Annotated in this window: 47 protein-coding genes and 2 pseudogenes (1 of these 49 cut by a window edge); 39 read left to right on the plus strand and 10 right to left on the minus strand. The window is 57.6% G+C overall.

Features of this window, described 5'->3' with window-relative positions; translation table 11 throughout:
* Positions 1-272 precede the first annotated feature (272 nt).
* The 4 genes from amrS to U9R25_07405 all read left to right on the plus strand — a co-directional run bounded on the left by amrS (position 273) and on the right by U9R25_07405 (position 3,491).
* Positions 273-1,295: an AmmeMemoRadiSam system radical SAM enzyme gene (gene amrS / locus U9R25_07390; protein MEA3335720.1), complete on the plus strand. Its 1,023-nt coding sequence runs from the start codon at positions 273-275 to the stop codon at positions 1,293-1,295.
* Positions 1,296-1,325: 30 nt separating this feature from the next.
* Positions 1,326-2,132, plus strand: coding sequence for an AmmeMemoRadiSam system protein B (gene amrB, locus U9R25_07395; GenBank protein ID MEA3335721.1), 807 nt, complete (start codon positions 1,326-1,328; stop codon positions 2,130-2,132).
* 65 nt (positions 2,133-2,197) lie between these two features.
* Positions 2,198-2,485 carry a DUF503 domain-containing protein gene (locus U9R25_07400; GenBank protein ID MEA3335722.1) on the plus strand — a complete coding sequence of 96 codons (288 nt, stop codon included), beginning with the start codon at positions 2,198-2,200 and terminating at the stop codon, positions 2,483-2,485.
* Between the two features lie 55 nt (positions 2,486-2,540).
* Entirely contained in the window at positions 2,541-3,491 is a 951-nt protein-coding gene (locus U9R25_07405) for an aminoglycoside phosphotransferase family protein (GenBank protein ID MEA3335723.1), read from the plus strand.
* Positions 3,492-3,540: 49 nt separating this feature from the next.
* Here U9R25_07405 and U9R25_07410 read toward each other — a convergent pair whose 3' ends face one another.
* Positions 3,541-4,785, minus strand: a complete 1,245-nt coding sequence (locus U9R25_07410) for a glycoside hydrolase family 3 protein (protein ID MEA3335724.1) — start codon at positions 4,783-4,785, stop codon at positions 3,541-3,543.
* Positions 4,786-4,986: 201 nt separating this feature from the next.
* Here U9R25_07410 and U9R25_07415 point away from each other — a divergent pair, with 201 nt between their 5' ends.
* The 9 genes and pseudogenes from U9R25_07415 (at position 4,987) to U9R25_07455 (ending at position 13,554) form a co-directional block, all read left to right on the plus strand.
* Positions 4,987-5,802: a N(G),N(G)-dimethylarginine dimethylaminohydrolase gene (locus tag U9R25_07415; GenBank protein ID MEA3335725.1), complete on the plus strand. Its 816-nt coding sequence runs from the start codon at positions 4,987-4,989 to the stop codon at positions 5,800-5,802.
* 126 nt (positions 5,803-5,928) lie between these two features.
* A complete protein-coding gene (nuoB, locus tag U9R25_07420; GenBank protein ID MEA3335726.1) occupies positions 5,929-6,852 on the plus strand; it encodes an NADH-quinone oxidoreductase subunit NuoB in 924 nt (307 codons plus the stop codon).
* Positions 6,853-6,959: 107 nt separating this feature from the next.
* A pseudogene (locus tag U9R25_07425) lies at positions 6,960-7,325 on the plus strand (NADH-quinone oxidoreductase subunit C).
* A gap of 159 nt (positions 7,326-7,484) precedes the next feature.
* Positions 7,485-8,639 (plus strand): NADH-quinone oxidoreductase subunit D, encoded by a 1,155-nt coding sequence (locus U9R25_07430; GenBank protein ID MEA3335727.1) that lies wholly within the window; start codon positions 7,485-7,487, stop codon positions 8,637-8,639.
* A gap of 44 nt (positions 8,640-8,683) precedes the next feature.
* Complete coding sequence (locus U9R25_07435; protein MEA3335728.1) at positions 8,684-9,775, plus strand: 4Fe-4S binding protein; 1,092 nt, start codon at positions 8,684-8,686, stop codon at positions 9,773-9,775.
* Between the two features lie 160 nt (positions 9,776-9,935).
* Entirely contained in the window at positions 9,936-10,619 is a 684-nt protein-coding gene (locus U9R25_07440; protein MEA3335729.1) for a metal-dependent hydrolase, read from the plus strand.
* Positions 10,620-10,705: 86 nt separating this feature from the next.
* Positions 10,706-11,074: a hypothetical protein gene (locus U9R25_07445; GenBank protein ID MEA3335730.1), complete on the plus strand. Its 369-nt coding sequence runs from the start codon at positions 10,706-10,708 to the stop codon at positions 11,072-11,074.
* 78 nt (positions 11,075-11,152) lie between these two features.
* Positions 11,153-12,475: an NAD(P)/FAD-dependent oxidoreductase gene (locus U9R25_07450; GenBank protein ID MEA3335731.1), complete on the plus strand. Its 1,323-nt coding sequence runs from the start codon at positions 11,153-11,155 to the stop codon at positions 12,473-12,475.
* 8 nt (positions 12,476-12,483) lie between these two features.
* Positions 12,484-13,554 carry an Mrp/NBP35 family ATP-binding protein gene (locus U9R25_07455; GenBank protein MEA3335732.1) on the plus strand — a complete coding sequence of 357 codons (1,071 nt, stop codon included), beginning with the start codon at positions 12,484-12,486 and terminating at the stop codon, positions 13,552-13,554.
* A gap of 718 nt (positions 13,555-14,272) precedes the next feature.
* Here U9R25_07455 and U9R25_07460 read toward each other — a convergent pair.
* The gene (locus U9R25_07460; protein MEA3335733.1) at positions 14,273-16,291 is read right to left on the minus strand and encodes a (Fe-S)-binding protein; all 2,019 of its coding nucleotides are present in this window, start codon (positions 16,289-16,291) and stop codon (positions 14,273-14,275) included.
* Between the two features lie 191 nt (positions 16,292-16,482).
* Between U9R25_07460 and U9R25_07465 the strand changes: the two genes are divergently transcribed.
* The 8 genes from U9R25_07465 to U9R25_07500 all read left to right on the plus strand — a co-directional run bounded on the left by U9R25_07465 (position 16,483) and on the right by U9R25_07500 (position 26,454).
* Entirely contained in the window at positions 16,483-16,785 is a 303-nt protein-coding gene (locus tag U9R25_07465; protein ID MEA3335734.1) for a GIY-YIG nuclease family protein, read from the plus strand.
* A gap of 128 nt (positions 16,786-16,913) precedes the next feature.
* A complete protein-coding gene (locus tag U9R25_07470; GenBank protein ID MEA3335735.1) occupies positions 16,914-17,852 on the plus strand; it encodes a proline dehydrogenase family protein in 939 nt (312 codons plus the stop codon).
* Positions 17,853-18,346: 494 nt separating this feature from the next.
* Positions 18,347-19,888, plus strand: a complete 1,542-nt coding sequence (locus tag U9R25_07475; protein ID MEA3335736.1) for an extracellular solute-binding protein — start codon at positions 18,347-18,349, stop codon at positions 19,886-19,888.
* A gap of 204 nt (positions 19,889-20,092) precedes the next feature.
* Entirely contained in the window at positions 20,093-21,202 is a 1,110-nt protein-coding gene (locus U9R25_07480) for a sugar ABC transporter permease (protein ID MEA3335737.1), read from the plus strand.
* Positions 21,203-21,209: 7 nt separating this feature from the next.
* Positions 21,210-22,259: a carbohydrate ABC transporter permease gene (locus U9R25_07485; GenBank protein MEA3335738.1), complete on the plus strand. Its 1,050-nt coding sequence runs from the start codon at positions 21,210-21,212 to the stop codon at positions 22,257-22,259.
* A 233-nt stretch (positions 22,260-22,492) separates the two neighbouring features.
* A complete protein-coding gene (gene xylB, locus U9R25_07490; protein MEA3335739.1) occupies positions 22,493-24,022 on the plus strand; it encodes a xylulokinase in 1,530 nt (509 codons plus the stop codon).
* A gap of 8 nt (positions 24,023-24,030) precedes the next feature.
* On the plus strand, positions 24,031-25,122 hold the full coding sequence (locus tag U9R25_07495; GenBank protein ID MEA3335740.1) for a DUF4432 family protein: 1,092 nt from the start codon (positions 24,031-24,033) through the stop codon (positions 25,120-25,122).
* A gap of 84 nt (positions 25,123-25,206) precedes the next feature.
* On the plus strand, positions 25,207-26,454 hold the full coding sequence (locus tag U9R25_07500) for a sn-glycerol-1-phosphate dehydrogenase (protein ID MEA3335741.1): 1,248 nt from the start codon (positions 25,207-25,209) through the stop codon (positions 26,452-26,454).
* A gap of 278 nt (positions 26,455-26,732) precedes the next feature.
* On the opposite strand, the gene U9R25_07505 is transcribed toward U9R25_07500, so the two are convergent.
* The 3 genes from U9R25_07505 to U9R25_07515 all read right to left on the minus strand — a co-directional run bounded on the left by U9R25_07505 (position 26,733) and on the right by U9R25_07515 (position 29,594).
* Complete coding sequence (locus U9R25_07505) at positions 26,733-27,809, minus strand: mannose-1-phosphate guanylyltransferase (GenBank protein MEA3335742.1); 1,077 nt, start codon at positions 27,807-27,809, stop codon at positions 26,733-26,735.
* Between the two features lie 30 nt (positions 27,810-27,839).
* Positions 27,840-28,577 (minus strand): DUF1638 domain-containing protein, encoded by a 738-nt coding sequence (locus U9R25_07510; protein ID MEA3335743.1) that lies wholly within the window; start codon positions 28,575-28,577, stop codon positions 27,840-27,842.
* 186 nt (positions 28,578-28,763) lie between these two features.
* On the minus strand, positions 28,764-29,594 hold the full coding sequence (locus tag U9R25_07515) for a GNAT family N-acetyltransferase (GenBank protein MEA3335744.1): 831 nt from the start codon (positions 29,592-29,594) through the stop codon (positions 28,764-28,766).
* A 658-nt stretch (positions 29,595-30,252) separates the two neighbouring features.
* Here U9R25_07515 and U9R25_07520 point away from each other — a divergent pair.
* The 14 genes from U9R25_07520 to U9R25_07585 all read left to right on the plus strand — a co-directional run bounded on the left by U9R25_07520 (position 30,253) and on the right by U9R25_07585 (position 47,789).
* Positions 30,253-31,344, plus strand: a complete 1,092-nt coding sequence (locus tag U9R25_07520) for a uroporphyrinogen decarboxylase family protein (protein ID MEA3335745.1) — start codon at positions 30,253-30,255, stop codon at positions 31,342-31,344.
* A 183-nt stretch (positions 31,345-31,527) separates the two neighbouring features.
* Entirely contained in the window at positions 31,528-32,565 is a 1,038-nt protein-coding gene (locus tag U9R25_07525) for a LacI family DNA-binding transcriptional regulator (protein MEA3335746.1), read from the plus strand.
* A gap of 101 nt (positions 32,566-32,666) precedes the next feature.
* A complete protein-coding gene (locus tag U9R25_07530; GenBank protein MEA3335747.1) occupies positions 32,667-34,097 on the plus strand; it encodes an L-fucose/L-arabinose isomerase family protein in 1,431 nt (476 codons plus the stop codon).
* A gap of 73 nt (positions 34,098-34,170) precedes the next feature.
* Complete coding sequence (locus U9R25_07535) at positions 34,171-35,262, plus strand: M24 family metallopeptidase (GenBank protein ID MEA3335748.1); 1,092 nt, start codon at positions 34,171-34,173, stop codon at positions 35,260-35,262.
* Positions 35,263-35,467: 205 nt separating this feature from the next.
* The gene (araB, locus tag U9R25_07540; protein MEA3335749.1) at positions 35,468-37,147 is read left to right on the plus strand and encodes a ribulokinase; all 1,680 of its coding nucleotides are present in this window, start codon (positions 35,468-35,470) and stop codon (positions 37,145-37,147) included.
* A gap of 68 nt (positions 37,148-37,215) precedes the next feature.
* Positions 37,216-38,721: an FGGY-family carbohydrate kinase gene (locus tag U9R25_07545; GenBank protein MEA3335750.1), complete on the plus strand. Its 1,506-nt coding sequence runs from the start codon at positions 37,216-37,218 to the stop codon at positions 38,719-38,721.
* A gap of 166 nt (positions 38,722-38,887) precedes the next feature.
* Complete coding sequence (locus tag U9R25_07550) at positions 38,888-39,661, plus strand: fructose-bisphosphate aldolase (protein ID MEA3335751.1); 774 nt, start codon at positions 38,888-38,890, stop codon at positions 39,659-39,661.
* A 226-nt stretch (positions 39,662-39,887) separates the two neighbouring features.
* Entirely contained in the window at positions 39,888-41,522 is a 1,635-nt protein-coding gene (locus tag U9R25_07555) for an extracellular solute-binding protein (GenBank protein ID MEA3335752.1), read from the plus strand.
* A 105-nt stretch (positions 41,523-41,627) separates the two neighbouring features.
* Positions 41,628-42,575, plus strand: a complete 948-nt coding sequence (locus U9R25_07560) for a sugar ABC transporter permease (protein MEA3335753.1) — start codon at positions 41,628-41,630, stop codon at positions 42,573-42,575.
* 5 nt (positions 42,576-42,580) lie between these two features.
* The gene (locus tag U9R25_07565) at positions 42,581-43,426 is read left to right on the plus strand and encodes a carbohydrate ABC transporter permease (protein MEA3335754.1); all 846 of its coding nucleotides are present in this window, start codon (positions 42,581-42,583) and stop codon (positions 43,424-43,426) included.
* 1 nt (position 43,427) lies between these two features.
* Positions 43,428-44,951: an FGGY family carbohydrate kinase gene (locus tag U9R25_07570; protein ID MEA3335755.1), complete on the plus strand. Its 1,524-nt coding sequence runs from the start codon at positions 43,428-43,430 to the stop codon at positions 44,949-44,951.
* A 34-nt stretch (positions 44,952-44,985) separates the two neighbouring features.
* Positions 44,986-46,251, plus strand: coding sequence for a beta-ketoacyl synthase N-terminal-like domain-containing protein (locus U9R25_07575; protein MEA3335756.1), 1,266 nt, complete (start codon positions 44,986-44,988; stop codon positions 46,249-46,251).
* A 5-nt stretch (positions 46,252-46,256) separates the two neighbouring features.
* Positions 46,257-46,676, plus strand: a complete 420-nt coding sequence (locus U9R25_07580; protein MEA3335757.1) for a Zn-ribbon domain-containing OB-fold protein — start codon at positions 46,257-46,259, stop codon at positions 46,674-46,676.
* Between the two features lie 156 nt (positions 46,677-46,832).
* Positions 46,833-47,789, plus strand: coding sequence for a nitrilase family protein (locus tag U9R25_07585; protein ID MEA3335758.1), 957 nt, complete (start codon positions 46,833-46,835; stop codon positions 47,787-47,789).
* Between the two features lie 271 nt (positions 47,790-48,060).
* Here the strand turns inward: U9R25_07585 and U9R25_07590 are convergent, their stop codons facing one another.
* From U9R25_07590 to U9R25_07610, 5 genes are all read right to left on the minus strand, one after another.
* The gene (locus tag U9R25_07590; GenBank protein ID MEA3335759.1) at positions 48,061-48,648 is read right to left on the minus strand and encodes a phasin family protein; all 588 of its coding nucleotides are present in this window, start codon (positions 48,646-48,648) and stop codon (positions 48,061-48,063) included.
* Positions 48,649-49,017: 369 nt separating this feature from the next.
* Entirely contained in the window at positions 49,018-51,168 is a 2,151-nt protein-coding gene (locus tag U9R25_07595) for a glycosyltransferase family 39 protein (protein MEA3335760.1), read from the minus strand.
* A gap of 73 nt (positions 51,169-51,241) precedes the next feature.
* Positions 51,242-52,480 carry a DegT/DnrJ/EryC1/StrS family aminotransferase gene (locus U9R25_07600; protein ID MEA3335761.1) on the minus strand — a complete coding sequence of 413 codons (1,239 nt, stop codon included), beginning with the start codon at positions 52,478-52,480 and terminating at the stop codon, positions 51,242-51,244.
* A gap of 20 nt (positions 52,481-52,500) precedes the next feature.
* Positions 52,501-52,935, minus strand: coding sequence for a hypothetical protein (locus U9R25_07605; GenBank protein ID MEA3335762.1), 435 nt, complete (start codon positions 52,933-52,935; stop codon positions 52,501-52,503).
* Positions 52,936-52,963: 28 nt separating this feature from the next.
* A complete protein-coding gene (locus U9R25_07610) occupies positions 52,964-53,740 on the minus strand; it encodes a polyprenol monophosphomannose synthase (protein MEA3335763.1) in 777 nt (258 codons plus the stop codon).
* A 181-nt stretch (positions 53,741-53,921) separates the two neighbouring features.
* Between U9R25_07610 and U9R25_07615 the strand changes: the two genes are divergently transcribed.
* The 4 genes and pseudogenes from U9R25_07615 to U9R25_07630 all read left to right on the plus strand — a co-directional run.
* Positions 53,922-54,593: a LuxR C-terminal-related transcriptional regulator gene (locus U9R25_07615; GenBank protein ID MEA3335764.1), complete on the plus strand. Its 672-nt coding sequence runs from the start codon at positions 53,922-53,924 to the stop codon at positions 54,591-54,593.
* A gap of 284 nt (positions 54,594-54,877) precedes the next feature.
* A pseudogene (locus U9R25_07620) lies at positions 54,878-55,045 on the plus strand (MerR family DNA-binding transcriptional regulator).
* Positions 55,046-55,546: 501 nt separating this feature from the next.
* Positions 55,547-57,553, plus strand: coding sequence for an anaerobic carbon-monoxide dehydrogenase catalytic subunit (cooS, locus tag U9R25_07625; GenBank protein ID MEA3335765.1), 2,007 nt, complete (start codon positions 55,547-55,549; stop codon positions 57,551-57,553).
* 112 nt (positions 57,554-57,665) lie between these two features.
* On the plus strand, positions 57,666-57,671 hold the beginning of the coding sequence (locus tag U9R25_07630) for a four helix bundle protein (GenBank protein ID MEA3335766.1). The gene runs 348 nt beyond the window's last position; 6 of the gene's 354 nt are visible here — the first part of the coding sequence; the start codon lies at positions 57,666-57,668; the stop codon falls past the right edge of the window.

Raw genomic sequence — 57,671 nt, forward strand, 5'->3', positions numbered from 1 at the left:
GCGACACGGGGATGGGGCGACACGGCGATGGTTTGGAGCACGAAGGCGCGAAGGCTCACGAAGGGCGCGAAGGACACGGCGACCCTGCGACACGGCGACCTTGCGACGCTGCAACACGGCGACCTTGCGACGCTGCGACACGGCGACCTTGCGACGCTGCGACACGGCGTCCCTGCGACCTTGCGACATGGCGACGCTTGAATTCGCATCCTTTTGGCCGTATAATGGGAGTGGAAGGTGGCCGGCGAGTCATTGGCCTGTGAAACCCGATTATGCGTAAAGAAGCGACTCTTTACAAGAAACTCAAGAAGAGCTACGTGCAGTGCACAGCCTGCGAGCATTTCTGCGCGATCGAGCCCGGTGGCATGGGCAAGTGTGGAATCCGGCGGAACTACGATGGTGCCCTCTACCTTATGGTCTATGGTCAGGCCGCGGCACTGCACGTCGATCCCATCGAAAAGAAGCCGCTCTATCACTTTTTGCCCACCCGGTCGATTCTGTCCCTTGGAACGGTTGGCTGCAACTTCCAGTGCCAGTTTTGCCAAAACTGGTCGATCAGCCAGGCCGGCGACAAGGTAGAGCCCGGTTACGCTGGAGGAGAACAGGCCATGCCGGAGGACCTGGTGTCCTTCTGCCAGCGGCGCAACATTCCCATGCTGGCCTACACCTACAACGAACCTGCCGTTTTCTTCGAGTACGCCTGCGACACTGCCAGACTCGCGCATCAAAATGGCATTCGCAACGTCTTCGTGAGTAGTGGTTTCGAGTCGATGGACGCTCTGATGGAGATTGAGCCCTATCTTGACGCGATAAACATTGACCTGAAGGCTTTCAACGACCGCTTCTATCGGGAAGTCTGTGGAACCCGTCTGGCGCCGGTGAAACGAAACATCGAACACATTGTCCATCACACGGATATTTGGATCGAGATCACCACGCTCTTGATCCCGGGTCTAAACGACTCCGAGCCTGAGTTGCGAGAGATGGCCGCCTGGCTGGTATCGGTCTCGCCTGATCTGCCCTGGCACATTTCGGCCTTTCATCCTGCCTATAAGATGCTCGACCGGCCTCGAACGCCTCATGGAAGCCTGGTCCGGGCCTGGGAAATCGGCAAGGATGCCGGATTGAACTACGTTTATGTGGGCAATGTGCACGACCGGGACCGTGAAAGCACGCTCTGTCCCCAATGTGGCGAACGGCTGATCAGTCGAAGCTGGTACAGGGTGACGGCTCACTGGCGAAGGCCGGGTGAGTGCCATGGCTGTGGCGCCAGGATTCCCGGCATTTGGGTTTGACCATCGAGGCGAAGCGACGGAGGTGACGTGATGATACCTATAGCGCCCCGCGTCAGGCGTCCGGCAGTAGCAGGCAGCTTCTATCCAGGTGTTGCAGATAATCTAAGGGCCGAGGTGGAGGCCCAACTGAACGCCGCTATCGAGGCTGACTTGCCGCCGGTGCGTGCCCTGATTGTACCCCATGCCGGGTATCGTTTTTCGGGCCCTGTTGCTGCCAGTGGCTTTCGCCAGTTGACTTCCCGGGAGTCGGGAGGGTTACCCACCATCTTTCTTCTGGGGCCGGCCCATCACTATCCCGTTCGGGATGTGGCTTTGGCTCCATACGATCGATTCGACACGCCCCTGGGCTCCGTGCCGCAGAAGAAACAGGTGGTCGAGGATATGCTGCGAGATCCAAGAATGTATCAGCCGATCGCCAGCGCCCACGATCCGGAGCATTGCCTGGAAGTGGAGTTGCCCTTCCTGCAGATGGTGTTGGGCGATTTCGACCTGGTTGCTATGCTGTGTGGTCGAACAGATATCGATCGGGTCGCCTCCGATCTTGCTGTCCGTGTGGGACCCGACGACCTGGTTATTGTGAGTTCCGATCTGAGCCACTTTTATGCCTACGACCAGGCGCGCCGGCTGGATAGATTTTTTCTTGAGGCTGTGCTGGCAGGCGATTTCGAGCAAGCGGCTCAGGGCGAAGCGTGTGGTCTGCAGTCGATATTGATCCTGATGCGACTGGCGCAGATGAAGAACTGGCGGCCGACCCTGCTTGACTACCGCAATTCAGGCGACACCGGCGGGGATCGCTTTCGGGTTGTCGGCTATGCCGCGCTGGCTTACACAGACTAAGATGTCAGCATGTCGATATCCACGCCGCTTCGCTCCGGGACCTTGTGTCATCATGTCACAATACTATGATAATAGGAATCGTTACCATCGAACTCTATCTGCCTATGAATGGCAGCTTGAAGGGTAAACGCAGCGTCATCAAACCGTTGACCAATCGCTTGCGGAAAGACTTCAACGTGTCCGTCGCCGAGGTTGATGAGCAGGACAGTCTTCGCTCGGCTGTCATCGGCGTCGCGTGTGTTTCATCGGACAAAGCCTATGCCCATGGCCTGCTCATGCGGGTGGTGAGCAGCGTCGAGCGCTGGCGACTGGACGCCGAATTGGTCGACTACGAAATCGAATTGATAGCCTGAAGATTTGCAGCAACACGCCACAGGGGGACTACTCAGTCGGGCATACCCACGAAAAATGATGAGCAATTCAGGCCAGATTCAGCCGGGCGAATACTCTTTGCCGCCGGGATTTTGCCGGCGCATCGATAAAACCTTTGGCGAGGAGGGAAGAGAGTGGCTGGAAGGTCTTCCAGCCCTGCTGGATCGGTGTGCGCAGCATTGGTCACTGCAGCTGCTGGCGCCGTTTGAACCCCTTTCCTACAACTATGTAGCCCCGGCGATTCTTCTCGACGGCAGCCAGGCGGTTCTCAAGGCAGGTGTCCCGAACCCCGAGCTGTACAGCGAGATGGCGGCGCTGCAACTCTATGATGGCCGCGGCATCGTTGGGCTGCTGGCATACGATGCCGATCTGGGGGCCATGCTTTTGGAACGACTTCAACCCGGTTCGCCGCTGCGCCTGGTGCAGGATGACGAACAGGCAACGGCGATCGCAGCGCAGGTCATGCAGCGGTTGTGGCGGCCCGTGCCTGCCAATTATTCGTTCAAATCGGTTGGGGATTGGGCACAGGGGTTGGGCCGCTTGCGAGAGCAGTTCGGTGGTGGCACTGGCCCGTTACCGGAAGAGCTGGTGGTGTTGGCCGAAAATCTCTTTGAGGAACTCCTGAGATCGATGGGGAAAAGCGTGTTGCTTCACGGCGATCTTCATCATGACAACATCGTGGCGGCAGAGCGCTCACCCTGGCTGGCGCTGGACCCAAAGGGGATCGTGGGTGAAGCAGCCTATGAGACGGGGGCATTGCTGCGCAATCCACTGCCCTGGCTGCTGGAGCAACCCGATCCTCAGCGTGTTCTGGCGCGCAGGGTCGATCAGTTGGGCGAGTTGTTGGGTTTCGACCGCCAGCGCCTGGTGCGATGGGGGATCGCTCAGGCGGTGTTATCGGCAGTCTGGACCGTCGAGGATCACGGCACCGGTTGGCAGAGTCAGATCGCAATTGCCCGTCATCTGGCTGGCGTGATGGCGATCTAAAAACGCTGGGAAGGTCGCGTCCGTCGCGCAATGGTGCGTTCGATATTTCCTAGATATGTCGCTTTAGCCTGGCTATTCGCTGGAAGGAGCGATCGATGCGCTCGGGGCTGATGCGGCCCGCATCCACGGCGGCGCGCACGGCCTCGATGGCCTGCGTGGCGGCGTCAGGTTCGAACAGCGAGTTGTTAGCGATGGCGATAATATCCACCCCTGCCTCGATGCTCTGAAGTATGGCTTCTTCGAAGCCGAAATGCTTTCGGATGGCGCCCATCTGCATGTCGTCGGAAATGACCACACCGTCGTAGAAGAGACGGTCCCTGAGCAGGCCGGTGATGGTCGGTCGGGAGAGAGTGGCCGGGAATTCAGGATCGATGTGGCTGTTGAAGACATGGGCGGTCATCACCGAATCGGTCAGTCCTTCGGCAATCAGGTTGGCATAGGGGACCAACTCGTCCATGGACCAGGTGTCGGTGATGTCAACCATGCCCGCGTGGGAATCCCTGGTGGAGCTGCCGTGGCCCGGGAAATGTTTCAAGCAGCAGCGGACCCGTTGTTTGTGATGGGCCTGTACGAAGGCGCGGGCATGCCGGGTGACTGTCTCCGGGTCGGCGGAAAAACTGCGCCCGTACCTGGCGATGACCGGGTTGTCCGGATTGATGTTCAGATCGACCACCGGCGCCAGGTTGAGATTGATGCCGACCTGGGCCAGGGTTTTGGCCATCCGGGCCGCCTCCATCCAGGTCGCGTTGGAATCGTTGCTTTCTCCCAGGCTTTGGTGGGATTCTGTGGCCGGGAAGCCGTAACGGGGTTTTAACCGGGCTACCACGCCACCTTCCTGGTCCGCGGCTACCAGCAGGGGGATTTCGGCAGCCTGCTGAAGGGAGTCGACCAGCGTTTTCAGCTGTTCGGGTGACTGCACGTTGCGGCGATAGGACCGGCTGGGTCCGTCGTAATCGAAAAGTACCACACCGCCCAGATGATTCCCGCGGATATCGCCTATGATCGGGCTGGTGTCGTCGACGGTCAGTCCCTGGAAACCGAGCAACAACATCTGACCGATTTTGACCCGCAGACTGACCTCCGGGGTTGCCAGGGGCACTGTCAGCGCTTCGGCCTGATTTTTTGACAATGGGGTATTGGTCGCTTGAGTTACGGGCGCGACGGCTGTTTCAGCCGGACGAAGTGACTGGTCGATGTGGGAAAGCGTATCGACTGCGCAGCCGGCCAGCAGGGCCGCGCCCAATCCATGCGCTGCCACATACAAAAACGCCCGGCGGGATAGTTCTGGAGGCATTTCTCGGTTTGATTTCACACTGCCACAGGATAGCGCATTTTGTCACTGTTGGCAAAACCGCAAGCTCGGGACGCGCCTTCAGCATGACATAACCGAAATTTCTTGGGAGAATTGCTGCACCAACCTGGGAAGGATTGACCCCCTGTGCATCCGGTGGTATAGTAGCACACGTCGCGTGCGAAACCAATGCCAGGAAGCCAAATGCCAGCAGAGCAATCGATCGTTATGAACGGACCGACCCATGCCTTTGTTCGCCCACCGGGCGACTCCTACGAAAAGGCTCTGGGACAAGCGCCGGACGCAGAACCTATCGATATCAACCGGGCTCGTGCCCAACACAGTCTCTATCTCGATGCGCTGCGCGCCAGCGCCATTGAGGTTACGGTGCTGGCGGAGGCCGAGCAGTGGCCCGATTCCTGTTTCGTGCAGGATGTGGCGCTGCTGCTGCCGGCGTTGAGTATCTTGAGTCGACCTGCAGAACCCTCCCGCCAGGGTGAGGTCGATCTGATCCGTCCCTATCTTCCCGTGAGAAACCCGGTAGTTGAGATTTCTGCTCCCGGCACGCTTGAATGGGGCGACGTTTTGATCCTCGACCAGAACCTGGTCGTCGGCCTGTCGGCACGCACCAACCAGGCGGGCAGCGAGCAACTACGCCAATTCGTGGTGCCCCTGGGGCTGACGGTAGAAACATTGACAGTACCCGAGGGTCTGCACCTGCTCAGTGGTATCAACTCTCTCGGGCGGGCACCCGGTCAGGACGATGGTCCGTTTGTTGTGGTGGCCTGGCCTCTCTACGCCGATCTTGCGCAGATTCGGGGAGCTGATATTATCGTGACGCCGGATGATGAATCCGGGGCAGCCAACTGCCTGGCTCTGGGCGATACAGTCATCGTGCCGGCAGGCTTTCCCAGGACAGCGACAGCGATCTGGCGTCGGGGCTTTCGTGTACTGACCGTGCCGATAGGGGAGTTCGCTAAGTCGGATGGTGGAGTGACCTGCTTGAGTTTGCTGTCATAATTATCGATTCGCTCCCGTACGGGTGGTGAAAATTTGCACGGCACTCTGATGTAATGTAGAATTTAACGACCTTTTTCGGTCTCGCCTCAGTGAAAGGACGTCGCGATGGCAGATACGCCTCAGGGCATGGCTGAAGTGCCGGACGAACTCGATAAGAATATTCTGCTGACTACGGTTGATTTCGTTTACAACTTAAGCCGTAGCTATTCCCTTTGGCCTATGACCTTTGGTCTGGCCTGCTGCGCCATTGAGTTTATCGTCGCGGGCACAGCACGCTACGATATGTCTCGCTTCGGCATGGAAGTGGCTCGCCCATCACCTCGCCAGGCCGACCTGCTCATTATCTCCGGAACGGTCACCAAAAAAATGGTTGTGCCCATTGTGCGCCTCTACAACCAGATGGCTGAACCTCGCTACGTGCTCGCTATGGGCGCATGTGCCACTGGCGGCGGCCCCTTCAAGGAGGGCTACAACGTCGTGTCCGGTATCGACAAGTATTTGCCGGTCAGCGTGTATGTGCCCGGCTGTCCGCCCACGCCAGAGGCCCTCATCCACGGTTTCATCTCTCTGCATAACAGATTCAAGACAGAGTCGGTGCGCACGGTTCCCTGGTATCAAAAGGAATACACCGGTGAAACGCCGATCCCGGTTCTGGGCCCCGATATTATCAATACCCAGCCGCAGGCAGTCCGGCGTGTCCGCGATGTCAATATGAGACGGTTGATGGAAGCGCGGGCATCTGTTCAGCCGACGATTAGCGGCATCGCCGCCAGCGGAGATGGCGAACAGGTGCTGATCACTAACCAGGGCCTGGCACAAGACCTCACCGGCTGGAAGCTGGTCAGCGATCAAAAGGAACGGACATACGAGTTCCCGACGGGTTTCGTGCTGATGTCCGATTCAGAAGTCAACGTTTACAGTGGCCCGGAAGCGAAGACGATGACGCCCAACGACTTGGTGTGGACCAAAAAGAACGTCTGGACCGGCGATAGCGGCAGTGCATCGCTTCTCGACGCCGAGGGCAACACCGTATCCACCTTCAGTTTTTAAACGAGGGAACCATGACAGAAGGAACAGAAGGAACAGTGGAAGCAACTCTTCCTTACGACGACGTGGTACCCGGCGCGGTATTGGCCGAGGAAGAAGGACTGGATGGCATGTCCCTGGTCGTCGACCCCGACAAGATCATCGAACTCGTGACCCATTTGCGGGACGAGGAAGGTTATGATCTTCTCTCAAACCTGACGGGGGTCGACTATCTTGGCTACAAGGATCGCACCAGCGCCGACCGGTTCGAGGTAGTGTATCATCTCTACTCGACGAAAAAGGGTGGCGGTCCAAAGGTCCTCAAGGTCCGACTTCCGGAGGATGATCCGACGACCCACTCGCTGATCCAGGAGTACCCGGGCGCCAATCTTCAGGAGCTGGAGGCTTACGACCTCTACGGCATCAAGTTTGCCGGACACCCGAATTTGCGTCGCATATTGCTCTGGGAAGGCTTCGATGGCCACCCCATGCGCAAGGACTGGCAGGAGCCCTATTTCGAGGCGGAGACCAAACCTTTCAAGAGCCGCCATCCTGCAGGCAATCATAGCTGGGCCGAGGATCGTAACCCCTGGGGCGCCAACGTGCAATATTGGGAGGGTTTCGACCCCGAGACCTTTGAGGAGCCGGTGGCGATAATGCCATTGGAACGCCATGCTGGAAACGGTGTGTCGGGCGCTCTCAAGACCGACCGCCTGGTCGTCAACATGGGCCCGCAGCATCCCAGCACCCATGGCGTGTTTCGTATGATCGTGGAACTGGAAGGGGAAACCATTACGGCTTTGGAGCCAGAGATGGGCTACCTTCATCGCAACCACGAAAAGATCGGTGAGCGCAACACCTATTTGATGAACATGCCCTATACCGATCGGCTTGATTATATCACTTCTATGTCCAACAATCTGGCCTACGCGGTCGCTGTCGAAAAGTTGCTGGATGAGAGATTTACCCCGCCGGAACGGGCCGAGTACCTGCGGGTGATCATGGCTGAATTGACCCGCCTCGTCAATCACCTTTTTGCCATCGGTACCTTGCTCAATGACCTGGGCGCGTTCTTCACCCCTTTGCTCTACACGGTGCGAGAACGGGAACATTTGCTGGATATGTTTGAGTGGGTGTCTGGCAGCCGCATGATGTGCAATTACATGCGTTTTGGCGGCGTTGCCAGCGATGTGCCGGATGGATGGCTCGAGCAGTGCCGGGAACTCGTTACCAACCGCCTGCCGGCCAAGATCGATGAGTTCGATCGGCTGCTGACCGACAATGAGATCCTCCAGGTTCGTTGTGTCGGCACCGGCTATCTGTCACCGGAGGATGCGGTGGCACTGAGCTGCACGGGCCCCCAACTGCGTGGCTGTGGTGTACCCTACGACGTTCGAAAGGCCGAACCCTATTCTATCTACGACCGTTTCGACTTCGATGTGGTTTCCTACAGCGGTGGCGATGTCTACTCCCGCTATCTGGTGCGCCTTGGGGAGATGCGCCAGAGTCTGCGCATTCTCGAGCAGGCGCTGGATCAGATACCGGAAGGGCCAGTCTTGCCCCCCAAGGGTGGTGGATACATTATTCGTCCTCCGGCAGGCGATGTCTACGGGCGAATCGAGTCGCCCAAAGGGGAATTGGGCTTTTATCTCGTGTCCAACGGCAAGGGCAACCCGTGGCGTTATCGGGTCCGGCCGCCATCCTACATCAATTTGAATGCACTGGCACCTATGTGCATTGGTAGCAAGATTGCCGACTCGGTTATTATCCTGGGTGGCATCGACATCGTGCTGGGCGAGGTAGACCGCTAGATCATTCTGCGAGGTCAATCCGGTCGGGGATTCACGGAGGACTCATGTTTGGAACTGGATTACTGAAGGGCTTGAGCGTTACCATCAAGCGTGCGGTGGAAACATACGTCGACGACGTAAAAGCGATTCCCAGCCGCTATGCCTACGGTCGCGATATGATCAGGCAGGGTTCTGATGAAGAAGGCATTTATACGATCCAGTACCCGGAAGAGAAGCGCCAGTTGCCGGAGCGTTTTCGTTATCTTCCGATGCTCATCCATGAGACGTCCGCTGATGAGGATCGTTGCACGGCCTGTGGAATCTGCAGCAAGGTCTGTCCTCCGCAATGTATCTGGATTATCCGTAGCAGCGATGAAAAGGGCAAACCTGTGCCCAAGCCGGCTGAATTTTTTATCGATACCTCCATCTGCATGAGCTGTGGCTTTTGCGCCGAGTTTTGCCCATTCGATGCTATCAAGATGAACCATGATTACGAGTTAGCGGTCTTCGAGCGCTATCCGGATATGGTGTACAATCTTGAGGAACTGACGGTTCCCGTCGAATACTATGCAGCCATCTATCCGACGCAATATGCCGCCGAGGAAGAGCGGCGCGCCGAGGAAGAAGCCAAAAAAGCTGCCAAGGCCGCCAAGAGGAAAAAGCCTGCAGCTCCAGCTGCCAGGGCCGCGTCCGGAGCAGCAGCAGCCAGCAAGGTGGCCGCAAAACCGGCCCCACACACCTCCGGGCTCAGCCCCGAGGAATTGGAAAAGCGCCGGGAAGAGGCCAAGGCGCGGGCAGCTGCCCGCAAGGCAGCCGCAGCGGGTGAGGCGGAAGAAGCCAAGGCTGAGTCTGAACCCCTTGCTGCCCAGTCGCAGACTTCCGGGCTCAGTCCCGAGGAGCTGGAAAAGCGCCGGGAAGAAGCCAGGGCACGAGTGGCCGCCCGCAAGGCCGCTGCCGCGGGAGAAGTCCTCGATGTGGACAAAAAAGCGGTCGCGCCGGAACCGGTTACCGTTGCCGTCACCTATGGCAAGGTTCTGGGACCAAAGGCGCGGACCTCGGGCACATTGAGCTACGAAGAACTGGAAAAACGCCGGGCGGCGTCCTACGCGCGCTACAAGGCTCGAAAAGGCGACGATGCCAAGGTTTTGCCACATTGATGGCGCCTCTGCAAGAGAGATCATAAACGATTGCGCGAACCGATTTTCCAACAGATGGATGGGTGCCGAGGAGTCTGGCGTTAAGCAATAGAACCGGCTCCTCGCTGCTTTTTTGCAAGTAGTTCGGACGATCTGGACAGAGCGTTTGAGGAGGACACCGATGTCACTTATATTTACACTTCACGGCCACGCATGTTTCACCCTGGCGAACGACGGGGCCACACTGCTGGTGGACCCCTTTATCACAGACAATCCGGCGGCAATGGTAGCGTCCGAAGACCTGGCGGCAGATTTCATTTTTGTCTCCCATGGTCATTTCGATCACCTGCCAGACGCTGCTGATATCGCCAAACGAACCGGCGCTACCGTTTTCGGCACCGTTGAGGTGACCAGTTGGATCGCAGGTCACGGTGTGGAGAAGGTTCACGGCATGCAGCCTGGTGGTTCATTCCAGTTTCCCTTCGGACGCGCGAAGTTGACCATCGCCCATCATGGTTCCATCTTGCCCGATGGCAGCTATGGCGGCGTCGCGGCCGGGGTCATCATCGATATCGGTGGCAAGCGGGTTTACTATACCGGCGACACTGCCTTGAGCTACGACATGAAGCTCTACGGGGAAGAGGGAATCGATGTGCTGATCCTGCCCATTGGCGATAATTTCACCATGGGTCCTGAGGATGGCCTGCGCTGTGTCAAGTTTGTCGATCCCAAGGTGGTCATCCCGCTCCATTACGACACCTGGCCACTGATCGAGCAAAACGTGACAGCCTTTGCGGAAGCGGTGGAAGAGCAGACCGGCGCCCGTTGCATAGCGGCGGCTGTCGGGGAAGAAGTTGCCTTGTAACCGGCTTGCGACTGGCAGCCAGATGGCTGCGTTTTTTTGACGATTCCTGTGCAATGTGGCACGCGCATTATCCGACGAGGTGCCAAATGGCAAGCATGTTTCCAAAAGCTGAAATTCTTTTCCCGTTCACGTTGATTCCCGCGCTGAAAGACCTGCGAGGGCCCAAGTGGGCGGAATTGGTGGGCCAGGTCTCCAGGTTGCCGCAGACCCATCCGGACAGCCTGGCCTTCTGCCTGATGATGGTTGAACTCGATGGTTGCCTGAATTGTTATGCGGGCAGCTACAAGTTCATGCGAGGCTGCGCCGCGTGCGCTCGCCAGACTATCACACAGTTCAAGGGCAGCGATGCTGCTTTGTTGCGTCTGTTCCAGCAGGCCCAGCAGGCCGTCCAGGAATACCAGGTTTCAGGCCAGTACACCCCTTTGGATGATCGGGAGACTGAAGAGGTCGCGTAATGGTGGTCACTTCTGCGGCATCATTTCAATCGGCTGCCCTTCTGTATGGCAGGAAATTCTGGCAATCGGGCAACAGGTATGACTGAGCAAGCGCACGTCGGCATCGTAGGTGCCGGCATTGCCGGCCTTACGGCCGCATTTGACCTGTCGAAAAAAGGTTATCGGGTAACGGTTCTGGAAAGCAGCCATCGAGTTGGTGGGCTGGCAGCTGGCTTCAAGGCCTCCAATTGGGATTGGCCTCTGGAGGAGTTCTACCATCACATCTTCACCGGTGATGAAGCGATCCTCAACCTGGCCGGGGAGATCGGTAGTTCCGTCTTTTTCCGTCGTCCCGTGACGTCCATGTGGTTCGAGGGCAAGGCCTATCCTTTCGATAGCCCGATGCGCGTGTTGAGCTTTCCTCACCTGGGATTTGTGGACAAGATGCGCATGGGCCTTACGATCGCGTATCTGCGCTACCTGACCCGCGACTGGAAGCAGCTCGAAACGACGACCTCGGATCGTTGGCTGCGAAAGCAGATGGGGAATCAAGCCTACGAAACCTTGTGGCAGCCTATGTTACAGGGAAAATTTGGCGATCACTACGATGAGGTCAACCTGGCCTGGTTCTGGGCGAGAATGGTAAAACGCAGCCCCAGCCTTGGCTATTTCGAGGGAGGATTCCAGACGTTTGCCGATCGTTTGGCTGATGCCTTGCTGGATCGGGGCGGGCAGATTCGAACCGATACCAGGGTGAGTCACATTGTTCGATCCAATGGCGGTTGGCAACTGCAATCCGCTGATGGCGATGACGACTCAGAACCCTTTGACGCCGTGGTTGCGACGGTGCCCCCTTATCTGCTGGCGCGCATCGTACCCGGCCTTCCGGCGGACTACCTGGCGGGATTGCAGCAGTTGCAGTCGATGGGGGCCGTTGTCATGACAATGGCCGTGGACCGGCCAATTACCGACGGTCACTATTGGATTAACCTGCCCAAGGCTGCTGGTTTCCCCTTTCTGGCCTTCGTGGAGCACACCAATTACATCGATTCCGAGCATTATGGCGGCGACCATGTAATCTATTGCGGTGATTACCTGGATGTCGATCATGCCCATTTTTCCATGAGCGACGAGGAACTGCTGGATGCATTTTTGCCCGGAATTAAACGGCTGCGACCCGACTTTGAGCGCAGCTGGATTCGTCAATTTTGGGTACACAAGGCGGCCTACGCCCAGCCTGTGCCCCCTGTCAACTATTCCCATCAGATTCCGGACCTGAGAACGCCGCTAACCGGGCTATACTTCGCCAGCATGAGCCAGGTGTACCCCTGGGACCGGGGCACCAACTACGCGGTTGACATCGGTCACAGAGTAGCCGGACTGGTGCAGGATGATCTGCGAAATCAAAACCAAGAGAGGTAGCATATTTTATGACGACAAGTGATAGCAAAGAAAACGGACATGTAACCGAAACTGAGGTGTTGGCTGCCCTGAGCAACGTCATCGAACCTGAACTGCACAAGGATCTGGTTACCCTGAACATGATCAGGGACATTCAGATCGATGGCGGACAGGTGGCGTTTACCATCATGTTGACGACTCCCGCGTGCCCCTTGCGCGGGAAGATGGAGGAGGAAAGCATGGCGGCTGTATTGGCCATGCCAGGCGTCGAGTCGGTAAAGGTCAACTTCGATGCCAACGTGCGGCAAGACAGTCGAATTGCGGGTCAACTGCAAATACCTGTCAAAAACATCATAGCCGTTGCCAGCGGTAAGGGTGGCGTCGGAAAGAGCACCGTCGCGGTCAACCTGGCGGTTGCCCTGGCCCAACAGGGCGCCAAGGTCGGTATCCTGGATGCCGATATCACTGGCCCCAATATTCCCATGATGATGGGTCTAACCCGGGATAGTTTGCCTTCGCCTGAGGATGGCAAACTGGTTCCCCCCGTTGCCTACGGTGTTGAAGTCATCAGTATGGGTTTCCTGATTCCGCCCGGGAAGGCTGTGATCTGGCGCGGACCCATGCTGCATGGCGCCATTCGCCAGTTGTTCACCGATGTGGCTTGGGGCGAGCTCGATTATCTGATCGTCGATATGCCGCCCGGCACTGGTGATGCTACGCTCACACTGGCCCAATCGGTGCCGGTAACCGGTGGCATTATTGTATCCACGCCGCAAAATGTGGCGCTGGATGATGCGCAGAAAGGGCTTGCTGCCTTCGAGCAACTGCAGGTGCCGATACTGGGCATCATCGAAAATATGGCCGGGGAGGTGTTCGGCGAGGGTGGTGCAGAGCGGGCGGCCGAGCAATTGCATGTGCCATTCCTGGGCCGGGTCTATCTTGACCGGACCATCCGGGAAGGCAGCGATGCCGGATGGCCGATCGTGGCTGTCCATCCTGACAACGAGCAGGCCCAGGCCTTCAAAAACCTGGCGCAAGCTGTTGCTGCCCGGATTAGCGTAATGAGCTTCCAATCGGCTCCCGAGTTGAAGATAATTTAGTACCTTTTGAGTCAGATTCTTGCACACTGGGCAAGGAGATTATCCGCGAACCTAACAAGGAAGTACCGCAAACCTGAAAAGAAAAAAACATGACCGTAGCGCTGTCCTGAGTGTAGCCTAAGGGCAAACGTAGATCAATCAATAAAGAAGATCAGCGAAAACCTGCGCCGAAGGTCTGCGTAATCAGCGTTCTCCTGGCTTGTCCAGGTTAGGTTATTCCCAGCGATTCTCGATATGACGAAATTGGGCGCTGGAGTCGAGCCAGTGCGTAGCCCCCGTTTCGTCAGAGCGTCGGAGCGTCGGAATGTCAGGATGTCGCCAGGGCAGGCCATTCTGTCTGTCATTGCGACGCTACGCCAGCACGCTAGCAAGCGGTGCGTGAGCTAGCTAGGTAGGCCCGATCCCTCATCTACCTCGGCGGCGGTTGTGCGTGGGGCAAGGGCCGTGGCAATCCCAGAGTCCCTGCCCAATCCAACCTTACTTGACTGAAGAATGTTTGAGATCGCCGTCCACGAATAGGGCCACGAATACACGAACAGGGCAGATGCAGGGTCACTGCATTCGTGGATGGCCAGCTTCGGCCAGGGACGCGGAGTCGGAATGTCGGAAGGGCAGAATGTCAGAGTGTCGGAGTATCGCTGTGTCGCCGTGTCGCCCTTCTCCCCATCTCCGCGTCCCCGCGTCGCTCTATCCCCGTGTCCGACCCCGGAACTGACCACTATCCACGATCCACCAATCCCTCAGCCACCAGCTCCACCACATCCTTGACCTCGATGCCTTGATCAGCCTGTTTAGAGGCGTCGGTAAGCATGGTGAGGCAGAAGGGGCAACCGACGGCGATCGTCTTGGCGCCCGTGGCCGCGGCTTCCTCGTAACGACTTTCGTTGACTGCCTTCTGACCCGGTTCCTCTTCCTTCCACATCTGCGCACCACCCGCACCACAGCAGAAGGATTGGCGTCCCTGGCGTTTCATCTCCACCAGATCGCCGCTGACCCCCTGCAGCACCTGGCGGGGTGGGTCCAGGATATCGTTCTGCCTTCCCAGGTAGCAGGGGTCGTGGAATGTGACCGGGCCGCTGCTTGCCGGTCCAGACTGGATCTTGCCTTCGAGCATCAGATCGGCAATCAACTGGGTGCTGTGGATCACATCGTACTGACCGCCATATTGGTGGTATTCCTTGCCCAGGACATGCATGCAGTGGGGGCATGTAGTGACGATACGCGAAACATCGAACTCATCGAGGACTTCGATGTTGCTGAGTGCCAACTCCCAGAAGAGAGCTTCGTTGCCAGACCGGCGGGCCGAGTCGCCGGTGCAGTTTTCCATCTCGCCCAGCACGGCAAAATTCACCCCGGCAGCCTTCAGGATGGCAACAAACGCCCTGGCTGTCTTCTGGGCGCGCATGTCGTAGGCGGGCGCGCAACCGACCCACCATAAGATGTCGAACTCGGGATTGTCTTCCACGGTCGGAATGTCCAGATCGCTGGCCCAGGCCATCCGGTCTCCCCGGGCCAGGTTCCAGGGATTGCCAGAGCGTTCCATGCCCCGGAAGGCCTGCTGTAATTCATGGGGAAACTGGCTTTCCATGAGCACCTGGTTGCGGCGAATATGCATGATATCGAACATGGGCTCATTGCCCACGGGACAGATCTCAATGCAGGCGCCGCACGCTGTGCAGGCCCACAGCGCGGAGTCACTTATGGCGTAGGTCAGTAGCTGCTCCGAGTCGTCGCCAGCCGCCAGTTCATTGACATGAGCATTGATGTAGTAGCGTTTGTTGATCTCCAGCGCCGAGGGCGATAGCTCCTTGCCAGTCAGATAGGCGGGGCATTCATCCTGACAGCGGTTGCACATGATGCAGGCATAGGCATCCAGGATGTGGGTCGAGGGCAGCTGTTCCAGCCTGGCCGCGCCAAACTGCTCGATTTCCTCATCTTCAAAATCCATCGGTTCCAGTTCGCCCAGCGAGCTTCGTCGGGGATGAGTCAGGAAATTGAACCCCGACATGATCAGGTGGACGTGCTTGCTGCGGGGAAAGTAGGGGATGAAAGCCAGGATCAGGCCCAGAGCAATCCACCAGGAGAGGTGTTGCAGCAGCGTCAGGGTTGAGTCGTTGAATCCGGACCAGAGAGAAGATGCTGCGCTGGCAAAAGGCTGCCAGGAATCTCCCATGCCCTCCATGGCAAGGCCGAAGCTGACCCCCAGAAATCGAAAGCCCACGTGCAGGATGATGAACACCCCGACGATCAGAGAATCGCGGCGCACGGCCCCCTGCCTGACCTTCTCCATGAGCTTGACATTGTCGCGGATTTCCAAGTCTTTGCTGTGGAAGACAAACCGGCGCAACAGGAAGTAGATCATGCCGACGATCACGGCAACGCTCAAGAGATCGGCCAGAAGACGAAACAGGTTGCCAACGAGCCCCTGGCCCAGGAAGTGCACGCCAAAGAAGCCCTCGACGATATCTCCCAGGTTGACCAGAAAATAGAAGATAAAGCCCCAGGCGACCATAGCGTGAAAGAAGCTGGAGACAAACCGGGTATCCCAAGTTGGCTTCAAGAGGGCCCAGTCTGACAGGGCTTCGCCGACGCGGGATCCCATATCATGAGGAGGGAAGTCTCCCTGGCCACGATTGATGATTTGCCAGATCCTGCGGAAACCCTGATAGCCGTAATAAAGGGAAACAACGGCCGCCAGAACGAACAGGATCATCTCAATGATGGACAGTTGGAACATGGGGTTGGCTCCTCTAATTGTCAATTGGTGAATGGCCAATAGTCAATTGTTAACGGCAGAGAGCAGGTGAAAGACTGTTGACACCGATTATACAGGCGAATGGCAGAGGCGACAAGCGATGTGACGCGGTGCGTCAATTTGTGTACAAAAAAGGGCTTGCCTACAGGCATCATTTCGGGTAAACTGTGTCCATGGACGATCGAAGCCAAGCCTACATTTACATTGTACGCTGTGCCAACGGCAACTACTACACCGGGTGGACTACCGATGTTCAGCGCCGGGTGAAGCAGCACAACGCCGGGCGCGGGGCGCGTTATACGCGACAGCATGGCCCGGTCGAACTCATTTACTGGGAGGTCCTTCCTGACCGCAGCGCGGCCATGAAACGTGAGGACGAGATCAAACGCAAGGGACGCCAGTACAAGGAACAGATTATCATGGAGAGCGGTCCTGATTGGGCGGCCGGCGCTGGCCGGCAGCAGGATGGCGACTAGCGGCTTCGGCGGCATGCCTTCGGCATGACACCGACAAGGCCGAAGGCTCGTTGTGAACCAAGATCATTCAGGAAGAGGCTGATATGTACCTGTACATGTTCCGCGTGTTGCACAAGGAGGGATAGACGATGTCGTTGGTTCTTCGCCGCCCGTTGATCGCCCTGTCTCACAACAGGCAACTACAGGATCTTATTGTCGGCTTTCCTATTAGCCGGCGTATGGCGCGTCGGTTTGTGGCGGGAGAGAGCTTGCCTGAGGCCATCGACGTGATAAAACAGGTCAATGCCAGAGGGCTGCTTGCCACGATCGACTATCTTGGCGAAAATGTTTTCATGGAGGGGGAATCCCGGGTCAACGCCGACGAATACGTCCGGATCCTGCAGGCCATCGATGACAGCAACGTCAATGCCAATGTCTCGATCAAGCTGACTGCCATGGGGCTGGCCATCGACGACGGGCTCTGTTACGAAAACGTGCGTTTGATCGTGCAGTGGGCCGCAGAACTGGGCAATTCGGTGCGGATCGATATGGAGGACTCCCCTGTCACAGATCGCACCCTGGCCATCTATCGCCAGTTGCGAGAGGATTTCGACAACGTGGGCACGGTCATTCAGAGCTATCTTTTCCGCAGCCAGGCAGATGTGGCACAGCTAACGCGGGAGGGCCTGGCCAACTTGCGGCTGTGCAAGGGCGCCTATGACGAACCGCCCGAGGTGGCCTTTCCCCGGAAGGGGGAGGTGGATCGCAATCTGGAGGTGCTCATCAAGGCCATGTTGGAAGGGCAGTCGGATTACGATGGCACCTACGTTGCCGTGGCGAGCCACGATCACGCGATCATCAACTGGACCAAGGCCTTTGCCTTTCACAGGGGAATTACCCCGGATCGCTTCGAGTTCCAGATGTTGTACGGCATCCGGCGCGATCTTCAGCAAGCGCTGGTCGATCAGGGCTATCGGATGCGGGTATACATCCCCTATGGCACTGCCTGGTATCCCTATTTCATGCGCCGATTGGCGGAGCGGCCGGCCAATCTGCTTTTCTTCCTGCGCGCCCTGATGGGTGATTGACGATTTGCCCCACCAAACTGCGATTGCCCTTATCAGCTGTTTGAAAAGGGGTCGAAGATCTCCCCAGGCCGCTCGAAAGCTGCAATTTAGGCATGGAAGTCGGTGGCCTGATGCTGCGAAGCACACTTTGAAGACCCAACAAGCCCATGGACAAGACTGTTTAAACAGTTTCTGAGAACGAGAATAGTGCTTGACAAGCGGTGTGAAGCTGATTACAATGGGAAATGAAATTCGGCTTCGTTTGTCCCTCAGATGTCCGCGTGGGACATGTGTTTTACTTACTCTTCCCCGCGACCTCTGGCAACCAAAGGAGGTGTCCCAAAAGAGACTTTCAGCAAAAAAACGTTCGTGATTAGTTGGCTGCTGGGTTCGGGTTCCCTTCCTCGCCCACCCCTCACCGGATCCGACGACCAGCCTGCGACAGCGAAGAGAGGGGTTCTTCCATTTCTGTTTTTCCATCACACCATGTTTCGATTCTCAAGGAGGAGAACGTCATGAAAACTAAACTTGGGCTCAGTCTTTCCTTGCTTGTGTTGCTCTCTTTGATCATGAGTGCCTGCGTGGCTGCACCGCCGCCCCAGGTTCAGGTGGTCAAGGAGACCGTGGAGGTTATCAAGGAGGTTCAGGTTCCCGCCGAACCCGATGCCAAACCCTATGAGGGTGTAGAGATCAACATCCTGACCTTCACCGGCCCCCAGATTGCCGAGCCTTTGCAGCGCCGTGGTCCCGATTTCGCCGAGTTGACAGGCGCTCAGGTCAACGTGGTCGTCGTTCCCTTCAGCGATCTGTATCAGAAGATTCTCACCGACGTCGCTACAGGCACGGACTCCTTCGACGCCTGGGTGTTTGCTCCCCAGTGGATGGTGGACTTTATCGTGCCCGGCTATGTTGAGGACCTGACCGAAAAAATCGCCAATGACCCTGATCTGGAGTGGGATGATGTGGCTCCCTTCTTCCGCAACTTCAGTGCCAGCTACCAGGGTAGCATCTATACCATTCCGTTGGATGGCGATTTCCACATGGGCTATTACCGCACCGATCTGATCGATGAACCGCCCACAACCTGGGACGAATACCTGGCAATCGCCGCGGAGTTCCATGGCCAGGACCTGAACGGAGACGGCGATCCCGACTATGGCTCCTGCATCTCCAAGAAACGGGGCGCCCAGGCCTATTGGTTCATTTACGATATTGCTGCCTCGATGATCCAGAGTCAGGGCACCAGCCAGGGTACCTTCTTCGACACCGAGACCATGGAGCCGTTGGTGAAAAACGAAGCCTTCGCCAAGGCTCTGGAAATCAACATGGCCACCACCGAATTCGGTCCTCCCGATGAGCTGAACCTGGACGTGGGCGACACCCGCAGCCTCTTCACCTCTGGCCGCTGTGCTCTCTCCCTGGATTGGGGAGACATCGGCACACTGGCCATCGATCCTGACACCTCCGTCGTACAGGACAAGACCGGCGCGATGATCTTGCCCGGTTCCACCGAGGTGTTGGATCGAGAGACCGGCAAGTTGGTGCCCTGCGACGACGAGACATGCCCCTACGCGATCGATGGTGTGAATCACGCGCCTTTCGCTGCCTTTGGTGGCTGGTCGGGCGGCATCAACGCGGCGGCCGACGATCTCGTCAAGGCCGCAGCCTACGACTTCTTCTCCTACATGGCCCAGCCTGCACAGGCCAATGTGGACGTGACCATCGGGTTGACCGGTTTCAACCCCTACCGGACTTCCCAGTTCCTGAATCGCAAGGGTTGGGTGGAAGCGGGCATGAGTCCTCAGGCCGCTGCCGACTATCTGGGCGCCATCGAGGGTAGCCTGGCCAGCCCCAATATGGTGCTCGATCTTCGCATCCCGCAAAACCAGCGCTACCAGCAGGTGGTGTTGGACCAGGCGGTGAGTCAGTTCATGGCTGGCGAGATCACGGCCGAAGAGGCCATGGAACAGATCTACGTTGGCTGGGAGGAGATCACCGAGGAATTGGACCGCGAGGACCAACTCAAGGCTTACACTGGCACGTTGGGCGCCGAATAACAACCCTCCACCGGGCGAGTCTCAGCCTAGCATTGAGCGCAGGGTGAAGGCTTTCCCTCTTCCCGGTGTCGCATGGCTCGAAATTCGGGCCATGCGACACCGGTGCCACTGCGGATCAAACCGGCAATAAAATGAGAAGCGGGCCTGCTTATGACAGTCGATGACAGATCATCGGAGCTGACGACAGCAAGGAGTGATCCAGGGATGGAACAACCTGGATTATGGGGGCGGGTTCAGAGGCGATTCGAGGGGTCTGCCAACAGTGTTTTCATCTGGCCAGCCATTCTGATGGTTCTGTTCTTGTCCATCTTTCCTCTGATCATCTCTCTTTACCTGGCCTTCTCACGCCTGAAGTTTGTGCCCGGTGGCTTCGAAATCAAATTCGTTGGTCTGGCCAATTTCCGAAAGCTCCTGGTTGGCACCGAAAAAAACCATTTCCTGGGCAAGACCAGCCATCCATCCCTGCTGGGTTGGCTGTTGTTCGTACTCTTCGTGGGCTTGCTTTTATTATTCCTCCTCCGGTATATCAGGGGAAGTGAGTTTTCTATCGGGGGGCTGATCTTCCGTGGGGTGATTGTCGCCGTCCTGACCCTCTTTGCCTGGCTGGTGATTCAGACACTTTCGCCTGGGGGCCGTCCAGGAACCATGGTGATTACCTGGGTGTATGTCTTCGTCGGGATTGCGATCCAGTATACGCTGGGCTTGGGGTTGGCCCTGCTGGTCACCCAGCCGTTGCCGGGCAGGCGTTTCTTTCGGGTTGTGTTCCTATTGCCGATGATGATCACACCGGTCGGTGTGGCCTATATGTTTCGCATGATGACCGATACCGACAAAGGTCCCTTGCAACCGATTTGGCAGGCAATGGGGCTTGGGCTTTATTCCTGGGTGACTGATCCCTGGGGCGCGCGCAGTGCCGTCATGATCGGTGATATCTGGCAATGGACGCCCTTCATGTTCATCGTGTTGCTGGCTGCGCTCGAAGCCCAATCGATCGAGCAGCGGGAGGCCGCTCTGGTCGACGGCGCCAATCGCTGGCAAATCCTGCGCAACATCACCATGCCCCAGATCTTTCCCGTGAGCCTTACATTAGTGTTGATCCGCATGATCGAAGCCTTCAAGATCGTCGATCTTCCCAATGTTTTGACCAATGGAGGACCGGGCACTGCTACCGAGTCGTTGACCTTGCATTCGTGGATTTCGTGGCGAACCCTGGATATCGGCGGTTCGGCGGCCATTGCTTATTCCTTGCTTCTGGTGGTCACCTTCTTTGGCATCGCCTATGTCAATATCCTGCGCACCCGGGTCGCGGAGTGACTCAGTCATGTTTGAGAGAATCTTTAAGTCCAAGTCGGTGTTGAGTATGTCTCCCATTGAGATGACTCTCTCCTACATCCTGTTGATCGGTTGGGCCATCGTATGCCTGTTCCCCATCTATTGGCTGGCGGTCACGTCGCTGAAACTTCCGATCGATGTCAACATGGGACCCTATTATGTTCCCTTTGTTGATTTTGAGCCCTCGGGCCACGCATGGGAGTACATCCTGGCTGGCGACCTGGCCCGTGATACCCGGCGCAACTATGCCAATACGGTTGTGGTCGCGTCGGTCAGTGCTGTCATCGCCCTGATCCTGGGTACGGCTGCTGCCTACGCGTTGACTCGCTTCGATTACAATCCAAAACTTGGTGCAATCGGTCTTTTCATTCTCTGCCTGGCACTGGGCATTATCCTGGTCGTTATTGGCGTGCCCTGGCTTCTGGCCCTGGTATTGATCATTGCTCTGTTTATCATCTTGCTGCAAACGATCGGCAAACGTTTCAAACGCTCATTGGGAAACAGCGATATCGCTTTCTGGCTGATCTCACAGCGCATGTTGCCACCGGTGGCTGTCGTCATACCCATTTATATCATGTTCCAGTTCCTGGGCAACGCGATTGGTGTGAGGCTGCTGGATACCCGCTTTGCCCTGATAATCACTTATATTGCCGTCAATCTGCCAATAGTAATCTGGCTGATGCGCGACTATTTTTTGACCATTCCAATCGAGTTGGAGGAGTGTGCTGCCATCGATGGTGCCTCTCGTTATAGAACGTTCGTGTCAATTGTCCTGCCTCTTTCATTGCCTGGATTGGTCGCCACGTTTCTGTTTATTCTCGTCTTCGCCTGGAACGAGTACCTGTTGGCGCTTTTTCTGTCGGGCGCGAAATCTCAAACCCTGCCCTTGACCGTGGCAGCTCAGAACGCTACCCGGGGTCCCCAGTGGTGGTACATGTCGGTGCTGATCCTGATCATGATCATTCCGGTTATCCTGATCGCTATAGCCCTGGAACGGTTTATCGCTCGCGGCCTGTTGGTGGGCGCTGTTAAGGGCTAGGAATGGGTGACACGGCGACACGGCGATACGGAGACGCTGCGATGGGGCGACGCGGCGACGCGGCGACGCGGTGACACGGCGATCCTGCGACACGGAGACAGAGGGTCAGAAAAAACCTGATACGGCGTCTCCGGGACTCTGAGACTCTGATACTCCGGAACTCTGAAACTCTGAAACTCCGACCCTGCGACACTTTGACATGATGACATAATGACATTCTGCCTCTGCAACCCATGAACTGCCAATACATCCTCGCCCACGACCTGGGTACGACAGGCAACAAGGCCACTCTTTTTGCTTCCGATGGCACTGTCGTCGCCTCAACTTTCGTCGGCTACGAGACCGATTACCCCCAGCCGAACTGGGTGGAGCAGGATCCTGCCGACTGGCGGGAGGCACTGTTTGGTGCCACTCGCAGGTTGCTCTCCGAGTCAGGGGTGAACCCGGGCGAGGTTGCCGTGGTGAGTTTCAGCGGACACATGAATGGCGCCCTGGTGGTGGACGCCGCTGGCGTGCCGCTGCGCCCGGCCATCATCTGGGCGGATCAGCGAGCCACAGACCAGGAGTGCTTTATCAGAGACCGCTGCGGCAACGACGAAACCTACCGGGTAACTGGCAACCGCGTCAGTCCGGCCTACACCGCGGCCAAGCTGCTCTGGATAAAGGACAACCAGCCGGAAGTTTTTGGCAGGATTCACAAAGTTCTGCAAGCCAAGGATTACGCGGCCTTTCTTTTCTGCGGAGTTCTGGCGACCGATTACTCCGACGCTTCGATGACCCAGCTGCTGGATCTGGAAGAGCTAACATGGTCAGGGGACCTGCTGGATCGCCTGGAGTTGGACGAGTTGTTGCTGCCAGAGCTGCATACCAGTGCCACCGTAATTGGTGAAGTAACGGTTGAAGCAGCCAGCGCTACCGGGTTGCGAGCCGGGACACCGGTGGTGATCGGCGGCGGGGATGGCGCCTGTGCCTCTGTCGGTGCAGGATCGGTGCGGGATGGCGAGGTCTACAACTATATTGGCTCTTCCTCGTGGGTGGCGCTAACGACGGATAAGCCGGTTCTTGATCCCCTCCAACGCACCTTTAACTTCGTTCACCTGGATCCATCGTTGTATGGTGCACTGGGAACTACGCAGACGGCAGGCGGCGCCTACGATTGGTTTGAGCGCCTGGTCAGGGTCAATGCAGAGCAATATCCCCAATATGCCACTCTCGACGGGCTGGCAGCCGGCGTGCCGCCCGGGAGCCAGGGTCTGCTCTTCCTGCCCTATCTTCTGGGCGAACGCAGTCCTCACTGGAATCCCCTGGCCCGCGGCGCTTTTGTCGGCCTGGCCATGTCCCATGGGCGCCCTGAGTTAGCCCGCTCTGTTCTGGAGGGCGTTGCCTTTAATCTGCGCCATATCCTGGACGTTCTGCGCGTTCAGGGAGTCGCGATCCCCGAAATGCGTTTGATTGGCGGCGGCGCCAAGAGCAAGCTGTGGCGACAGATTCTTGCGGATGTGTATGCACTTCCTGTGGTGCAATTGCAGTTGCCGGCCCAGGCGACCTCGCTTGGTGCTGCCGTCGCCGGCGGTATTGGCGTTGGGCTGTTTCCAGATTATACTGTGGTCCAGGACCTGGCGCCCGCGATCTCGCGGGTTTATCCCGACCCCGATGCTGTTGCCATTTACGAAGGACTATTCCCGCTGTTCAAAAAGACCTATTGTCTGTTGGAACCGGTATTCCAAGAATTGGCCACGTTCGCGCGTCAGGCCATCGAGTAGGAGGAGTTATGCCCTGGGAAACCATCCTTCATCTGCACGACTGCCATTTTGGTGACAGGGATCGGCTACTTGCCGAACACGAGGATCTCTCCGCAGGGACCTTCCGCTATCGCACTGGCGTGGCAGCATTGATCTTATCCAACCGGGTCGGGACCATTACCGTGCTACCCTTTCAGGGCCAGCAGATCTGGGACGCCGAGTACTATGGACGGGCGTTGACGATGAAATCCATGTTCGACGTCCCCTTCCCGACCACGGATTATCTGCGCACCTACGGCGGTTTTTTGTTACACTGCGGCGCGACTGCCATGGGGGTGCCATCGGCCAAGGATACCCATCCCTTGCACGGAGAACTTCCAAATGCCCCTTACCAGTCGGCTCGCCTGCTCATCGGCGAAGACGAGCGGGGGTCATATCTTGGCGTGACGGGTGATTTTCAATACACGGTGGCCTTCAGCCACAACTATGTTGCTGAACCCACAGTCAAGATATACCAGGATTCCAGCCGTATTTCGGTGTCAATGATAATCAGGAACCTGAAGCACTCCGATATGGAATTGATGTATCTGGCCCACGCCAACTTTCGTCCGCTGGACAACAGCCAGCTCGTCTACAGCGCCCCATGTACGCCGGAGCATGTGCGGGTTCGCAGCAGCATTCCCTCCCACATTCGTCCACCTGCCGGCTATCGAGATTTCCTGGCGGAACTGGAAGCTGATCCCTCGAGGCATAACCTGCTGGCGCCCGATCTCGCCTTCGACCCCGAGGTAGTCTTCTATGTCGATTACCTGGCTGATGAGCAGGGTTGGGCCCATAGCATGCAGGTGCACCCCAGCGGTTCAGCTGATTTCATCAGCCACCGACCCGATCAATTGGACCATGGTGTGCGCTGGATCAGCCGCACAGCGGACCAGGATGGATTGGGCATCATTCTGCCTGCCACGGCCGAGCCGGAAGGGTATTCTGCCGAAATGGCCAAGGGCAATATCAAGACTATTGCAGCGGGTGAAGAGTTCCGGGTGGACATGGAGATGGGCGCTCTGCAGCCAGACGAAGCCGCCGCGTTGCAGGCCAGGATTGGGCAGATTCTCGGCGGTTGACCCACAGATTGCCGGTGAAAAGCGCACTGGCTTTCGGGTCAGCAAAACATCGATAATCCCGGATAACCCAAACGGAGGAAGAAGTTGAAAACAATAGCACCGATCGTCGTCGAGCCGGATGTTGTGCCGGCTCTTGTAAACTATCTCAGGGAACAAGATCTGAGCCGGCTCACCCTGGTTGCGGACGACAATACCTATGCTGCTCTGGGCGAAAGAGTAGCGCAGGCGCTGACCGAAAAAGGCATCGACTTGCTGGAGATTCGCCTGGAGGGCGAGGAGATCGTTCCAGACGAGCGGTTTGTCATGCAGGTGCTGGAGCAGGTAGGTGGCGATCGACGCACCTACCTGGCTGTCGGTTCCGGAGTCGTCACCGATATCGTGCGTTTCGTAAGCCACCGCACGGGCAAAGATTTCATTTCGATACCCACCGCGCCGTCGGTGGATGGCTATACCTCGGTGAGCTCAGCCCTGGTGTTGCAACGGATAAAAAAGACTGTGCCGGGCCAGCCACCCGTGGCCATCTTTGCCGATCTGGAGACTCTTTCTACCTCGCCACGTCCCATGATTGCGGCCGGATTCGGCGATGTCATAGCGAAATACACCTCCGTCGCCGATTGGACCTTGGGCGGTATGCTTTGGAATGCGCCCTATGACGCGTCGGTGGCCGATCGAGCACGCCGCGCCCGCAACGCCTGCGCTGACAGGGTTGAACTGGTGGGCGAGGGGACATGGGAGGGTGTGCAGAGTGTCTTCGACGCCCTGTCTGAGACCGGTCTCTGCATGTTGGCTATTGGCGCTTCCTATCCCGCCGGTGGCTCCGAACACTATGTCTCGCACTATTGGGAGATGAAATTGCTTCAGGAGGATCGGCCGGCACTGCTGCATGGCGCCAAGGTGGGTGTAGGCACCGTGTATACTGCAGGGTTGTATGAGGCGCTGCGCAAGGTGTCCCGGGAGCAAGCCATCGAGCGCCTGCAGACAACGCCCATGCCCGATCCTGAACGAGATCGGGCGCGGATACGAGAAAGCTACTGGTCGATCGCCGATTCGATTATCGAGGAGCAAGCGGGCTATCTGGAGATGTCGCCAGCGGACTACGAGGGGCTCCAGAACAAGGTCATCGAGAACTGGGATGGCATCCAGGAAGCCGCCGCGGATGTGCCTTCATCGAGCCAATTGGCAAGCTGGCTGCGTACCGTCGGTGGTCCTGTAACGGCCGCCGACCTGGGATTTACTGATGCCGAGCGCGATCTGGCCCTGTCGGTGAGCCACTTCATGCGCGAACGTTTCACCGTCTATAAGTTGAGTCGCATGCTCGGCCTGATCGGCTGATGGTCAAGAAGGAAGACCATCTCGCCGCCACGATTCTGGCGCCAAGGAACCATCACTCCCGCTGTCATCCTCGCGAAACCGGGGAAGGCGGGAGTCCATTTCACAGGTTGTAGGGGGAGCGGTGGTGGTGTCGACGAAACGTTCTGTCGACGCGGGTCCAGGAGGGATAATGGATCCCCGCCGACCTAAACACCGGTGAAATCAAAAACCATAACCACAGCACTGTGCTGAGCGAAGCCGAAGTGTGACGCTGATAAACAAGGTGAGGCCGATGCCGGTTACAACCAACGGTCGGTGCCAACAGTCTCCAGGTGCTTCACCAGATCGCGGACCTCTTGCTCTCGCCCGCGCGGACAGATCAGAAGAGCATCTTTCGTATCGATGATGATCATGCCATCCAATCCAATGGTGGCGATGAGTCTTCCGGTGCCTTCAGCCATGATGAGGGTATCGCGCGTGTCGATTCCCAGATGTTTACCCAACACAATATTGCCCTGTTCATCGGCATTCAATAGTGGAAGAAGGCTGCCCCAACTGCCCACGTCGGACCAGCCGATGTCTACGGGGATGACCGCCACGTCGCCGGCGTCTTCCATGATGCCGTAGTCGATCGTCTGCTTCGCTACCTCGGGCCACACCCGATCCAGCACCTGTTCATAATCAGCGGTTCCTATGGTTGGCTCTATCTCTTTCAGTTGAGCGTAGAACTCGGGCATCTGGCGTTCGAATTCCCCGAGAATGCGGTCCACCTGCCAGATGAACATGCCACTGTTCCAGGAAAAGTTGCCGCTATCCACCATCCAGTTAGCCGTTTCCAGATCGGGCTTTTCGGTGAAGCGAACAGCGCGAAATGCCTCGAAACCATCGACAACCGCCAGGAGTTCCCCCTGTTCGATGTAGCCAAAGCCGGTCGAAGGGGAGGTTGGCGAGATGCCCAATGTCACCAGATGCTCCTGGCTGGCAACCTGCACGGCCGCCGCCAGGGCCTGCCGGAACTGCTCAGTGTCGGCGATGAAGTGGTCGGCGGTCAGCACCGCCATTACCGCGGTGGGATCTTGCCGGCGCAGATGAATGGCTGCCAGGCCGATGGCGGGTGCGGTGCCCCGTCCCTCCGGCTCGACGATAAAATTCGTTCTGGGCAGATCTGGCACCTGGCCCGATAGGATATCAACGTGTTCGGCGCGGGTGACCACATAGACCTGTTCGGGCGGCGTAAGATCGATGATTCTGTCCACGGCATGCTGCATCATCGTACGCTCGCCCACCAACTTGAGCGATTGTTTGGGCTGTAATAAACGGCTTAGTGGCCAGAGTCGTGAGCCGATACCACCGGCCATAATCAGGGCATAAGTCATTGTTTGCTCCTCGCCTGGCATTCGGATAGATCAGTGTTCAACCAGGCTGCAGCCAACGATGTCCTCGTCGTAGGTCATGATGAGGTCCTGGCCAGGTTGCAGGGTCAAAAAGTCCTCGTTCCAGTCGCCATTCAGCAGCCGGCGGATGAGTACCAGATTTCCTGTAAGTTTCTCGAAGGCCCACCCTCGCCTCTTGGCAGCCGCGCGCGCCTCAGACTCCACCTGGCTGGAATCACCAATCTCCATGTCGACGAAGGCAGCACGTTGGTAGTGTGCCTGCCATTCTCCCATAACTTCCATGAGATAATCGGCGTTATCCTTGCCATACTTTTCCACATACTCGGCATAGATATTGCCCGCATCATCGCCCGTATTTGCGCCCAATGCCATCGAACCACCCGCACCGTTGCCGCGCTCCACGTAGTCCAGGGCATACCAATAGGTACCCGGTTGGGTCTCAAACTGGGCATCATAGCGCTGGCGGCTGCCCAGGAAGAGGGTAATGCAGTCATGGGCCCGCGGGATGACGATTGGCCTGTCACCAGCCTTCAATCCGGCTGTGGCCTGTCCACATAATCCATAGCCAAGGAGGACGGCATCGTATTGTTGGGACTGGTCGACCCGGCTCTGCAATTCCGCTCGCAACACTTTGGGGTGGTCGTGCAGGCCACGCTCAAGCAGATCGACATCGACGATGTGAGGGGACTGGGCTGCACAGAGGTAAATGGGGCGTGCCAGGACATCACAGGCAATACACTTCAGGCGCATAGACGTTTCGCTCCTTTGATTCTTCACCGTGTCGTGTGGCGGCAAGTATAACACCAATGGGGCATTCCAGGCCATTCTTGATCGCAGACGGAAGACCGCAGACCACCGACGGAAGACCGCCTACCGAAAACAGCGGTCAGCGGTCCGCCGTCCTCTGGAAGCGGTCTGTCGTCTTCTGGAACTGCATCAACGCTCTTTGTGGGATGACTTCTTGAGCATACAGGGCGTGGCCACTGTGAGCAGCTGAAAACCCTGTTTTGCCAGGATCGGCCGGCTCATATCCCCAGCATCTACCACCAGGAAACGATAGCCTCTTTCGATGGCATCCTGAGCTCGTTTGGCAAGCAATGCGCTATACAACCCCCGGCCGCGGTAGGAGGCAACGGTTGATCCTCCCCAAAGGCTGGCGAAATGGCTGTCAGGATGAAAGTTGATCCAACCGGCACAGGCCGGTTCCTCTTCCACGTAGGCAGCATAGATATGCAAGTAGCCTGGTATGTCCAGTTCGCTACCCAGGCGTTCGTTGATCCAGCCGAAGTCCCGTTGCCATACCTGCTCTTGAATCTGAATCACATCTCCCAGTTGCTGGCGGCACTCGATCCGGCGAATATCGGCGGCGACTGGATCGAAAAGAGCTGGCGGTACCTGGTGTAAATCGAGCACCATGACCGCTTCCGATTCATCGGCCTCGAATCCCTGGGCGATGAGGCGATCCCTCAAGTCTGTGGGGGTATCGTGGGAATGGACCTTCCACTCGACGGGAAGATCGGCATGGACGAAATCGACGCGCTGTTGCTGGATCACTGCATCGGCGTTGGTTTCGTCAAGCCGGCTGTACAGAATGAAATGGCTGCCTGGTGGATCCGCGATGAAACGCACGACATGAGGCAGGATCTCTTTTTTTGATCCAGGATAGTTCACCTCGATTCGCAGTTCCTTGTCGTAGAGTGCCAGGATCTCCTGGATATCCGTTCGGCGCGCAGGATCACCTTTTTGGTTTGGCTTAGCGGTTGTCATGGGGGCGGCTTACTCTCCTTTGATCGCACTGGCAGTCATGCCAGCCTGATACAATTTTAGCATAGACGAACAATGCGTCAAAGGAGGAAGTAGGCGAGGAGGAAGTAGACAAGGAAACAAGGAAACAAATAGACAAGTCAACATGATCGTTGGCACACCAGCAACGATGAAAATGCAGGATGGCACTGTCAACCCTTCACGGGATACCTACCGAGCTCTCGCATCGCCTGCTACCTAGCTAGCTCTCGCACCGCCTGCTGGCGTCACGCACCGCTTGCTACCTCACGGATCGGCTGCTGCCGTGCCTCCCGACACGCCTAGCTCACGCACCGCTTGCTAGCGTGCTGGCGTAGCGTGCTGGCGTGGCGTGGGTTCCGGCGCAGGTGTTAACCAATTGTCAATTGATCATTAGCCCGGCTCCTGGTGTGTCGGCTAACTTGTCTACTTATTTACTTGTCTACCTGTTTACTTATCTACTTGTCTACTTGCTTCTTTGGTCCCTGTTCCCCTGTTTCCTTTCCCACTTTTTCCGCAAGCCTTGACTCCCCAAAACTTGTATGCTAAGATACATCGTGAGCGTTATCGGGAACGATCACATGCCCGAATCGACCTCTTAACCAACGTCTAAGGAAGACGCCATGCTATTTCGGAGCGGGGCATGAAGCCCCGTCATCGCGTGGAGATGGCTCTCCACCACCAGCAGTCCGACCGCTGCCCTATGCAGGTCAGCTTCACCCCGGAGTTCGCCGATCGTTTGCGGGCCGACCTGGCCATTTGGGGCAGGAAGGTCCATAACCCGCACGGCGGTGGCAACACCTATGAGTTGGAACGTAGTCTGGGCGAGGACCTACTGCTTAGCTCTGTCGGCTGGGCCAATTCCTACTACATGGAGGACAAGCCCTACACCGATGAATGGGGCGTGAGCTGGGATGTGCAAGCCTACCGGACCCCTTTCGGCGTTGGCCATTACACCGAGATCGTCAGTCACCCTCTCGCTGACGACGAGGCCATCCCGGGCTACCAGTCCCCGGACCCCGATCGCCCCGAACTCTATAGCGACGCCGGGACGATGGTCCAGAGATTCGGGGATGACTACTGGATTGTCGGCGTCACCGTAACGACGATCTTTGAAACGGCCTGGGCCCTTCGGGGATTGCAGCAGACCCTGATGGACATGGTGCTTGAGCCAGACCTGACCCAACAGCTTTTTGATATTCCCTTTCACTACCATCTGAAAGCAGCAAAACGCCTGGTGGAACTTGGTGTGGATATGATCTGGACCGGGGACGATGTCGGTTCCCAGGACCGGATGCTTATCTCGCCCGCCATGTGGCGCAAATTTCTGAAACCCCGGATGGCAACCTTCATCGCCGAACTCAAATCCATCAATCCCCACCTGAAGGTCGCCTATCATTCTGACGGCGATATCTTGCCCGTGATTCCCGAACTGATCGAAATCGGCGTCGATGTACTCAATCCGATTCAACCTGCCAGCATGGATCCCGCTGAGATAAAAAGACGTTTTGGCGACCACCTCTGTTTTTGGGGAACCATCGACGAGCAGCATACGCTGCCCTTCGGTTCGCCGGACCAGGTCGTCGCCGAGGTGCTGGAGCGCCTGCGGACCATCGGCAAGGGTGGCGGATTGATCCTCGCGCCGACTCACAATGTTCAACTGGATACGCCCCTGGCCAATTTCTGGGCGATGGTGAATACCATTCGGGATACTCCCTATACTTCCGTTTCATAAGCCGTCGCCGGTGACGTCGTAAATCTGTTATGCGATACACATCACGCATTTCGTGAGCAACTATCCGACTCATCTAAGGTCTGATCATCATCGTTTCCGTCTCGATGCATGCTATTTTACAGCGCCGGGCGCGCAAATAACGAGCTAATTCAGAATTGGTAACGGCAAACGACAAGGGTCGTCATGAAAAAACAACGCGTTACGATCCGAGAGGTGGCCAACGAGGTTGGGGTTTCCATTCAAACGGTATCGCGCGTTCTCAACGAGCGGCCTGACGTCGCGCCGGAGACCCGGGAACGCATCCTGGAGGTGATTGACCGCCTTCAGTACCGGCCCAGTGCTCTGGCGCGCAGCCTCATCAAACAACGCAGCGCCATGCTCGGTGTCGTCACGGCTGGCCTGAGCTATATTGGCCCATCTCGAACTTTGAATGGCATCCTGGTTCAGGCTGAAACAATGGGCTATTCCCTTCTGCTGGACGAGTTGCCTTCCTTTGAGACAGGCAACGCGGAACCCATTCTCAACCGGATGCTCGCCCGCCAGGTTGATGGATTGATCTGGGCCGTTCCTGAGGTTGGAAACAACAGGCAACATTTGCTGGACCGTCTTCCCAATCTGCCCGTACCGATCGTCTTTCTGACAATGCGTCCCCATGACGATTTGACCGTCGTGTCTGTCGACAACCGTATGGGCGGACATCAGGCTACAACCCATCTCCTGGAACAGGGGTTTCGCCAGATTGCGCATATGGCCGGACCGCTGAGCTGGTGGGAGGCCCAACAACGCAAGGCCGGATGGGCATCAGTTTTGGCCGACGCCGGGCTGCCGATGGACGATCGTTTCCTGGTGCAAGGTAATTGGTCCAGCAGTAGCGGCGAGCGGGCGGCAAGGCAATTGCTCCGGCAGTATCCGGAAATGGACGCGGTCTTTGTAGCCAACGACCAGATGGCCCTGGGGATAATGCATGTGGCCAGGCAGCAGGGCCTCACCCTGCCGGAGGATCTGGCCATTGTCGGTTTCGACGGCATTCCCGAGTCTGCTTACTTCAGCCCACCATTGACCACCGTGCATCACGATCTTTTTGAAGTGGGTGCAACGGCAGTCAAACAAGTCGTGCGCATGATCGAGGTGGCGCAAAACTCACAGGAAACTGAAACCAAAAGTATTCTGATCAAACCGAAGTTGATTGCTAGAGAGAGCACGCAATTTCGGTCGAAATAGATATTGTTCGTTGGTGAACTTTTTTCGATTTTGTAAGCCTGACTGGCTCTCTCTGTTCCAACGGGATGGGATAGTCAATCAACCAAAAAGGAGATTTTTCGATGAGTACAATTACGTTGGGCTTGATTGTGGGAAACCGTGGATTCTTCCCCAGCCACCTCTGCGAGAGCGGCCGTGAGATCGTGCTGAAGGTATTGGCAGAAGAGGGAATCAATGTGATCGCGCTGTCGCCGGAGGATACGGAATATGGCAGCGTCGAAAGCCTTAGCGATGCGCAGAAGTGTGCCGATCTGTTCAAGAATCATAAAGAGGAGATCGACGGTGTGTTGGTGACCCTGCCCAACTTTGGCGACGAGCGGGCTATCGCCAACACCTTGCGCTGGGCAGATCTGAATGTGCCTGTGCTGGTGCAAGCCTTCCCGGACGATGTCACCCGCATGGGTCTCGCCGACCGCCGAGATTCCTTCTGTGGGAAAATGTCGGCCTGCAACAACCTGCACCAATATGGCATCAAGTATTCCCTGACCAGGTTGCACACTGTAGACCCCGAAAGCGCCGCCTTTCGGGAAGACCTGCGAAATTTCACTGCGACATGCCGGGTGGTGAACGGCTTGAATGGGGCGCGAATCGGCCTTCTGGGTGCCCGCCCGACTGCTTTCAACACCGTACGTTTCAGCGAAAAGCTTCTTGAACGCTCAGGTATTTCCACCGAGACTCTCGACCTGTCAGAGGCCTTCGGACGGGCTGAGGCGCTGCGAAAAGACTCGGCCAAGGTCAACGCCAAGAGAGAGTTCATTGCCGGGTATATCGCGGCAGACAAGGCACCGGCCGATGCCATGGACAGGATGGCCCGATTTGGGGTTGTCATCGACGACTGGATGGCCGACAACAACCTGCAGGCCAGCGCTGTTCAGTGCTGGACCTCCATGCAGGAGTATTTTGGGGTCATGCCATGTACCTTGATGAGCATCATGAGCAATGGCCTGATGCCATCGGCCTGTGAGACGGACGTGGCTGGAACGGTCGCGATGTACGCGCTGGCTCTGGCGTCCGGGCAGCCCAGTGCCCTGGTGGACTGGAACAACAACTACGGTGAGGATCCAAACAAGGGTGTCTTCTTCCATTGCTCCAACCTGCCAAAGGATGTTTTCGTCGACGACCTGATTTCACCGAACGATATTCCGGTCATGAGAGACCACGACATCCTCTCCAACGCCGTGCCACGGGAGCAGACCTGGGGCACCATTCAGGGACGGGTCAAGTCGGAACCCTTTACCTATGCCCGTGTTTCCACCGATGATTTCAACGGTGAGATCGTCGCCTATCTCGGTGAGGGTGTGCTTACCGATGATCCCTTGACGACCTTTGGCGGTTATGGTGTTTTCCAGGTACCGGAGCTTCAGAAGCTTCTCGCTTACATCTGCGAGAATGGCTACGAGCATCATGTTTCTATCAACCTTTCGCAGACCGCCGGCGCCATCGAGCAGGCGTTCAGGAAATACCTGGGCTGGAAGGTTTATCATCACGGATAGCAGCTTCCATGAACTCCCATGAGCCCCGACGAACTCCAACGAGTACCTACCGCTAATACAACGAGAGTCAACTATGACCGAAATCAACCCAAAACTTACCCGCATTCAAGATCTGCTGAATCAACGTGGGCTCGACGCATTGCTTTTGCGGCGGGTCAGCAGCTTTGCCTGGGCGACCTGTGGCGCTGCTTCCTATGTCAATACGGCAACCGCCGATGGTGATTCCGCGCTGCTCATCAAGCCCACCGAGCGCTACCTGATCACCAACAACATCGAGGCGCCGCGGCTGATGGACGAGGAAGGTGTTGTCGCGCAGGGCTGGCAGGTGCTGGTGACCCCGTGGAATGAGCCCAGTCAGGTGGTCGAAAAACTAACTGAGGGATTGCGCCTTGGTGCCGATGGTCCCTATCCGGGTGCAGAGAACCTGGCGGCTGACCTGGCTCGCATGCGCTCCCTGCTCACTCCGGAAGAGGGTGAGCGGATGCGCAGGCTTGGCCGGTTATGCGCCGATGCGATGGAAAGCGCGATTCGGGCCGTCAAACCAGGGCAGACCGAGTACGAGATCGCTGGCATCCTTGCCGGCGAAGCAGAGAGCCGGGGTGTTCAGGCAATCGTCAATCTGATAGCGACCGACGAGCGCATCTTCGCTTTCCGGCATCCCTTGCCTTCGGACAAACGGCTTGATCGCTACGCCATGCTCGTCCTTTGTGGAAGGCGTCAGGGCCTGGTCTGCTCTGTGACACGGCTGGTGCATTTTGGCCGGCTGCCGGACGAGCTGCGATTCAAATCTGAGGCGGTGGCCCACGTCGATGGTGTATTTATCACCGCCTCACAACCTGGAAAAACCCTGGCCCAGGTCTTCGACGAGGGCATTTCTGCCTACGCACACAATGGTTTCCCCGATGAGTGGCGGCTCCATCATCAAGGAGGCCTGGCCGGCTATGAGCCCAGGGAACTGGTGGCCACAGCCAGTTCGTTGGATAGGATTGCCGCCGGGCAGGCATTCGCCTGGAATCCCTCGATAACCGGTACCAAATCGGAGGATACCATTCTGGTCGGTGAGCAAAGCAACGAGGTCGTTACGCCGATTGCCGATTGGCCGATGATCACCGTTGACGTCGCTGGGCAGACCATTGAGCGTCCCGCAATCCTTGAAGTAACTTAGGACGCTGATGGTCGCTCTGGGCGATCTGATATCAAGCATAAGGTGCAACGCACTTTCTCATATAGATCCAAAGGTGTCATTGGATCGGATCTTGATTCATATCGGCTTGATTTTGTGAACCAAGTGCGTCGCACCTGAGTAGTTACCGAAAAGTGAACGATTCTGGCCGTTTTTTGTGCCAGCGAAACCCTTGTTGGAGGTCAACATGAGCAAGTACGCAATTGGCGTAGATTTCGGAACAGAGTCGGGCCGCGCCGTACTGGTGGACGTATCAAATGGGCATGAGATCGCCCAGGCAGTCCATCCATACGCTAACGGGGTCATCGACGAACGTCTTCCCAACAGCGGAATCCCGCTGGAGCCGGACTGGGCGCTGCAGGATCCCAATGACTATCTTGAGGTGTTCAAGCGAGCGATCCCGGCCCTGTTCGAACAGACCGACGTGGATCCGGCTGACGTGATTGGCATCGGCATCGACTTTACCGCCTGCACTATGCTGCCCACCAGGGCGGACGGCACGCCGTTGCGTTTTCTGCCCGAGTGGCGGGACAATCCCCATGCCTGGGTCAAACTATGGAAGCATCATGCGGCTCAACCTGAAGCCAATGCCCTGAACGCGATCGCCGAAGAGATGGGTTTTTCCTTTCTCGATCGTTACGGTCGCAGAATCAGTTCGGAGTGGTTTTTTCCGAAGGCGTGGCAGATACTGGACGAGGCCCCCGATGTCTACGCGGCGGCCGAGCGTCTGATCGAAGGTGCGGACTGGGTCGTATGGCAGCTCACTGGCGAGGAGAAGCGCAACTCCTGCACCGCCGGCTACAAGGCTATCTGGTCCAAGCGTGAAGGATTCCCGGCCAGCGGGTTTTTTGAGGCGCTCGATCCGCGCATGGAGAACATCGTCGAAGAGAAGATGTCGACGGAGCTCTACCCATTGGGAGACAGGGCTGGCGGACTGACCGAAGCGGCGGCGGACTGGACAGGCCTCAAGCCAGGTACTGCGGTCGCCATCGGCAACGTCGATGCCCACGTAGCCGTACCAGCAGCGGGCGTCGTCGAGCCTGGACGCATGGTGATCATCATGGGAACTTCCAACTGTCACATGGTGATGGGAACCGAAGAGCATATGGTTCCAGGAATCTGCGGCTACGTAGAGGATGGCATCATTGCCGGCTATTTCGGCTATGAAGCGGGCCAGTCCTGCGTGGGCGATCACTTCGCCTGGTTCGTGGACAACTGTGTGCCTGCAGCCTACGAAGAGCAGGCCCGGGACCGCGGATTGACGGTCCATGATTTGCTGGAGAAGAAGGCTGCCGAGCTAAAGGTGGGCCAAAGCGGCCTGGTTGCCCTCGACTGGTGGAACGGAAACCGCAGCGTTCTGGTGGATGTGGATCTGACAGGGCTTTTGCTTGGCGCGACTCTGGCGACCAAATCTGAGGAGATCTACCGGGCATTGATCGAGGCTACGGCCTACGGTACTCGCATGATCATCGAAACTTTCGAAGAGCACGCGGTACCTGTCGACGAGATTGTCGCGACTGGCGGATTGCCCGACCGCAACGCACTGCTCATGCAGATCTATGCCGATGTCACCGGGCGATCGATTCGAGTCGCTGAAACGAGTCAGGGCGGTGCACTGGGATCAGCCATGCACGGCGCGGTCGCCGCCGGCAGTGCGGCGGGTGGATATGACACTGTTGCCGATGCCGCGGAGAAGATGGCTCGTCTTCGGGATGTTGTCTACGAACCGATCCCGGAAAACAAGGCGGTCTACGACAGGCTGTATGCCGAGTATGTTATTCTTCATGACTATTTCGGCCGGGGTGCCAACGACGTGATGAAACGGCTGAAGGAACTGCGGGCAGAGGTGTTGGCGCTCGGTGACTGATGTCATCATGTCATATTGACATTCTGATATTCTGGCATTCTGATATATTGACATGATTGGTGGGAACCATGAGCTTGATTGGACTTGACGTAGGAATTACCGGTTGCAAGGCGGTGGCCTTCAATCTCAATGGCGTTGCGCTGGGAGAGGCTTACTCTGAATACCGGCTGTATCAGCCCCGGCCAGGCTGGATGGAACTTGATCCCGCCGAGGTGTGGGATGCGGTCACTGGTGTCATTCAGAGGGTGACGGCATCCGTCCAGGGAGACCCTGTGCGGGCCATCAGCATCTCAACCCACGGGGAGTCGGTAGTGCCGGTGGATGCCCGGGGCAAGCCTCTCTACGGCTTCATTACTGCTATCGATACCCGGGCTGAGGCCCAGGCCCGCTGGTGGGCTGAGGAGGTGGGCAAGGAGCGGCTGTTTCGCATCACCGGCGTGCCTTTGCATCCCATGTACACGGTCAACAAACTGATGTGGCTGCGGGAGCGGGAGCCAGACATCTTTGCGCAGGCCGACCGCTTCCTCTGCATGCAGGATTTTCTCTTCTACCGGATAGGCTTGCCGCCGACCATGGACTATTCTCTGGCGACCCGCACCATGGCCTTCGACGTGACTCGTCTGGACTGGTCGCAGGAGCTGCTGGCGCTGGCGCAGATCGACGTGAGGCGTCTCTCCGGGACGGTGGAGTCCGGGACGGTGATAGGAACCATCCCCGAGCCAATGGCGGATACCCTGGGGCTGGCGCCCGGCGTGGTAGGGGTTACTGGCGGGCACGATCAGCCTTCCGGTGCCCTGGGCTGCGGTGCCATCACCGAGGGCGTCGCCATGGACTCCACGGGCACCGTAGAGTGCGTCGGGCTTGCCACACCTCGTTTGGTGCTGGATGAGGCGTTGATGCGGAACAATCTGCCCATCGCGCCGCACACAGCACCGGGCATGTACATGGTGCTGGGGTACAGCGCTACAGCGGGCGCGCTGATGCGCTGGTATCGCGATAACTTCGCCCGTGCCGAGCAGATGGAGGCGGATCGCACCGGCCAGGATGTCTATGATCTGATCCTTCGGCAGGCCGACTCGGATCCTTCTCCTGTGCTGATCCTGCCCCACTTCATCGGTAGTGGCACCCCCTGGCTGGATCCCGCGTCCAAGGGCGCGATCCTGGGCCTGGATCTCAGCACTACTGCGGGGCAGGTCATCAAGGGCATGATCGACTCCGTAAGCTACGAGATCAAGTTGAGTCTGGATGCCATGGAGAAGGCCGGCATCGAGGTGCGGGAGCTACGGGCCTTTGGAGGTGGCGCCAAATCGCCACTGTGGTTGCAGACGAAGGCCGATATCTACGGCAAACCGGTGGTGGCGATGGATGTTGCCCAGGCTCCCTGTTTGGGTGTGGCCATTCTGGCCGGAATAGCAACCGGGGCGTTCGCGACGGCACAGGACGGGGTCGATCAGATGGTTCGCTGTGGTCGAACCTTCGAGCCCGACCGGCACCTGCATGAGGCGTACATGGAAAAGGCTGAAGTGTATGCCCAGGTCTATCCCACGCTGCGGGAGTTAAACCACCAGCTGTGAGCGCTGGTAATGTGGAAGGGAGCGATTGCGAAGGGACAAAAACGCCAAAAACGTTTGGCAAATCACCTTCGTTGGACTATAATGTTGTTACCTGCACCCGCTCGCCTGCAAGATTCGTGGTACCGGATTCTTAAACGACGCCGCGTCGTTTCGTGAAGGAGAAAAAATGTCGATATTAACATCAGAGGGAAGGGCGGTGGTCATCGCAATGGACCATGCCCGCACCCATGGGTATATCGAGGGGCTGGAGGATCCAGGATCCTTGATCGACGAAGTGATTGAGGCTGGCGCCGATGCGATCATGACCACCTTCGGGGTTGTCAAACACTACCGCGATCACCTCGTTGGACGCATTCCTACTATTGTTCGCCTTGATGGCGGGCCGAGCCTTTACTGGGAAGATTGGAAAGCCTACAGCGAGTGGAGTCTGCTCCATTCGGTCGAGGATGCTCTCTTCCTCGGTGCTGACGCCGTTATCGTCAACCTGTTTCTCGCAAGCCCTGTCGAGTTGGCGTCTTATGAAGTGCTGGCGAAAGTCGCCGGTGATTGTCTTCGCGTGAAGTTGCCGGTCATTGTGGAGGCGGTGCCATGCCCCAGCGAACGCATTCCCGATCCCTTTGATACTGAGGCGGCTACCTCGGCCGCTCGCCTGGCCTTCGAACATGGCGCAGACCTGGTCAAGACCTATTACACCGGCGACGGCTTTAGCCAAGTGACGGGTTTTTGCCCGGTGCCTCTCTTGATCGCGGGAGGCGCCAAGATGGATACGGCAGAAGCGGCACTTCAGACGGTCTACGATGCCATGCAGGGCGGCGCTGCCGGCGTCGTCTTCGGGCGCAATATCTGGCAGAGCGACAATATCCCAGGAATGGTTCAGGCTATGCGATGCCTGGTCCACGACGACGGCTCGGTGAGCGACGCTCTTCAAATCCTTTCGTGACACTGCACTGAGTTTGGCTCATCGGTCCTCGGAAACTGTCCAGTAATAACTTCACTGCTTTGGCCGGTCTCCCGACCGTGCCAAACTGCTAAGTTGTTTACGGACAATCACTCAGGTTACTCCTCAAAGGAGGTGATTACCCAGCCACCAATCCTATCTGGTCCTTCGGTTGTGTGTTTACTTGTTCAATCCACCCATCACAGCGTTTCAAGGAGGAAAAGCTGACATGCGCACCATGAGATTCCGCGCCATTCTGTTACTGGTAGTTCTTTCGCTCTTGCTGTCCGCCTGTGCGGCACCGGCAGCACCAGCACCGGCAGCGCCAGCCGTCGAAGAGCCTGTAGCTCCCGTTGTGGACGAAGGCCAGGCGGCCACCGAGGTGGAGGCCGGCGAGTTGCTGCCACCCATTGTTGCCGAGCCCTGTGGCGACGATTGCCCCTACGCGGGCCAGACCGTCACCGTAATCGTCAATACCGCTGGCGAGAAGGGACCCATCTCCGGCCCCTTTTACGAGGTCCGTGACGAGTTCGAGGCCGCAACCGGCGCCACGTTGGAAATCGTCGAAGTGCCCTTTGCCGAACACTTCCCCAAGCTGCTGACCGACATGACCACCGAAACCGGCCAGTATGACACCTCCATCGCCGGTGCCTGGTGGCTGGGTGACCTGGTTGGCGGCGACTTCATCATTCCCTACGACAAGTTCTACGATGATCCCAGCTTCCCCCAGTGGGATATCGAAGATACCCAGCCTGGCCCCCGCGATCTCTTGACCTATGGCGACGCCAAATACATGGTGGCCAACGACCACGACGGCCAGGTCATGTACTACCGCCGCGATCTGCTTGAAGACGCCGATCATCAGGCGGCCTTCCAGGATGAGTATGGTTACGAGTTGGGCGTGCCCCAGACCTGGGCCCAGTTCCGGGATGTGGCCGAATACTTCGACGGCAAGGACCTGAACGGCGACGGCAATCCCGATTCAGGCGTGACGATGCACCTGAAGGTGGGTGGTCAGGGCATGTTCCACTTCATGTCCTTCTCGGCGCCCTTCGTCATCGGTCCCGAGAACCCGAATCTGTACTGGTTCGATCCAGAGACCATGGAGCCTTTGCTGGATAGCCCCGGCCATGTGCGAGCCATGGAGACCTTGGTCGATCTGATCCAGTTCGGACCTGAAGCCATGATGGCCTGGAGCCTGGGCGAGAGCTGGGACCACTTCCTGCGCGGTGAGGCGGCCCTCACCTTCACCTGGGGTGACCTGGGTGCTCTGGCGCAGCAGGAGGGCAGTGCGGTGATGGGCAAGACAGGCGCTGCTCCCATGCCCGGCACGACGGAGTACTACAACATCAACACGGGTGAATGGGTTCAGACTGAGGAGCCCAACCTCGTTGGTAACACCACCGGCGGTTCCTGGGCTGGTGTCATCTCCAAGTTCTCCGACGCCCCCGAGGCGACTTACTACCTGTTGGCCCTCATGGCCACTGAGCCCAAATCACTTACCTACGCTGCCCGTGGCTGGGATGGCGTGGATCCAGGACGCTTCAGTCACTACTTGCCGCCCGACGGCACAGCCGAAATCGATGAGTATCTGGCGGCCGGCTGGGACGAAGCTGACATTCGCGACTACACCAAGGCCTACTTCGACAACTTCAGCGATTCTGATCAATTCCCCTACCTGCGCATCCCCGGCACTTTCGAGTACTGGACGGCGCTGGATATCCACCTCTCCGAGGCAGCTACCGACCAGGCAACGCCGGAGGAAGCCCTTGCGGCGACGGTAGCCGATTTCGAACAGATTTCCGATCGTCTTGGACGTGAAGATCAATTGGACATCTATAAGACATCTCTGGGTCTGGAATAAACCTGCTTCCAGCTCCGCCACAAGGACTGGCAGTCCAAAGCACCGCATTCGATGAGGGCGGCCAGGACTGCCAGTCCAGCGAGAGGTCTTGGAAGGAAAACGACATTGAGCCAAACAAGTGAGGGTCTTCCACCTGTTCCAGAGTCACCCACCGAAGCAGCGGTCGCTCCAGTATCTGCCACGCGCACGGATCGCACAAAATCCCTTTTCATCTTACCTGCGGTCGTCTGGATCCTGCTCTTCACCATATTTCCCCTGCTGTACGCTCTGCGCACCAGCTTCTATAGTTTCCGCTACGGCAAGATCAACCAGTTTGTCGGCCTGGACAATTTTGCTCGCCTGTTCACCGACCAGAATCTGCATTCGGGCCTGAAAGTCACGCTGATCTTTGTCACCGTCACGGTTACCGTCGAGATGCTTCTCGGATTCGGCTTGGCGATCCTGTTGAACCGCGAGATTCGAGGCAGAAACGTTTTGCGGGCGATCATGATCCTGCCCCTATTTGCAACGCCGGTTGCGGTAGGTTATCTGGGAATTACCCTCTACTATGAGCGCAACGGTCCGATCAACTCCCTGGTTCGGCTCCTACTCGGAACGGGAAGCGAGATACCGTGGCTTTCCGATCCCACGTGGGCACTGATTTCGGTGATGATACTGGACATCTGGCAGTGGACCCCGTTTGTCTTTCTGATCTGCCTGGCTGCGTTGCAGGGTTTGCCCCAAGACCTTTTCGAAGCCGCTCGCGTGGATGGAGGCACTGGTCCCCAGCTATTTCGTTACATCACTTTACCGTTGATGACGCCGATCCTCTTTTTGATTCTTCTTCTTCGGTTGGTTGAGGCGTTCAAAGTGTTCGATATTCCAACCAGCCTCACCCTTGGCGGTCCCGGCCGCGCCACTGAGGTTTACAGTCTCTTCACCTACCGCACTGCGCTGCGCTTCTTCGATCACGGCTATGCGGCGGCCCAAGGATTCTTGCTGCTGTTCATCGTGATGTTGATCGTCTCACTGCTTTTCGGGCGTATTCGCGGGCTCTACGAGTATGAGGGATAAACACGATGCAACAAAAAGCAATCACCCTGACCGGTCGAATTGCAGTGGGTGGCGTAATCATCGTGGCGCTGCTTTGGGTGCTTTTCCCATTCTATTGGGCATTCTTGAACTCTATCAAAAACCCGGCTGATACCTTTCAGCCCACCTGGATCCCCTTCCTGCAGTTCCAACCCACGCTTGACCACTGGTTAAGCGAATTGGCTATTCCCGAAATCCGCAGAGCACTTCTCAATAGCACCATTATCTCCGTGGGTGCGGCTACCCTGGCTTCAATCCTGGGTACGCTGGCCGCGTACGCTTTGGCTCGCTTCCGCTTTATCAAGCCAACAAACGGGTCACTTACCACCTGGTTCCTCTCGCAGCGAGTATTGCCGCCAGTGGTGGTGGTCGTGCCATTTTTCCTGCTGATGCGCGAGCTTCACCTGCTGGATTCGGTTTGGTCACTGGTCTTATTGAACGCCACCTTTCTTCTCCCGTTTCCGATTATCATACTCAGCCAAATGTTCCGGGAACTGCCTATTGAACTGGAGGAAGCAGCTCTTGTGGATGGTGCCACTCGCCTTCAGATCTTTACCAGAATTGCCCTGCCGCTGGTGGTACCTGGTTTGGTAGCGACCTGGATCATCTGTATGGCCTTCAGTTGGAACGAGTTTCTTTTCGCTTTAACCCTTACCAGTAAATCGGCGATTCCCATGCCGGTTATTATCGCCGGTGCCGAACATACCCGCGGCGTGCAGTTCTGGTTTGTCGGCGTGCGGGTGCTGCTGACCATGCTGCCGCCAACGATTCTGGCTCTTATGGCCCAACGCTACATTATCCAGGGGCTTACGCTCGGCGCAGTCAAGGGATAGGATGGTTGCCGAGCCGCTCCTTGTCGGTGTGGATGTGGGTACGACCAACATCAAGGCGATTGTCTTCAATCCGCGCGGGCAGGTCGTGGCCCGCGCCAGTACGTCCACACCAACCCGCCACCCCCGGCCTGCCTGGGCCGACTATGACCCCGAAGCATTGTGGCAGCAAACTGTATCGGCCCTGCGGACGGCTGTCGGCGAGCTGGACGATGTCAACCGCATTGTCAGCATCGCAGTGGCCAGCATGGCCGAAACCGCTGTGCCGCTGGATGGCAGGGGGCAGCCCACCTTCGACGCGGTTGCCTGGTTCGACCTGCGCGCTGCAGAGCAGGCCGGGTGGCTTGACGAAACCATCGGTCAGGACCGTCTTTTTGCCATCAGCGGGCTCTCTCTCCAGCCTATCTTCGGGTTGTGTAAACTGCTATGGCTCAAGCAGAATGAGCCAGAGGCTTTCGAGCGCACCGCGCTCTGGTTGAATGTAGCCGACTACATCGCCTATCGCCTATGCGGCGTTGCCGCTACCGACTATTCCCTGGCCTCCCGCATCTTGACCCTCGATCTGCGCAACCTGCGTTGGGATGAGGACCTGCTGGCGGAGCTGGAGATACCGGCCAGCCTCTTCGCGCCACTGCGGCCCAGTGGAACGGTGCTGGGTAGAATCAGAGCGCAGGCTGCAGCGCTAACTGGTCTTCCCGGATATACCCAGGTGGTCGTGGGAGGACATGATCATGTATGCGGCGCACTGGCAACCGGGGTCATCGAACCAGGCAGCCTTCTTAACTCCGTCGGTACCTCGGAGGCGATTTTCCTGCCCGTGAAGCGTCCGCTATCGGATCCGGCCATGGGCCGCCAGGGCTATGCACAGGGCGCGCACGTGGTTCCGGATCGGTACTTTGCCGTTGGCGGGCTATACACATCGGGCATCTGCGTCGATTGGTTTCGTGACCTGATGGGTGGGGACGTGAGCCACGCTTCGCTGATCGCGGAAGCGGAAATGGTGCCACCGGGAAGCCTGGGCGTCAGCTTTCTACCTTACCTGCGCCTGGCGAATTCGCCCATCATCGATCCCAAAGCGCGAGGCGCGTTTGTCGGGTTGACAATCGACGCCGGAAGGGGCGCGATTTTTCGTGCATTGCTGGAGGGATTGGCGTTTGGACTGCGCCATTCCCTGGACGCGCTGCTGGTCCACGCCAACGTTGATCTGGAGCGCGTCTTTGCCATCGGTGGCGGTACTCGAAACCGGTTGCACATGCGTATCAAGGCAACGATGCTGAAACAGGCGATCACTGTATTGGAGATGGAGGAGGCCACAGCGTTAGGGGCGGCTCTTTTAGGCGGCCTGGGTGTTGGCATCTACCGGGATGCCAATGAAGCGTTGGGCACGTTGCAGGTGGACCGCACGGTTGTCGAGCCGATTGGCGAACAGATTGACCTGTATGAGAGGCATTATCAGGAGATATACCTCCAGATGTACCCGGCGCTGAAGTCCTTAAACCACGCGATTGATCGGGTTAGTGGTCGGTGATCCAGCTGCCTGACAGTTAAAAAAGGAGCTTTTCATGGCAATCCAACCCAAACTGGGCCGCAGCGTCGCTCTCGTCGGGGCCGGCATGAGCAAGTTCGGGGCGTTTCCCGAGAAAGCGTCGCGGGACCTCTTCGTCGAGGCTTTTCAGGAGATGCGGGCGTCCGTGAGTAGGGGTTTGGATCCCCGGGACATCGAAGCGCTCTATATCGGCAACTACAGCAGCGATCTGTTCGAGGGCCAGGGTCACATGGCACCGTTGATGGCCGATTGGGTGGGGCTGACACCCCGCCCGGCGATCCGGGTGGAGGACGCATGCGCCAGTAGTGGTGTGGCGCTGCGGCAGGGCATCATCGCCATCGCTTCGGGGCTATATGATGTCGTGTTGGTGGGTGGTATCGAAAAGATGAGCAACCTGTCGACGGAAAAGGTAACCGACGCTCTTTCCACGGCCAGCGACATCCTCTACGAGATACCGGCCGGGTTTACCTTTCCCGGTTTTTATGCCGCCATGGCCACGGCCTACATGGATCGTTTCAGTGCCACACCGGAAGCGTTCATGCAAGTGGGCATGAAGAATCACGACAACGGCGCGTTAAACCCCAAGGCCCAGTTTTCGGCCAGCATTGCCGATGTCATGGAGGGTAAACAACGACGAGCCCAAGCCAGGGGCCTGCCGATTCCGCAGTGGACCGACGAGATGGACTTCCTGCACGACAACAGGGCCAATCCGATGATCGCCTGGCCCCTGCGTCTCTTCGACTGCTCGCCTATCTCAGATGGCGCCGCCGCGCTGTTGTTGGTCGGCGGTGAGTTGGCCGACAACTTCTGCACCGATCCCGTGTACATCATCGGCTCGGGACAGGCCAGCGATCGTTCCATGCACGACCGGGAGGAGTTGACCAGCATTGGTGCAGCGGTCTTAGCCAGCCAGCAGGCCTATCAGATGGCCGGGGTCTCTCCGGCCGATGTCAAAGTTGCCGAGGTACATGACTGCTTCACCATCGCCGAGATCATCGCCACCGAGGATCTGGGCTTTTTTGAACCGGGCGAGGGCTTCGTGGCTGCCGAGGAGGGTTTGACCACCCGCAATGGTCTCAGGCCTGTCAACACATCGGGTGGGCTCAAGGCCAAAGGTCACCCCGTAGGCGCCTCGGGCGCCGCCCAGGTTGTGGAGATATGGAAACAGATGCAAGGTCTGGCCGGCGAGCGGCAGTTGGCGGCTGACGTCGAAATTGCTCTGACCCACAACGTCGGCGGCACGGGACAGACATGTGTGGTGCACATCTTCGAGCGGAGGTAGACTGCATGAACCAGCAGCCATTTACCGAATCCACCTTTCAATCCTACCTGGCCCGGCACAAACTCATGGCGTCCCGGTGTAGTGCCTGTGGTGCGCTGCATCTTCCGCCGCGGCCGCTGTGCCCCGACTGTTTCGGCGACGATCTGCACTGGACAGAGGTGTCGGGCAGTGGCAAGCTTCTGGCGTTCACGGTGATCCATATTGCGCCCACGGCTATGATCGAGGCTGGCTACGGCAGGGACAAACCCTATGTAGTCGCTGTAGTGGTACTTGATGAAGGGCCGGGGATCAGTGCCCAGTTGCTGGGAGTCGACGCTGCAAATCCTCAAACTATTGCCGTGGGTATGCCGCTGCGCGCCACCTTCGTGGAGCGGGGTGAAGGCGAAGGACAACGCACCTTTCTGGCCTTCCAGCCGGCCGATTAGTACAAAAACGCTCCTGTTTTTTTCCTGGCGAACAAAAAGATTTGCCACCGATTGTACGTATGGCAGCGACTGTTGTCCTGTTTGCCCGAACGGGATAGGCCTGCCGATCACCAGAAAGGGAAGCACAGGGCCGCGTAGTTTTAGGGGATGGCAACAATGCAATCAATCAGAGCAGCATCAGTACAGTTCAACCACGCACCGGGGGACAAAGCCTACAATCTCAATCGAATCCGTTCGTTTGTAGAACAGGCGCATGCTCAGGAGGTGGATCTACTCGCGTTTCCCGAGATGTGTATCACCGGGTATTGGCACGTCAGGAAACTGTCGCGGGAGGCGATCGAGGCGTTGGCCGAACCAGTGCCAGCGGGTCCCAGCATCCAGGCGTTGTTGAGTCTGGCGAGAGAAAACGATCTTACAATCGGCGCCGGGTTGATCGAGATGGATGACCAGGGCCAGCTTTTCAACACCTACGTGGTTGCCATGCCTGATGGGCGAGTTGCCCGCCACCGGAAACTGCATTGTTTCATCAGCGAGCACATGACCTCAGGTGACGAATTCACCGTCTTCGATGTACCCCAGGGTGTTCGGGTCGGTGTGTTGATTTGCTACGACAATAATCTGGGTGAGAATGTCCGGATCACGGCGCTGAAAGGCGCGGAGCTTTTGCTTGCGCCTCACCAAACAGGTGGCTGCCATACGCCCAGTCCTCGCTGCATGGGGCGGATATCGCCCGAGCTTTGGAAGAATCGCAAGAAAGATCCGGAGACGATCGAACAGGAATTCCGGGGTCCCAAGGGTCGCGAGTGGTTGATTCGTTGGCTGCCGGCCCGTGCCCACGACAATGGCCTTTTTTTGATCTACAGCAATGGCGTGGGTCTGGACGACGACGAGGTACGCACCGGCAACGCGATGATCCTTGATCCCTATGGGGAGATCCTGGTCGAAACCTGGAAGGCCGGGGATGACATGGTGATGGCCGACCTCGATCCTGGGTTGCTTCACATGTGTACCGGGCAACGTTGGATCAAGACCCGCCGGCCTGAGTTGTACGGTGTGCTGGCGGAGTCCACGGGGCGAGAAGAGGAGACTCGCATCGTGCGTTTCGCGTCCTGAGCGGTGAAACAGAGAAGCTATAACCGCAGATAAATGCCGATGAACGCAGATAAATCAAAAAAGAGATCAGAGAAAATCTGCGCCGGAGGTCTGCGTAAATCAGCGGTGAAATCAGAGAAAAATCATAACCGCAGCGCTGTCCTGAGCGTAGCCGAAGGGATAACCGCAGATAAACGCTGATCAGATATCAGAAAAGATCAGCGCTGATCTGCGCCGGAGGTCTGCGTAAATCTGCGGTGAAATCAGAAAGAATCAGCGAGGAAATTTTGACCTAAGCGGCATCATCCAGATGAGCGAGCTTCCGGTCGATCTCCTCAAGCAAGGTCTTGCGGTTGGCAGAACCTTGTTCGAATTCTCTAATGGTTAACAGCTCGTCCCGATCAAGTCCATCGAGCTCGGGAACGACCTCTTTGACCGTCATCTCCGGGTACCCTTCGATGGGCAGTTGGATCTTGCCGGCAGCTACCAGGTAGGAATCCAACTTGCGGCTGAGACGATCAATTTCATGGTTAAGGCGCTCGACGTCATCAGCAGTCGGTAGCTTCAACGTCTGCAGCATTTCCTGAAGTCGCTGTTCAAGCAGTTCCTCTGCACCGTCGAAGTGCTGGTGGCCAAACGTTCTCCATCCCTGGACAGGTGGCTTTAGCCGGTCGATCTCGAACCACTCGAGCGATTCTCCTCGTTCTACCAGGGATTCAAACACGTCCCCGCGCCGATTCAGAAGATTTCCGGTCTCTTCAATCGTTACACTGACAGCGCCCTGGCCGGCGTAGAACACACGGCGGGAGGAGTTGGTCAGTCCTTGGGTGGTGTCGACCACAATTACACGCACGCGATTGGGAATTCCGAACACTGACATTGTTTTCAACTCCTTTGTTTTCGGCAGGCGTTGCCTGGTGACTCGGCCTGCGTTCATCTCAGTCAAAGTATGACGCATTGCGTCATTGTTGATTGTAACACACTCCCGGCAGGCAGTCAAATAGATGTATCGGCTCACGTGATTCGAAAACCCTGGCTGACATGGTCTTGCAGGAGTGTGTCGAGAGAAGTACAATGGTGTAGCAAGACAAGAGACCACGGGCCCGAAAGCAAGCCAGCAATTGGATGGCAGGATAAGATGACTATTGCAGAGGAAAGCTACATCCCCGAGAACCCGCCAGACGCACTGCGCTACTTCCTGCAATTCGTCGAGAGGAAGCTGATTGCCTGACAATCGGACCGGGCCGTTTTACTCGATAATCACCTTCCCGCAGGTGGCCTCCCCTTCCCAGCCAGGCGCCTGAACCACCAGTTGATACTCTCCGGCCGGCGTGATGGGATTCAGGTTGACGTCGTAGTCGACCCGTACGATCTCGCCGGGAACCCAGCGGGAGACAGGCCAGATGTGAATCGTATCACCGGCTCGCTCCAGCCGGTCTCCCCAGACCTGGCCTGTCGAGTCGACGAGCTGCACGCGATGAAACAGATCCTCCTGGGCGGGTTCGTTGATCGTCCAGTAGGTGGTGACATGAATCCAGTTGCTGGGCGGGTGTACCAGGTCATCTGAGGCAGACAGAGGTCCCTCATCGTACAGGCAGCTGAGTAATTCCAGGTTGCCGGCAGGCGAGCTAACCCGTGCTGCGTCGGCCTGGGGCGGAAGGTCTTCCATCCGGTAGCCGGTGGCATAGCCATGGATAGCGATTCCCGGGGGGAATTGTTCGGTGATCAGCGGGTAGCGGGCACTGAACCAATTCAGAAGCAGGTTCTGTGGGTCCAGGTCTTGATGGTGCGATTGAACCACCCAGACTGCATCGAATCCACTGCCGACAAGGCCTTGCATGGACTCGTCCACGGTGGCCGGGTCATCCAGCGCTTCGGTGAGGGGAAAGAACAGTCCCTGTGGTCCGTCAAAGTAGCGTTCAAAGGGGGTGCGCATATAGTCGATGTAGAGCAGGACAGCTTCGTTTTCGCTGCCGTGGCTGCTGATGTAGTTGGCTGCGCCTCGCCAATCCTCCCGCCGATTCTCGGGCGCCCAGTTGCCAGGCAGGGCAGCGACGCTGGCGATCAGGCAAAATGCCAGGGCCACAGCAGCGACAACTCTCCATCGCAACCAGAGCCAGGCCAGCGTTCGCCCGATGGCCAGGCAGAGGGCCGGCACCAGGAAGATGAAATAGCGGATTTCACCAAAAACGTCGCCATCCTTCAGCATCAGGATGCCGCCAGCCAGAATAGGCAGAACGAGCCAGATTGCCAGCAGCAGGCCGCCAGGCACGTTGGCACTGGCGCAAGTGAAGGCCTGACCTCGTTGATGGAGTCGAGGCTCACCTGCACCGCACCTTAGGTCCGCCGCACGCCAGCAGGTGTACCGGGAGGTAGACGTAGGCGTCAGCCGGTTTCCTGTCTGACTGGCCGACTCCAAAGGGGGGCTGCGCACCGTCTCGACTTCAGCGATCGGTCTGCTCCTTGCGCTGGGTTGCCCATCGGACGATTCGCCGTCGTTGCTGCCTGCGCTTTTGCGAAAGGCACGCTGTGGGATAATGAGGCCGCCCAGGGCCAGCGCAAGCATGAGGGCGCTGACGACTTGTTTTCCCGGTGATGGCCAACTGGCCCAACCGAGTAGATAGGTGGGAAGGAACCTGGAAAGGGTCGTACCCAGATTGGTGAATGGCCGTCCTGGCACGCTCTCCTCGCTACTTACGGACCAGGTGGCACGCAACAAAGGCAGGAATAACAATCCTGTCAAACCAAGGGCGCCGAGTCCATAGCCCAGCCGTTTTCCCGCGCCCTTTTGCTGCCGATTGACCCACCACAGCACAAGGAGCCAGGCCGCCGCGACCGGCAGCATGAAGGCGCTAAAGAGATAGGAGTAGAGGCTTGCCAGGAACCCGATGGCGATGAGGGAAAAGGAAACAAGCGGCCGGTCCGCGGTCCAAAGGTGTACCACACCGACCATGCCGACCAGGAGAAAGGTGGTCGCGGGCATAAACATGCGTACTTCCTGGCTGTACCAGACCAGAAAGGGGTTGAGGGCAACAAGAAAGCCGGCAAAAAGACCTGCCCGCCGATCGCCCAGCCAGGTGCCCAGCACGTAGGTCGGTAAGACGGCCAAAGCCCCGATCACAACCCCCAACAATCGCACGACCGGGTCACTGTCGCCGAGGATACCGGTCCAGCCCCGGAGAATCGTGTAGTAGAGAGGGGGGTGTTTGTCCTCGGTGAGGCTCAGGCCGACGCGCCAGATATCGGCGAGGGGCTGCGATGCCCAGTAGGTGCTGACGGCTTCGTCAAACCAGAGGCTGTGGATGGTCAGCCCCGCCAGGCGGACCAATAACGCCAACAAAAACAGTCCGAGCAGGGAGAGCAGATGCCACCGCGGCAAGCGGTCGCCAATGGTGCTCACGGCCAACTCCGCGACGAACTTTCCATCATGCCATCACGCCATAACGGCATCTTGACATAATGACACAACGACATCACAGGTTCGGGCATACATTCCCGATTTCTTCCACGACCCGCCCAATCTCATATGATGTCAGGGAGGACGCGGACGGAAGGTAGAAACCGTCGCGACAGAGGCGTTCGGCCACTGGATAACGCTGCCCTTTGAACTCGTGCCAATAGCTGGGTTGGCAGTGCATGGGTATGAAGAAGGTGCGGGTCTCGATTCCATTCTCCGCCAATGCCCGGCGCAGTTGATCCCGGTTCATGCCGAATTCTTGCTCATTTACCAGGACTCCATACATCCAGAAGACGTTTTTGGCCCATTCGGCCTGGGGCGGGGTGGTGATACCAGGGATGCCGGTCAATAGCGATGTGTAAAGGGCGGCGTTGCGCCGTCGTGCTTCGACATAATGGCCCAGCCGTTCTACCTGGGCCAGCCCAACGGCAGCCTGCAGGTTGGTCATTCGGTAGTTGAAGCCGATGTGTTTGTGCCAGAAGTGGCGCTCATCGCTGAAGGCGTGATCCCGCAGGTTCCATGCCAGGCGGGCGATGTCGATATCGTCGGTGGTGATCATGCCACCTTCGCCCGTAGTAATGATCTTGTTGCCATAGAAACTGAAGGTGGCCGCGTCGCCGAGGCCACCGGCTCTGCGACCCTTGTACTCGGCGCCATGGGCCTCGGCCGCATCCTCGATCACCGCGATGCCATGTTTTTCAGCCAGCGCCATCAAGGGGTCCATATCGACGGGGTGTCCGTAGATGTGCACCGGGAGAATGGCCCTGGTGCGCGGCGTGATCTTTTCGGCGACCTGATCCACATCCATCTGCCAGTAGTCCAGCTCGTTGTCCACCAAGACTGGCGTGGCGCCGCAGTAGGTCACGGCGTTGATAGTGGCGATCATGGTGAAGGTGGGCAGGATGACCTCGTCACCCGGCTCCAATCCCAGGGTTGCCAGCGTCAGGTGCAGGGCCACGGTGCCATTGGCACAGGCAATGCCAAAATTGGTGCCACAGGCGGCTGCAAATTCGGCCTCAAAATCGTGAATGAAGCTGCCTGCCGACGATATCCAATTGGTCTCGATAGCCTGCTGGACGTACTTAAGCTCATTGCCGCTCAGTTCAGGCTCGCAGACCGGGATGATCCGTCGCCGGCTGGGCTGGTCGAAAGCGGGAATCGGACGGTAGCTCACCTTGACTTCGGGATCCTGAGCTGGGATGATCTCAGCCAAATCGCCCATCTCATCCAGGGAAAGTTCAAACGGTTTCAACATATCAGGTTACCTCATGGTTTTCATCTGGAGTCTGTCTCTTGCAGGCTTCGCCGCAGCGATTCAATCTCCAGCCTGAGTTGCTCGATTTCGAAGGCATCTTTTCTCGCCTCGCGCCGTTCACGCCGCCAGGCAAGCCAGGTCGTTGACAATAAGGCCAGCACCGACACGACCGTCGTGATCAAGGGGAGAATAATGGCGATCAGGTCGGAACGGTCCAGCGTACTCGGCGCCACGATTGCTTCCACGCCATTGATGGCAATGGTCAGGGTATCCTGCCAGCGGGTTTCCTGCTGCGGGTCGACCATTTCGAGTACGGTCTTGGTTGGCAGCGAGAAGCTCCACTGTTGAACGTAGTTGGCCACGGCCCACAAGGTCACAAGTAACGATACCAGGGCGAGGACAGCCAATGCCAATTGAAGAAGAAGGGTTCTCCGGCGCTTCAGTCTCTCGTTCATAAGCTATCTCGTGGAAGGTCTCATCTAGCTAGCTGCCTTCTCTCCACAAATGCCATCCTGTCGCGATATATTTGCGGCCCTTGCTGAGATAGTCCCAGATATTGGCGCCGGTCTTGCTGTCACCCGTCGTGCGCGGCACGCAGACGTAGGGTACTTCGATCAGTCGATAGCCCAGGCGATGGGCCCGGGTCAACAGATCGATGCAGTATTCGCCGTAGTCACCCTGCAGCCTGATTTGTTCCAGGACTTCGGCTCGAGCTGCAATGAACCCACTGGTGTAGTCATGGATCTGATTGCCGAGCAACAGCATGGCATAGTTGTTGATGATCCAGCTCAGCGAGCGCGCCATCGTGCCGTGGGCGACGTCGGCGCCACCGGGAATCCAGCGGGAGCCAACCGCCATGTCGGCACCAGGTTCGGTGATCGCGTGTACGAGATGTGGCACATCCTCGGGCGGCATGGAAAGATCACAGTCCATCCAGGTTACAACCGCGGCGCCATGGGTATCGATGGCCTCGTCGATACCGCGCTGAATAGCTGAGGTCAGGCCCTTTTCATCGATCCGCCGCACGAGAACGACCTCTTGCCCGCTGGCTTGTTTCCGGGGATTCACCGCAAGGGCAATTTCCTCCACTACCTGCCAGGTGCCGTCGGGAGAATCGTCGTCAACCACCAGCACCATATAGGGTGCTGCATTGCTGGCCAGTAGCCGGCGGATGAGCGGGCCTATGTTGTCCCGTTCGTTGTACGTGGGCAGCACGGTGCAAACCAGGGCACCGCCTGCCTGAATCGTGTTATCGCTCATGCAGTCTCACACAACCAAAACTTCGTTATTCAGGACAAGGCATTATACGGCATTGCCTATTGAAGGGGCAAGAAACGGTGGGGAGTCGAGCATGCTGGCTATTGGAGCGCTGGTCAATCCATGGTAGAATAGTGCATCTGATCTAGTGAATTTGTACTGTGTGTGAACGAAGGTTTTGGCGATGCAAGCGATATTGCGGGCATTCGACAGCGCGGCCGACGGCGTTTTTGTGATCGATGAGGACCAGCGGATTGTCTATTGGAACCGTGCCGCTCAGGACATTTTGGGCTATCGGCCAGAGGATGTGTTGGGCCGTTCCTGTCACGAAATCATCAGGGGACGCGATGACGATGATCGGGCCTGGTGTCGTGCCAACTGCCACGTAACGCTGACGGCGCAGGCCGGGGATCAAATCGATACTTTCAACACGTGTGCCCGTGCAAAGTCGGGGGAGCTGGCCTGGATAAACGTGACCATCCTTTCTCTTCGATTGTCGGAGGAGGTTGGCTTGCCGTTGGTGGTTCATCTTTTCCGTGATGCCAGCCAGATAAAACAACAGGAGCAATTTACCAGGGAAATCACGTCGGTAGTCCAGGCGTTGGATCAACCGCCCTCCGTTTCACCGGTTGCGCCTCAAACCACTGACACTGCGCCGAGCAATTTGACTGCGCGGGAGCAGGAAGTGCTGGTCTTGATGGCCCACGGCTTGAGCACCGGCGAGATATCCAGCACCCTGTCCATTTCTTCCTCAACGACCCGTAATCACATCCAGAATATCCTCCAGAAACTGCGGGTGCACAGCCGTGCCGCCGCGGTTGCCTATGCCTATGAGCATGGGCTTCTCTCCTCATAAGATTAATCCTCCTGTTAGCGATAGGAACCGTCGTCTCTTGTAGGATTCCATGAAAATGATGCATTTGCACTAGGGGAAATGATGTAATTGCATCTTCCCCCCGATTCGATTCTCCTGTATAGTTAGCTAGAGCGTCTAAAACGCTCAAAACGCTCAAAACGCTCACATCTGGCAATGAGGCGAGATGGACCCGATTTGTCACGCAAATCACCATCGAGACCTGGTGAGCGTGAGCTTTTTTTTGGGACGTAGCCCACGAAGTGGACCACGTGAGGAGAGAGTTTATGACAACACGCACCGAGTCGGGCTCGCGCATGCTTGGCCGAGCCCAAGTCGCCGATATCTTTGGTGTGTCTCCCAGCACGGTCACCCGTTGGGCCGACGCAGGAATGCTTCCGACCATCAAGACCCTGGGAGGACACCGCCGATATGACGCAAAGGTCGTCATGGAGTTAGCCAATCAATTTGGCAAGGAGTTCATTGTTATGGAGGAATTGATCATCGGTGTGCCGAGTATGTATGCCGATCATCACGTGCTCACCGTGCGTGAGGCGCTGCTTAGCATTGACGGCGTAGAAGAGGTAGAGGCCAGCGCCGCTTTCAAGACGGTGAGGGTTTTCTTCGACGCCAACGTGGTGAATGCGCAGATCATCGCCGTTGCGCTGCAGGATGCTGGTTATGCACCTGCGGGACTGGCGATGGCGGAGATTGCTGTCGTTCCGGTGTCGGATGGTAAAAGGGATCCGGCCTGGGCTCAACTCAACATGCGCACAGTCGAAACACACCCCGCGGAACTAGGGGCCGTCGCGTAGGTTCGATAAATAAATATATGGAAGTAGACAAGTAGCCAGGGCGCAAAGTAAGCTTGTGCTTGTTTCTAAAACACGAGTTTCCTTGCTTCCTTATCTACTTGTGTACTTGTTTACTTTATTTACTCCCCAAGGAGATCACTCATGGCACGAAAGAAAGCGCGAGATGTAACCGAACGCTCGATGGATCCGGCAGCCCAGGAAATGCTGATCAAAGCGGACCTGTTGGGCATCGAGACTGCGTTCACCCGAACCGAAAACATGCCCGCCTGTACCATAGGAAGCGGACAGAAAGGTGTGTGCTGCAAGAACTGCTTTATGGGCCCCTGCCGCATCACCAAGGATGGCCAGGTGGGCGTTTGCGGTGCAACACTGGAAACCATCGCCGCTCGCAACATGGCCAGGGCCATTGCTGCCGGCGCGGCGGCCCACTCCGACCACGGTCGTGATCTTGTCTTCACTCTGGAGGCCGTAGCCAAAGGTGAGGCACCCGGTTACGTCATCCGTGACGTGGCCAAACTGTGGGACGTGGCCCATCGCGTGGGAATCCCCACCGAGGGACGCCCGGTCAATGACGTGGCACTGGACGTGGCAAACAAGGCCATGTCCGAGTTCGGCCAGCAGCGGGGTGAACTGGTTTATCTGAAACGGGCGCCCAAGAAGCGCTACGAAATGTGGGGCAAGCAGGACCTCAAACCGCGCGGTATTGACCGTGAGGTGGTGGACATCCTGCACCGCACGCACATTGGCGATGACCAGGACCCGGTCCACATTCTCAAGGGCGCCATTCGCACGGCACTCTCCGATGGCTGGGGTGGCAGCATGTGGGCTACCGAGGTCAGTGACATCCTTTTTGGCACTCCCAGCCCTAGCGTGAGCCAGGTTAACCTTGGCGTTCTTAAAGATGATGAGGTCAACATCCTGGTACACGGCCACGAACCGACCCTTAGCGAGATGATCCTGACCGCAGTCTATGACCCCGAGCTGATCGAATATGCCAAGTCCAAGGGAGCCAATGGAATCGCCCTGGCTGGCATCTGCTGCACCGCCAACGAGATCATGATGCGCCAGGGCGTACCCAGCGCCGGCAATTTCCTGCACCAGGAACTGGCCATTCTCACCGGCGCGGTCGAGGCCATGGTGGTGGACGTGCAGTGTATCATGCAGGCCCTGCCCAACCTGGCCGAGAACTTCCATACCAAAGTGATCACGACCTCGCCCAAGGTGATGATGACCGGCGCCATCCACATGGAGTTTGACGAGCATCATGCCCAGGAGGTGGCCCGGGACATCGTGCGGCTGGCTATCGACAATTATCCTAACCGCGAGGTCGACAAAGTCACCATCCCCGACGTAACGGAAGATCTGGTGCCTGGCTTCAGCCACGAGTACCTCAACTACATGCTGGGCGGCAGCTTCCGCGGTTCCTTCCGGCCACTCAACGATGCCATCATGTCGGGCCGCATTCGCGGCGCCGCCGCCATCGTGGGTTGCAACAATCCCAAGATGACCCAGGACAAGGGTCACATGGACATCACTACCGAGTTGCTCAAGAACGACGTGCTGGTGGTACAGACCGGCTGTGGCGCCATCGCCGCTGCCAAGTACGGCTACCTGCTGGGCGAGGCAGCCATGGAAGTGGCCGGCCCCGGCCTGCGCGAGGTCTGCGAAACGGTGGGCATCCCGCCAGTTCTGCACATGGGCTCCTGTGTCGACAACTCCCGTATCCTCACCGTGTTGACCCAGATGGCCACCGAGGGAGGACTGGGCGAGGATGTGGACGACCTTCCCGCCGTCGGCATCGCCCCCGAATGGATGAGCGAAAAGGCGCTGTCCATCGGTACCTATGCGGCGGCCAGCGGCGCCTACGTGCTCTTCGGAATAGACTCGCCTGTCGAGTTCAGCGAAGAGGTGACCGAGATCATGTCCCAGGGATGGGAAGAGATGATCGGTGGCAAAGTGGAATTCGTCCGCGACCCACAGGAAATCGTGCGCCGCAGCCTGGAGCACATGGACAAAAAGCGGGCCGCGCTGAAGCTGCCCGAATACGACCCCACTCGCTTCGGCGACAGTGGCGATTACCCGATCGACGACTTCCTGAGCATGCCTGAAGAAGAGCAACAGGCGGCGCTCTACGGCGTGCCCGCGTAGCGGAGCAGGACCAGACGATCGGAGGTCAGAGGTTCAGAAATCAGAGGTTAGCAGCAGATCAGAATCGTGGAGGGGGAGGACCATGTAAATCCGGTCAGTGAAGGATCTGTCTGTGTAC

It is taken from the genome of Chloroflexota bacterium (genome assembly GCA_034717495.1).
In the GTDB taxonomy this organism is placed as follows: domain Bacteria; phylum Chloroflexota; class Anaerolineae; order JAAEKA01; family JAAEKA01; genus JAYELL01.

Coding starts and splice junctions, on each gene's coding strand:
- amrS (MEA3335720.1), top strand. CDS start 273: ATGCGTAAAGAAGCGACTCTTTACAAGAAACTCAAGAAGAGCTACGTG.
- amrB (MEA3335721.1), top strand. CDS start 1,326: ATGATACCTATAGCGCCCCGCGTCAGGCGTCCGGCAGTAGCAGGCAGC.
- U9R25_07400 (MEA3335722.1), top strand. CDS start 2,198: ATGATAATAGGAATCGTTACCATCGAACTCTATCTGCCTATGAATGGC.
- U9R25_07405 (MEA3335723.1), top strand. CDS start 2,541: ATGATGAGCAATTCAGGCCAGATTCAGCCGGGCGAATACTCTTTGCCG.
- U9R25_07410 (MEA3335724.1), bottom strand. CDS start 4,785: ATGCCTCCAGAACTATCCCGCCGGGCGTTTTTGTATGTGGCAGCGCAT.
- U9R25_07415 (MEA3335725.1), top strand. CDS start 4,987: ATGCCAGCAGAGCAATCGATCGTTATGAACGGACCGACCCATGCCTTT.
- nuoB (MEA3335726.1), top strand. CDS start 5,929: ATGGCTGAAGTGCCGGACGAACTCGATAAGAATATTCTGCTGACTACG.
- U9R25_07430 (MEA3335727.1), top strand. CDS start 7,485: ATGCCATTGGAACGCCATGCTGGAAACGGTGTGTCGGGCGCTCTCAAG.
- U9R25_07435 (MEA3335728.1), top strand. CDS start 8,684: ATGTTTGGAACTGGATTACTGAAGGGCTTGAGCGTTACCATCAAGCGT.
- U9R25_07440 (MEA3335729.1), top strand. CDS start 9,936: ATGTCACTTATATTTACACTTCACGGCCACGCATGTTTCACCCTGGCG.
- U9R25_07445 (MEA3335730.1), top strand. CDS start 10,706: ATGGCAAGCATGTTTCCAAAAGCTGAAATTCTTTTCCCGTTCACGTTG.
- U9R25_07450 (MEA3335731.1), top strand. CDS start 11,153: ATGACTGAGCAAGCGCACGTCGGCATCGTAGGTGCCGGCATTGCCGGC.
- U9R25_07455 (MEA3335732.1), top strand. CDS start 12,484: ATGACGACAAGTGATAGCAAAGAAAACGGACATGTAACCGAAACTGAG.
- U9R25_07460 (MEA3335733.1), bottom strand. CDS start 16,291: ATGTTCCAACTGTCCATCATTGAGATGATCCTGTTCGTTCTGGCGGCC.
- U9R25_07465 (MEA3335734.1), top strand. CDS start 16,483: ATGGACGATCGAAGCCAAGCCTACATTTACATTGTACGCTGTGCCAAC.
- U9R25_07470 (MEA3335735.1), top strand. CDS start 16,914: ATGTCGTTGGTTCTTCGCCGCCCGTTGATCGCCCTGTCTCACAACAGG.
- U9R25_07475 (MEA3335736.1), top strand. CDS start 18,347: ATGAAAACTAAACTTGGGCTCAGTCTTTCCTTGCTTGTGTTGCTCTCT.
- U9R25_07480 (MEA3335737.1), top strand. CDS start 20,093: ATGGAACAACCTGGATTATGGGGGCGGGTTCAGAGGCGATTCGAGGGG.
- U9R25_07485 (MEA3335738.1), top strand. CDS start 21,210: ATGTTTGAGAGAATCTTTAAGTCCAAGTCGGTGTTGAGTATGTCTCCC.
- xylB (MEA3335739.1), top strand. CDS start 22,493: ATGAACTGCCAATACATCCTCGCCCACGACCTGGGTACGACAGGCAAC.
- U9R25_07495 (MEA3335740.1), top strand. CDS start 24,031: ATGCCCTGGGAAACCATCCTTCATCTGCACGACTGCCATTTTGGTGAC.
- U9R25_07505 (MEA3335742.1), bottom strand. CDS start 27,809: ATGACTTATGCCCTGATTATGGCCGGTGGTATCGGCTCACGACTCTGG.
- U9R25_07510 (MEA3335743.1), bottom strand. CDS start 28,577: ATGCGCCTGAAGTGTATTGCCTGTGATGTCCTGGCACGCCCCATTTAC.
- U9R25_07515 (MEA3335744.1), bottom strand. CDS start 29,594: ATGACAACCGCTAAGCCAAACCAAAAAGGTGATCCTGCGCGCCGAACG.
- U9R25_07520 (MEA3335745.1), top strand. CDS start 30,253: ATGAAGCCCCGTCATCGCGTGGAGATGGCTCTCCACCACCAGCAGTCC.
- U9R25_07525 (MEA3335746.1), top strand. CDS start 31,528: ATGAAAAAACAACGCGTTACGATCCGAGAGGTGGCCAACGAGGTTGGG.
- U9R25_07530 (MEA3335747.1), top strand. CDS start 32,667: ATGAGTACAATTACGTTGGGCTTGATTGTGGGAAACCGTGGATTCTTC.
- U9R25_07535 (MEA3335748.1), top strand. CDS start 34,171: ATGACCGAAATCAACCCAAAACTTACCCGCATTCAAGATCTGCTGAAT.
- araB (MEA3335749.1), top strand. CDS start 35,468: ATGAGCAAGTACGCAATTGGCGTAGATTTCGGAACAGAGTCGGGCCGC.
- U9R25_07545 (MEA3335750.1), top strand. CDS start 37,216: ATGAGCTTGATTGGACTTGACGTAGGAATTACCGGTTGCAAGGCGGTG.
- U9R25_07550 (MEA3335751.1), top strand. CDS start 38,888: ATGTCGATATTAACATCAGAGGGAAGGGCGGTGGTCATCGCAATGGAC.
- U9R25_07555 (MEA3335752.1), top strand. CDS start 39,888: ATGCGCACCATGAGATTCCGCGCCATTCTGTTACTGGTAGTTCTTTCG.
- U9R25_07565 (MEA3335754.1), top strand. CDS start 42,581: ATGCAACAAAAAGCAATCACCCTGACCGGTCGAATTGCAGTGGGTGGC.
- U9R25_07570 (MEA3335755.1), top strand. CDS start 43,428: ATGGTTGCCGAGCCGCTCCTTGTCGGTGTGGATGTGGGTACGACCAAC.
- U9R25_07575 (MEA3335756.1), top strand. CDS start 44,986: ATGGCAATCCAACCCAAACTGGGCCGCAGCGTCGCTCTCGTCGGGGCC.
- U9R25_07580 (MEA3335757.1), top strand. CDS start 46,257: ATGAACCAGCAGCCATTTACCGAATCCACCTTTCAATCCTACCTGGCC.
- U9R25_07585 (MEA3335758.1), top strand. CDS start 46,833: ATGCAATCAATCAGAGCAGCATCAGTACAGTTCAACCACGCACCGGGG.
- U9R25_07590 (MEA3335759.1), bottom strand. CDS start 48,648: ATGTCAGTGTTCGGAATTCCCAATCGCGTGCGTGTAATTGTGGTCGAC.
- U9R25_07600 (MEA3335761.1), bottom strand. CDS start 52,480: ATGTTGAAACCGTTTGAACTTTCCCTGGATGAGATGGGCGATTTGGCT.
- U9R25_07605 (MEA3335762.1), bottom strand. CDS start 52,935: ATGAACGAGAGACTGAAGCGCCGGAGAACCCTTCTTCTTCAATTGGCA.
- U9R25_07610 (MEA3335763.1), bottom strand. CDS start 53,740: ATGAGCGATAACACGATTCAGGCAGGCGGTGCCCTGGTTTGCACCGTG.
- U9R25_07615 (MEA3335764.1), top strand. CDS start 53,922: ATGCAAGCGATATTGCGGGCATTCGACAGCGCGGCCGACGGCGTTTTT.
- cooS (MEA3335765.1), top strand. CDS start 55,547: ATGGCACGAAAGAAAGCGCGAGATGTAACCGAACGCTCGATGGATCCG.